Source organism: Streptomyces nymphaeiformis, from assembly GCF_014203895.1.
Classification (GTDB): domain Bacteria; phylum Actinomycetota; class Actinomycetes; order Streptomycetales; family Streptomycetaceae; genus Streptomyces; species Streptomyces nymphaeiformis.
This window is the reverse complement of the sequence record NZ_JACHJY010000019.1, coordinates 1-54,998: the sequence shown is the minus strand read 5'-3', so window position 1 is coordinate 54,998 and position 54,998 is coordinate 1. Positions and strand designations below refer to the sequence as shown.

Below are 54,998 nucleotides of genomic sequence, written 5' to 3'. Positions count from 1 at the left end.
ACGAGGTGACGGTCACGGCCACGGCGGTCGCGGCCACCAGGGCGGTGGCGACGGCGAGCTGACGACGGGTGGGCTTGGGCATGAATCGCACTCCTCGTTGGTTCGGACGTGCCGGCACGGCGTCCGGCATGGCCAGATGACCAGTCGCAGGCGAAGAGGAGGTGAACGGACCGTCGAACGTACGTTTCCCGAATGCGTCCAGTGTCGATCATGAGGCCGGTGCGCCGCGCGCGGGGCCTCCCGCGGCTCGGGTCGGGGCGGGCTCGCCGCGCGCACCATACTGAGGGCGTGATCGAGAACCACCACGCCCGCGTGGACACCGACGCCATGCTCGACGACCTGCGCACCCTGGTCGAGATCGAGTCCCCCTCGCGGGACCTCGACGCCATCGGCGCGTCCGCAGCCGCCGTCGCCACGGTCATCGAGAAGAGGCTCGGCGGGCAGGCCACGCTGATCGACAGCGCCGCGGGCCCCCACGTCCACTGGAGCGGCGGCGGTTCGCCCCGGGTGCTCGTGCTCGGTCACCACGACACGGTCTTCCCCCTGGGCACCCTGGAACGGCGCCCCTTCCGGGTGGAGGGCGGGCGGGCGTTCGGTCCCGGGGTCTTCGACATGCTCGGCGGGCTCGTCCAGGCCGTCCACGGACTGGCCGCGCTCGACGACCTGAGCGGGGTGGAGATCCTGGTGACGGCGGACGAGGAGGTCGGCTCGGCGGCCTCGCGCGCGCTGATCGAGGAACGGGCCCGGGCCTGCGGCCACGTGCTGGTCTTCGAGGGGGCGGCCGAGGGCGGAGGGCTCAAGACCGCCCGTAAGGGATGCGGGTCGTTCGAAGTGCGCATCACGGGACGCGCGTCGCACGCCGGCCTGGAGCCGGAGGCCGGCGTCAACGCCCTGGTGGAGGCCGCCCATCAGGTGCTGGCCGTCCAGGCGCTGAGCCGCCCCGACCTCGGCACGACGGTGTCCCCCACGGTGGCGTCCGCGGGGACCTCGGACAACGTCATTCCCGCTCAGGCCACCGTGTGGGTCGACGTCCGCGTCGAGTCGGCCGAGGAGAAGGACCGCGTCGAGGCGGCGTTCGCGGGGCTGACCCCCCGTCTGGAAGGGGCCGCCCTCACCGTCCGCGGAGGCGTGAACCGGCCGCCGCTGCCGGAGTCGGCGTCCCGGACGCTCTTCGCGACGGCACGCGAACTGCTCCCCGGGATCGAGGGCGTGGCGGTCGGCGGCGGCAGCGACGGCAACTTCACGGGCGCGCTGGGCATCCCGACCCTGGACGGTCTGGGGGCCGTGGGCGGCGGCGCCCACGCCGACCACGAGTTCCTGCTCGTCGACGCGATGGCGGAGCGGGCGAACCTGGTCACCGGCCTGGTCGGGGCCATCCGGAACGGTCGGGCGGAGTAGCCGTACGCGGAGGGGCGGCCCCGCCCCGGTCCCCGGGAGACGACCGGGTCACGGATCCGGCGCGAGGCGCTGCACCGCGACGAGTGCCGCGTCGTCCCCGAGGTGACCGCCGACGTACGCCCGCAGGTCGCTGCGCAGCATGCCGAGCAGGGTCGGCGGGTCCTCGCCCGTCCAGGCGGCGAGCCGCTCCGCCAGCGGATAGAAGGCGCGCGCGTGGTCGCGGGCCTCGACGACTCCGTCCGTGTAGAGCAGCAGCACGTCACCGACGCCGTAGGGGAACTCCTCCACCTCGACGTCGGGCGAGAACACGTCCGCGAGCCCCAGCGGAGGGCTGGGGTGACTCACTTCCAGGGGGATCACCCGGCCGTCCCTGAGGAGCAGGGGCGGCGGATGCCCGCAGTTCACGAGCCGGACCACGGGCTCGTCGTCGGGGACGTCGAGCACCAGGGCCGTGACGAAGGCCTCGTCCGCGTCGTCGGCCGCCGGGTCGGCGTCCGGCGCCGCCTGCGCCGGGCCCCCGTCCTCCTCGACCGAGCCGACCCCCGCCTCCAGGTGTCTGACCAGGTCGGGCAGCTCCCGTTCGCGGCGGGCCGTGACCCGGAAGGCGCCCAGCACGAGCGACGCCTCGCTGATGGCGTCGAGGCCCTTGCCCCTGGCGTCCCCGATCAGCAGCCGGGTGCCGGATCCCGTGCGGGCGGCCGCGTACAGGTCGCCGCCCATCTGCGCCTCCTCCTCGGCCGCCAGGTAGACCGAGGCGATGCGCAGGGGACCCGCCCGTTCGGGCAGCGGGCGCAGGACGACGCTCTGGGCCGCGTGGGCGATGGAGCGCAGACGCGTCACCCTGCCCTCGTCCCGCTCGCGCAGGTAGGCGAAGAAGGTCGCGATCACCGAGATCAGGACCAGGGCGACGATCTGGTACGTGTGGTTCAGGTCCGTGAAGGTGGTCCGCGCGACGGCGACCACCGATTGCGCGATCACCGCGACCGCGCCCACGAAGGCCGTCATCCGCGGCCCCGCGAACGAGGCCGTCACGGCGGGCGCGGCGATGAGGAAGGGTCCCAGGTGGACGTCGGGGGGAACCAGGACGTCCACCACGGTGACCGCCGCGATCAGCGCGAAGGGCGCGGCGAGCAGCAGCCGCCCGCCGCGCCGCGAGGGACGCGGAAGGGAGACTCGTCGGCGGGGACCCATGGGAAAGGCATACCTCAGGTGACGGGACCTGTCCTGTTGCCACCGGGGCGACGCCTCGGCCCTGTCCGTGCCGCGCAGGGCCCGCCGCGGGTTCACCGCCCGCGGGGTCTCCCCCGCCGCTGTCGCACCGCGCGCCGGGCGACGCGGCCCGCAGCCGGTACGAGGGCGGCCGCGAGGCTGCCGAGGAACTCGGGCAGCGCGCCGGCCAGGACGTTCACCGCGCCACCGCCGCGGGCCGCACGGCAGCCGCCGCACGGGCTTGCCGGCGCCTGCCCAGTCGCTTGAGCTTCGTCCGTACGCGCTCCCCGAACGCCGCCGGGTCGTCCGCTCCGGCGGTCTCGGCGGCCTGGGACCAGGTCATGCGGCTCGCGGCGTACACCTCGGCGACGGCTCTCTCCCCGGGACTCAGGCACCGGAGCACGGCCGCCCCCGCTTCTCGACGTCTGCTCGGTGACGTGCGTGGACACCGCACCCGTCGTGCGCCGTCAGCCCTTCGGGCGTTCCGTGATCCAGCGGGCGGCGAGGAGGCCCGAGGCGGCGGTGAGGGCGGCGGCGGCGATGACGGTGGCGTTCAGGCCGAGGAGGTCGGCGAGGATGCCGGCGACGAGGGCGCCGGCGGCGTAGCCGATGTCGCGCCAGAAGCGGTAGGTGCCGAGGGCGTTGGCGCGCCAGGCGGGGTGCGCGTGGTCCGAGACGGAGGCGATGAGGGCCGGGTAGACCATGGCGGTGCCGAGGCCGAGGGCGACGGCGGACAGGACGCCGGCGAGGAGGGGCCGGTCGAGGAGTGCGAGGGCGAGGACGAAGCCGGCGGACTGGACGAGCATGCCGGTGACGACGAGGGGTTTGCGGCCGACGCGGTCGGCGAGGTGGCCGGTGGGGATCTGGCCGATGCCCCAGAGGACGGGGTAGAGGCCCTTGATCAGGCCGACGGCGGCGATGCCGAGGCCGTGGTCGGTGAACAGGAGGGGGAAGACGCCCCAGGTGAGGCCGTCGTTGAGGTTGTTGACCAGGCCGGCCTGGCTGGCGCCGCGCAGCGAGCGGTCGCGCCAGGAGGTGCGGGCGAACGTGGCCTTCAGGCCGGTGTCCTCGCCCGTGGGCAGGGGTTCGGCGTGCCGGGCGAGTTCGAGGGCGACGTGGGCGGCGGTGTCGCGGACGAGGAGCGAGAGGGCGAGCCCGGCGGCGACGAAAACGACGCCGATGAGTTCGGGGACGGGGCGCAGGCCGTGGGTGGTGGCGAGGTAACCGGTGAGGAGGGCGGTGACGCCGACGGCGGTGTAGCCGGCGGCCTCGTTGAGGCCAGTGGCCAGGCCGCGTCGGGCCGGGCCGACGAGGTCGATCTTCATGTTGACGGTCATCGACCAGGTCAGGCCCTGGTTGAGGCCGAGGAGGACGTTGGCGGCGACGATCCAGCCCCACGAGGGCGCGTACGCGAGGGCGAAGGGGACGGGCACGCCGATCAGCCAGCCCGCGAGGAGGAGCTGCTTGCGGCGGAAGCGGGCGGTCAGCGCCCCGGCGGCCAGGTTGGTCAGGGCCTTGGTGAGGCCGAAGGCGATGATGAACGAGAACACGGCGAGGTCGCTGGTGAGGCCGAAGGTCTCGGTGCCGATGAGCGGCACGGTGGTGCGCTCCAGGCCCACCAGGCCGCCGACGCAGACGTTGACGACGACGAGCAGGGTGAACTGGAGCCGGTTCTCGCGCAGGCCGAGGCGGACGGCCGGACGGTCTTCGACGGGGAGTGCGGTCTTCACGGGCGGGTGTCCTCCGGGCCCCGGACGAGATCCTGGCCATGGGCGGCGGCGTAGTCGGCGGGTCCGCCGTCGAGGACGGCGATGCCGGTGCGACCGGCGCGTTCGAGGAGGCCGGCTCCGGTCATGGCGCGCTCGCCGTGACGGCAGGCGACGACGGCGCCGTTCGGAGCGTCGGCGGCGGCACGGTCGAGCGCGCCGAGTTCGACGTGGAGCGCTCCGGGGACGTGCCCGGCGGTGAACTCCGATTCCTGGCGGACGTCGACGTAGGGACGGCCGCCGGCCCGTTCCGCGCTGACGAATGCGGTCGTCGCCTGCTCGTTGCCGTCGGCGAGCCACGCGGGCATGCCTCCGGCGAGGCGGCCGGCGAGGCGCTCGTACCCGATCTTGTACGCCTGCCAGACGATCTCGCCGGGGTCCTGCCCCTCTCCGGTGACGAAGACGAGCGGGGCGGTGTCGGGCAGGAGCCAGCCGAGCCAGGTGGCGAACTGGCTTCGCAGCGCGATGGAGAGGGAGCCGGGGATGTGGCCGGCGGCGTACTCGACGGCAGGTCGCGCGTCGACGACGCGCCCGCCGGCGGCCGTGAGGGCGCGGACCTGCTCGGCGGAGAGCTCCGGGAGGAGCGGGGTGCCGGTCAGGACGGCGGGGCCTCGCCGGTTGGCCTCGGCGAGCCGGTCGAAGTAGGCGGGGTACGTGCCGAGGCCCGCGGTGAGCCGCCGTACGAAGGTGTCCTCGTCGGGTGCGGCGAGCAGCGGGTTGGCCCGCTTCTGGGCGCCGATGGTGGAGGTGCGCTCCTTGCCGGGCGGTGCGGAGCAGAAGGAGCCGGCTCCGTGGGTGGGCCAGACGGCGGTCTCGTCCGGGAGCTCGGTCAGCCGGCGCAGGGAGTGGTACTGGGCGCGGGCGAGCTCCTCCGTACGGTCGGGGCCGAGCAGGTCGGTGCGGGCGGCGGAGTTCACGATCAGGGAGCCGCCCGTGAAGACCCCGAGTTCCCGGTCGCCGTCGAGCAGCAGGAAGGACAGGTGCTCGTCGGTGTGCCCGGGGGTGGCCAGGGCCCGCAGGGTGAGCCCGCCGAGGTCGACCTCGTCGCCGTCGGCGAGGCCCTGGTGGTCGAAGGCGCGGTGACCGGCGGCGGAGGCCAGTACGGCGGCGCCGTGGTCGTGGCGGAGCTGGAGGGCGCCGGAGAGGAAGTCGGCGTGCAGGTGCGTGTCGGCCGCGTAGGCGACGGTCAGTCCGCGCTCGCGGGCGGCGGTGTGCAGGGCGCGCAGGTCACGGCCGGCGTCGACGGCGAGGGCGCGGCCGTCACCGAGGTCGACGAGGTAGGCGCTGTTGCCCAGCCCTCGGTCGACCAGCGGAATCAGGTGATCGTCGGCGAAACCCATCGTGCCGTCCTTCCGAAGGTGCCGTGCCGGGCGGGGAGCGTCACCGCGGGGCTTCAGTTACAGTAATCCATGGATATGTGGAGGATGCAATGCGAGAGGCCACCAGGAGCGGCGGCAAGGCCGCTCTCTACGACGCGTTCGCGGCCAGCGGCAAGGCGCTGGCCAGCGGAAAGCGTCTGGAACTGCTTGATCTGCTCGCCCAGGGCGAGCGCACCGTCGACGCGCTGGCGAAGGCCTCCGGGCTCAACCTGACGACCGCGTCGGCCCATCTGCAGACCCTCAAGCAGGCCGGTTTCGTCGCCACCCGCCGCGAGGGCGTACGGATCCACTACCGGCTCGCGGGCGACGACGTCGGCCGGCTCTTCGCCCTGCTGCGCAAGGTCGCCGACCGCCACCAGTCGGCCGTACCCGCCGCCCGGGACGCCTACCTCGGCGAGGACGGCGCCGTCGAGGTCACCCACGAGGAGCTGCTCGACCGGGTCGCGGCCGGCGGCGTCGTGGTGCTCGACGTCCGGCCGGCGGAGGAGTACCGCGCGGGGCACATCCCCGGCGCGCTCTGCATCCCCGTCGCCGAGCTGGCCGACCGCATCGGCGAGCTGCCCGAGGAGGCCGAGGTCGTCGTCTACTGCCGCGGCGAGTACTGCGCGCTCGCCTACGACGCCGTACGGCTCCTCACCGGTCACGGCCGCCGGGCGATCCGCCTCGACGACGGCATGCTCGAATGGCGCCTCGCCGACCGCCCCGTACGCACCGGAGACGCGGCGTGACCGTCCCCGCGCCGGACCTCACCGTCGACGGCACCGGCCTGCTCTGCGTCACGCTCCTCCTGCGCCTGCGCAAGGAGATCGACGGCGTCGAGCCGGGCGCCGTCGTCCACGTCGTCGCCACCGACCCGGCCGCGCCCCTCGACCTGCCCGCCTGGTGCCACATGACCGGCCACGCGTACCTCGGCCGCGTCCCCGGCGCCGGCTCACCGGTCTTCGCCCTGCGCCTCACCGCCGACGCCCTCCCCACCAGGTCCGACGCCCCGTGGCACAGGGAGGGAGCCTGACGCGCCGCCGGATCGCCCGCTACGCGGAGCCGCCCGGGGGCAGCAGGCGCTCGACGAACCAGACGAGGCCGATGAGGCCGACGGCGGCGGCCGCGCCGATGTGGACGAGCGCCGACCAGGAGCGGCGGCGCGCGAGCAGGATCAGCGGGAACGCCGCCAGGACGACGGCGAGCTGACCGAGTTCGATGCCGACGTTGAAGCTCAGGAGCGAGACGAGCAGCCGGCCGCTGAACCCGTCGGTGAAGTCCAGGGCCCCGGCGAAGCCGAGACCGTGCAGCAGGCCGAACCCGAAGACGACGAGGACCCGCTGCCGCGACTCGCCCCGCGTGATGTTCTCCACGGCGACGTACACGATCGACAGGGCGATGAGGGGTTCGACGATCTCGGTGGGGACGTCGACCCAGCCGAGCACGGCCAGCGCGAGCGTCACGCTGTGCGCGAGCGTGAAGCTGGTCGCGAGGCGGACGACGCTGCGCCAGCCCTGCGCGCCGAGCAGCAGGAGCACCAGGAAGAGCACGTGGTCGGCGCCGCCCAGGATGTGTTCCAGGCCCAGTGACACGAACCGGCCGGTCGACGCCCACGAGAGGTCCGGACCGCCGGAGGGCGGGGCGCCGCGGCCCGCGGCGGCGGCGCTCCGCCCGGCCTTCAGCTCGCGGTGGCCGGTGTCGAAGACGTCGCTGCCGCCGGACCCGCCGAGTTCGTAGTCGACCATGTTGGTGTGCTCGGCACCGATGGCGTCGGCTTCGGAGAACACCCCGTACCGCACGGTGAACTCGCCGCTGCCCGTGCCCGGACACCGGTAGGTGAGGAGCAGGCGCGCGTAGAGGAACCGCTGCCGCTTCACGATCCCCGTGTCGCCGAGTGCGGCGGGGCACGGCGAGCCGTCGAGGGTGAGGGTGAGGCGCTCGGAGAGGTACGTGGCGAGCTGTGCGCGGTGGGCGTCGAGGAAGGCCAGGTGTTCGGCGTCCTTCGTCGTACGCGGCAGCGTGCCGAGGCCGGCGGCCTTCGTCAGCGTGTCGTAGTCGAGCTCCAGGGCGTAGTGCACGGACGCCCCGTCCTGACGGATCACGGACGTGCCGTCCGTTGTCGGGACGTGCGCCGAAGCGGCCGGGGCCGACCACGCGAGGAGCAGTCCCGCGAGCACGAGCACCACTGCACCCGGCACGGAGCGGAGCCGGGCGCCGGTCGTCCTGCGGGGTGCGCCTCGATGTCCCGGCGCCGGAGTCGGTGTCGTCACGCCGAGGAGTGGAGCCGGGCGAGGAGTGGACCGCGTGACGTGTCCATGTCCCGGTTGCGGGGGCCGGTTGAACTCTCGGTGCCGCGCCGGGCCGTGCGGGGTCCGAACCCACGGCCTGTCAACACATCCACGCCACAAGGGGGAACGCTCACGTTCCAGGCGTCAAAGGTTCATTCGGCGGCTGTAGTCACGGCTCATAGCGGATCCCTAGGTTCCTCACAGCCTCGCGCACGAGGCACGAGGCGCCACCCTCACCTCGGAAGGAATCTCCGTGACGGGCATCCGCCACATCCGAAGAGCGTCCATGGCGACCGCAGCGGTCGCCACCACCACCGCGGCCGTCGTGGCCCTGCTCACGGCCGCACCGTCGGCCAGCGCGGCCACCAGCACCTTCACACCGGTCGCCGACACCTATGTGCAGGACACCACTCCGACGACCAACTACGGCACGTCCTCGCTGTTCACCGTCGACAACTCGCCGGTGCGCCAGTCGTTCCTGAAGTTCACGGTCAGCGGCCTCACCGCCCCCGTGTCCAGCGCCAAGCTCCGGATCCGCGTCACCAGCACCGGCAACAGCGCCAGCGGCGGCACCTGGAAGTCGATGAGCGACACCACCTGGTCCGAGACCGCGGTCAACTGGAACAACAAGCCGGTCATCGACGGCGGCACGCTCGCGTCGCTCGGCTCGGTGGCCAACGACCAGTGGGTCGAGGTCGACGTGACCTCCGTGGTGACCGGCAACGGCACGTTCGGCTTCGGCGGCAGCTCCACCAACGCCGACGGCGCGTACTACGACTCCCGCGAGTCCGGCGCCGACGCGCCGCAGCTGGTGATCACCACCGGCACCGCCCCGACCCCCACGCCCACCCCCAGCACGTCCACCTCGACGCCTCCGACGGCGGACCCCGTCCTGGTCGGCGCCGGTGACATCGCCGACTGCGGCACCGGGGGCGACGAGGCCACCGCCAACCTCCTGGACGGCATCAGCGGCACGGTCATGGCGATCGGCGACACCGCCTACCCGAACGGCGCGGCCTCCGACTACACCAACTGCTACAACCCGACGTGGGGCCGGCACAAGGCCCGCACCAAGCCCGCGACCGGCAACCACGAGTACAACACCTCGGGCGCGACGGGATACTTCAACTACTTCGGCGCCTCCGCGGGAGACCCGACGAAGGGCTACTACTCCTTCGACCTGGGCAACTGGCACGTCGTGGCCCTCAACTCCAACTGCTCCGTCGTGTCCTGCGCGGCCGGCTCGGCGCAGGAGCAGTGGCTGCGGAACGACCTCGCGGCCAGTACCAAGCCGTGCACCGTCGCGTACTGGCACCACCCGCGCTACACCTCCGGCTCCAGCCACGGCTCGACCACCACGGTGCAGCCGCTGTACCAGGCGCTGTACGACAACAACGCCGAGGTGATCGTCACCGGGCACAACCACGACTACGAGCGGTTCGCCCCGATGAACGCCACCGGCGGCGTGGACAACACCCGCGGCATCCGGCAGTTCGTCGCCGGCATGGGCGGCACCGGCCTCAACGGCTTCGGCACCATCCAGCCGGGCAGCGAGGTCCGCGACGGCACCACGTGGGGCGTGCTGAAGCTGACCCTGCACTCCAACAGCTACGACTGGCAGTTCGTCCCCCAGTCGGGCAAGACCTTCACCGACAGCGGCACCAACTCCTGCCACTGACGGGCACATGAGCGACGGGTGCCCTCCCCGGTCCTCCCGGCCGGGGAGGGCCCCTCCCCGGCTCCCTCCCCCGAGCAGGGGAGCGCCCCTCCCCCTCGCCCCCGTGCCCCCTCCCCCGCCCCGAAAGGTCCGCCCCCATGTATCTGTCCTCGATCGACAGGCCGGGGACCGACGCCGCGTCCCCCGCGGGCCGTTCCCGCCTCCGCGGGATCAAGGCCGTCGGCGGCAACGTGTTCGCGCTCGGCACGGTCAGCCTGCTGACCGACGTCTCCGCCGAGATGGTCACCGCGATCCTCCCGGTGTACCTGGTGTTCGGGCTGTCCATGAGCCCGCTGGCGTACGGCACGCTCGACGGCGTCCACACCGGAGCGACCGCGCTGCTGCGGCTCGTCGGCGGGTACGTCGCGGACCGGGTCCGCAGGCCGAAGGCGGTGGCGGGCGTCGGGTACGCGATGTCGGCGCTGGCCAAGCTCGGGCTGCTCGCGGTCGGCCGCTCGGCCGGGGCGATCGGGTTCGTCATCGCCGCCGACCGGGCCGGCAAGGGACTCCGTACGGCTCCCCGGGACGCCCTGATCACCCTGTCGGCCCCGCCGCACGCCCTCGCCCGCGCCTTCGGCGTGCACCGCGCGATGGACAGCTTCGGCGCCTTCCTCGGGCCGCTGGTCGCGCTCGCCGTCCTCGCGGCCTCCGGCCAGGCCTTCGACGCCGTCCTCGTCACCAGCTTCTGCGTCGCGGCGCTCGGCGTGCTCGTCCTCGTCCTCTTCGTCCGGGACCGCCACGACGAACGACCCCCCGCCGCCGCGCCCTCGCCGCGCGAGGCCGTGGCGCTGCTGCGGTCCGCGCCGGTGCGCCGCCTGCTCGTCGCGGCCTGCCTGCTCGGCTTCGCCGTCATCGGCGACGGCTTCGTCTACCTGCTCCTGCAACGACGGGAGGAGGTCTCCCTGAGCAGCTTCCCGCTGCTCGCGGTCGGCACCAGCCTGGTCTACCTCCTGCTCGCCGTCCCGATCGGAGCGCTGGCCGACCGGATCGGCCGCGTGCCGGTCGTGCTCGGCGGCTACACGGCCCTGCTCGGCGTCTACCTGCTCCTGACCGCCTCCCTGCGCGGATGGCCGCTGGTCGCCCTGGTCCTGGTGCTCCACGGCCTCTTCTACGCCGCGACCGACGGCGTCCTGATGGCGCTGGCCGGCCCCGTACTCCCCGAGCACCTGCGCACCACCGGCCTCGCGCTGATCCAGACCGGGCAGGCCCTGGCCTACCTCGCCTCCTCCGTCCTCTTCGGACTCGCCTGGCAGCTGTGGGGCCCGGACACCGCCGTCCGGTGCGCCGCCGCAATGGTCGTGCCGGCGGTCGCCGCCACCGCGCTCCTGCTGCTCGTCCGCCCCACCACCCGTTCCCACACAGAGGAAACCGCATGACCACGCAGCCGACCGTCGCAGCCGAGTCCGACCCGAACCCGTCCGCCGCGCCGCGCCCGTCCGGGCGGACGGCCCGCATCGCGACCACGGCGGCCGCCGCCCTCGCACTCGCCGCCGTCGCCATCGGCTACGCCCGGCACAGCTCGTCCGCCCAGGCCCCCGACACGGCCGTCACCGCCGAGACCGTCTCCCTGGCGCCCGGACCACGGCTCCTCACGCTGACGAGCACCGGGCAGGTCACGACCGTCGGCAAGGCCGACCCGGGCGGCGCACGCGCCGTCTCCCCGACCAAGTGCGACCGCGCCTACGCCGCCGCGGGCACCGTGGCCTGCCTGTACGCCGACGGGGCCCTCGGCACCGTCACGATGCGCGTCCTGTCGCCCGACCTCAAGGAACGCAAGGCCATCCCGGTCAGCGGCGTCCCCAACCGGGTCCGCGTCTCGGCCAGCGGCCGCATGGTCTCCTGGACCTCCTTCGTCGGCGGAGACAGCTACGCCACCCTCAACTTCGCCACCCGCACCGGCATCTACGACAGCCGGACGGGAACCCTCTTCAAGACCCTGGAGACCTTCTCCGTCGTCAAGGACGGCAAGCCCTACCAGGCGTCGGACGTCAACTACTGGGGCGTGACCTTCACCGGGGACGACAACACCTTCTACGCCACCCTGTACACCAAGGGCCACCGCTACCTGGTCCAGGGCGACTTCGCGGCCCGCACCGTCCGCACCCTCCGCGACCGCGTCGAATGCCCCTCGCTCTCCCCCGACGGCACCATGATCGCCTTCAAGGCGCCCGTCGAAGGCGACTCCACCCGCGGCTGGCGCCTCTCCGTGCTCGACCTGAAGACCGGCCGCGTGACGGAGACGGCCGAGACCCGCAGCGTGGACGACCAGGCGGCGTGGCTGGACGGCTCCACCCTCGCGTACGCCCAGCAGCACGACGACGGTACGAAGGACCTCTGGTCCGTCCCCGCAGACGGCTTCGGAAAGCCCCGTCTGCTGCTGCGCAACGCCCACTCCCCCGCGGCGCTCGGCTGACCCGGCGGACCGGCGAACCGTCCTGGCCGAAAACCGTTTGCCGGGTCTTTGCCCGGCAGGCGGTTCGTCCCCTCCTGAACCCTTGCGTCCGGGGGTCGAAAGCCTCTATAAGGATCCGTGTAGGCATCGGTTGGGATGGCCGGAACGGCATCCATGCCACCGACCAGGGGGACCCTCCACTTCCCGCCGGCAGCACCGTGCGCGCACGCGTACCGACGGAGAACGTGAGGCCATGACCGACAACGACGCCTTTCGCGATGCCATGACCCGTCTGGCCGTCGATCCCGCGTTCGCGGAGCAACTCGACGGCAGTCCCGACGAAGTGGCCCGAAGACTCGGTCTGACGCCCGAGCAGGTCGCCGAGCTGCGGCGGCTCCGCGTGGAGTCGGGCACGGCCGAGGGGCCGACCTCCCTCGACGCGCGGCTGTCCAAGTCGTCGCTGTTCTTCGGCAACGCGGCCCACGCCCTGGCCGCCCACGACGTGCCCGTCGAGACGGGCCCGCACGACGCGGCGGACGCCCTGGGCGACTCCCGCGACCTGGCCGGACAGCTCGACGCGACGGCGTCCGACCTCACGGGCCTGATCGGCGACGCCCTCACCGACGCACCCGCCGGCGACGACGGCTCCCTCCTCGGCGACCTCGGAGGGTTCGGCGACGCGGGCGAGCTGGGGGACACGGGCGGCCTGGGCGATGCGGGCGACTTCGGCGGCTTCGGGGACGCTGGGGGCCTCGGAGACGCCGGGGGCCTCGGGGACGCTGGAGGCTTCGGGGACTTCGGCTCCTTCGGCGACGGCGATACGGGCTTCGGCGAGGCCGGACTCGGCGGCCACGACGGCGGCTTCGGCGACGGGCTCGGCGGAGGGTTCGACGACGGGTTCGGGGGCGGCCACGAAGGCGGGCTCGGCGACGGCTTCGGCGGAGGGTTCGGCGACGGGTTCGAGGGGGGCCACGGCGGAGAGTTCGGCGGCCACGGCGATGGATTCCACGGGGGCGGTGCCGAGGGCCTCGGGCACGGCGGCATCTACGCGGAGGGCGACGACGGCGGTTCCGGGGGCGGCGAAGGCGGTGGAGGCGACTCCGGCGGCGGGGGCGGCGACGGCAGCAGCAGTGAGAACGGCCGCCGACCCGGCGGTGGCGGCACCGGCGGTGGCGACGGAGGTGGCGACGGAGGCGGAGGCGGCGAAGGCAGCAGCAGCGAGAACGGGCGCCGACCCGGCGGTGGCGGCACCGGCGGAGGAGACGGCGGAGGCGGGGAAGGCGGCGGCGGGGAAGGCGGCGGCGGAGGGGACGGCAGCAGCAGCGAGAACGGCCGTCGGCCCGGCGGTGGCGGCTCCGGCGGCGGGGGCGAAGGCGGCGGCGGAGGCGGCGGAGGCGACGGAGGCGGGGGCGAAGGCGGCGAGGGCAGCAGCAGTGAGAACGGGCGCCGACCCGGCTCCGGAGGCACCGGCGGCGGAGACGGTGGTGGTGGCGACGGAGGCGGAGGCGGCGAGGGCAGCAGCAGTGAGAACGGCCGTCGACCCGGCGCAGGAGGCTCCGGCGGAGGAGGCGAAGGCGGAGGAGACGGCGGCGACGGCGGCAGCAGCGAGAACGGCCGTCGGCCCAGCGGTGGCGGCGGGCGCAACGAGACCCCCGCTCCCGACTCCGACGGTGCCCGCGGCGGGCTGTTCCGTCCCGGGCTCGACCGGATCGGCGACAGTCACCTGCACACCGCAGGGCCCGGTCACGACGCGCTCGGTGGCCCGGCCGGCGGTTCCTTCGCCACGGGTTCCTGAGGCGCCGGGCCCACGACCATGCTCTGCCATGCCTGTCGCGTGCACGTGCGGCGCGACTTCCCGTACTGCCTGCGCTGCGGCACCCTGCGCCGCGGCGCGGCACCGACGTCGTTCGCCGCGCCCCGACTGCGCGGTCTCGACGACCCCGACCTGCTCGTCCCGCTGACAGGCGAGGTCACGACGCTGGGCCGCGGCGCGGACAGCGACGTCGTCCTGGCGGACGGCAGCGTGTCGCGCCGTCATGCCCGTATCGTCCGTGACGCGTCGGGCTTCCGGGTCGAGGACCTGGACTCGTTCAACGGCACGGCCGTCGCGGGGGCGACCCTGCACGGCGGTTCGGCGCGCCTCGACGACGGCGCCGAACTGTCCGTCGGTGACGTCCGGATGGTGTTCGAGCAGCCGCGTGACGCGCGGATCGGCTCGCGGACCGTCATGGTCGGCACCCAGCTCACCGAGCTTCCGGCCGGTGCGGTGGCCGAGCCGGACGCGCCGGAGGCGCACGGCCCGCTCACCGCGCGGCCGCGCCGCCGCGGCGGGTGGGCGCTGAAGCAGGTGCCGACGAGCGGCCGCGCGGAGCCGTACTGGGTGCTGAGCAACACGCGGACCGGCGGGTACCTCCGGCTCGACGAGCGCGAGGTGTTCCTGTGGAACGCCCTGGACGGCGACGCCACCGTGCGGGACCTGCTCTTCGCGTACGCGGACCGTTTCGGCGAGCTGGCGTTGCCGCGGATCGAGGCCGCGCTCGCGGCGTTCGCGGGCGCCGGGCTGCTGCGCGGTCTGCCGGGGCGGCAGGAGGAGAAGGCGGTGTCCGGGCCGCGCCGGGTGTGGCGGGCGGTGTACCGGGCGCTCCTGAAGCTGGAGGTGTCCGTCCCGGGCCTCGACGGGGTCGTGTCCCGGTTGTACGCGGGCGGCGGCTGGCGGTTCTTCACCCGTACCGGAGTGGCGCTGGTCTGGCTGTCGCTGCTCGGCGGTCTGGTGGTGTTCTTCGCGGTGGCGCAGGACCGGCAGCATCTGCTCGACTTCGGCGGGTCCGGCGTCTGGGGCCCGGTCGCGCTGGCCGTCGGCTACGTGTCGGCGCTCGTGGTGCACGAACTCGCCCACGCCCTCGCGGTGAAGTCGTACGGACGCAAGGTCCGGCGGGGCGGCTTCATGCTGATGATGGGGATGCCGTTCGCGTTCGTGGACACGAGCGACATGTGGTTCGGCACCCGCTGGTCGCGGGTCGTGGTGGCGCTGTCCGGGCCGGTGTCGACGGCCGCCATGGCGGGCTGGTGCGCCGTGGGCGCGGCTTTCCTGCCGGTGGGGCCGGTCTCGGCCGTGCTGTTCCACCTGGCCTTCGGCCTGTATCTGAACACGCTGTACAACTTCAATCCGCTGATGCCGCTGGACGGTTACCAGGCGCTCACCGACGCGCTGCGGGTGCCGCGGCTGCGCGAGGAGGCGAGCGCGTACTTCCGCAAGGGGCTGTGGCGGGACCTGCGGGCGGGCCGCCGCCCGGGGCCGCGGCAGACCGGCATGGCCGCGTACGGCCTGGCGGTGGTCGTCGGGACGTACGGCTTCCTGGTCCTGGCGCTGCTCGCCTGGCGGTCCCGGCTCGGGGAGTGGCTGGACGGCCGGGTGCCATCGCCGTGGGACACGGTGATCGTGGCGGTGGTCGTGGCCCTGGTGGCGTTCCCGGTGTGGGCGGCGCCGGTGCGGTGGCTGGTACGGGTGGTGAAGCGGCGTCGCGCGGCCGCGGGTGACGGCCGGGCGCGCCCGGCGGACGGGACGGCCGTGGACGGCGCGCCCCTGGAGGGGACGGCATGAGCGACACACTCGGGGCTGACGCCGGTTGGACGGTTCCCGGCTACGAGGCCGTGCGGACGCTCGGCCGGGGCGCCGGCGGGCGGGTCGTCCTGGCGCGGCACGAGGCGACGGGCGTGCCCGTGGCCGTCAAGTACCTGAGCGAACGGCTGCACGGCGACCGGGACTTCCTGGCCCGGTTCCGCGCCGAGGCGCGGCTGCTCGGCGAGCTGCGGCACCCGTGCGTGGTGCGCCTCTACGAGTACGTGGAGGCCCGGCGGGGCGCGGCGATCGTCATGGAGGCGGTCGACGGGGTGGCCCTGCGCGCGCTGCTGCGCGAGCACGGGTCCACGGGCCCCGAGGCGGCGCTCGTTCTGCTCAAGGGCTCGCTGCTCGGGCTCGGCGCGGCCCACGCGGCCGGGGTGGTGCACCGCGACTACAAGCCGGAGAACGTGCTGGTGCGCGCGGACGGTTCGAGTGCCCTCGCCGACTTCGGGATCGCCGTGCGCGCGGGCCGCGAGGCGGAGGCGGCGGGCACGCCCGCGTACATGGCCCCCGAGCAGTGGGACGGCGAGCCGGCGACCCCGGCGGGCGACGTGTACGCGGCGACGGCCGTGTTCTACGAGTGCCTCACCGGCCGGCAGCCGTTCGTCGCCGACGACCTGATCGCGCTGCGGCTCCAGCACCTCCGGGCCCCGGTCGAGGTGGCCGACGTGCCCGAGCCGGTGCGCGATCTGGTGCGTACGGGCCTGGCGAAGGACCCGGCGGACCGGCCCGGCGTCGACGCGTTGCTCGCCGGACTCGAACGCGCCGCCGCGGACGGCTACGGCGCGGACTGGGAGGAGCGCGGACGCCGCGGGCTCGGCCGGCTCGCCGCCCTGCTCGCCCTGCTGTTCCCGTTCGGCACGACGGCGGCGGTGTACGAGGCGACACCGGCGCTGACGGTCCTGGGCCGTCTGAAGGGCGTCCTCGGGAGGACGTTGGTCGGAGCGGCCGTCCTTGCCGTGGTCGCGGCCGGCGCGGCGACGGTGGCGACGGCCGGAAGTGCCGACGACACGACGACGACGACCGCGGCGAACTCCGTTCCGTCGGGGACTCCCGCGTCCGGTGTCCCGGCCCCGTCCTCGTCGTCCCTTCCGCCCTCGGACTCCCCCACGCCGAGCGGTTCGCCGTCCGGCAGCGCCTCGGCCGAACCCACCCCGAGCGACTCGACGACGGCACCGGCCACGGACGGCACACCCACCACGGCCGCACCCGGTGCGGGCCCCACGGCCACCACCCCGGCTCCCACCGGCACCGCCCCGACCACGCCGGCCCCGACGACCACGACGCCGGAGGCGCCGACGGCGGGCACCGTCACGATCGTCATCGGCTCCCTGCGCCGCGGTCCGGGCAGCACGCTGATCGCCGACGTGACCGTCGACACCACCGGCACCGGCCCGCTGACGCTCACCGCGGACTTCTACGTCGGCTCGCCCGCGGAGTCGTACGGCTCGCAGTCCCGTCAGCTGTCGGGCAGCACGCAGTACTCCGTGACCTTCCAGGGCGACTTCGCGAACCACCCGTGCCGGGGCACCTGGACCATCGCCGTCAGCAGCAGCCCGCAGTCCCCGGGCGGAACGCGGACGGCCTCCGCCGACGCACCGCCGTGCTGAGCGACCACCGAGGAGAACGAGGCACGATGAGGCCCCCCTTGACTCCACCGACGCCGCCGACGCCCTCGGCACCCGCCACGGTCGCCGGGCGCGCCCTGTCGGACTGGTCGCGGGAGGGCCGGTTCGGGACCTGGTACGCGCTGGGGCCCGCCGACGCCGACGAACCGCCGCTCGGCGTCCTGCGGATCCACCGCGCCCTGCTCACGCCGAGCGGCGCACAAGAGCGCCTCACGTCCGCGGTCCGCTCCGTGGCGAAGCTGCGGCTGCCGGGCGTGCCGGCCACCGTCGACCTGGTGCGGGAGGCCGGGGACGTGTGGCTGATCGTGGCGCGCCCGCCGGTCCGTACGGTCGCCGACCTGCTCGCCACGGGCGCGCCCGGCCTCGACGGGGGCAGCGCGGCGAGCGTGCTCAACGAGACCGCGCAGACGCTGCTCGCCCTCCACGCGGCCGGCCTCGCCCACGGTTCGCTCACCCCCGACCGCGTGGTCCTCGCGCCGGACGGCACGGCGCTGCTCACCGAGGCGGCGCTGGCCACCGCGCTGGCCGCGTCCGACGCCTCCCCGCAGGACGCCGACGTCACGGCGTGGGCGTCGCTCGCCCGTACCCTCGGCACGGCCTGGGCGGCGCCGGGCACACCGGCGGCCGAGCTGCTCGCCCGCTGCTCCGCCACGGCCGGGTCCGACGGCCTCGCCGCCGCCCGCACGACGCTCACCTCGGGGCGCACGGCGCTGCCCCGGGACTTCCTGCGCAGGGCGGCCCTGCGGACGGCGGCGGCCGCGGCCTCGGCGGAACTGGCCGAACCGGCCACGGAGTCGGCGGCACCGGCAGAGCCGACGGAACCGGCCCCTCTCGACGTCGCTCCGGACGCGCGGGACACCGTCCTCGGCAAGCGCCACCGGACCGCCCCCGCCACCCCGCTCACGCCCACGCTCGACGGCGGCGAGGAAGCCGACGAGATCGTGCTCCGCTTCGGCCCCGGTGTCCCGCGCTCCGAGGAGGAGGCCCTGCGCGCCCTGTGGGAGGCCCCCGCGCCCGCGCCCGCCCCCGTACGCCGACGGCGCCGCCGGGCCGGCCGGCTCGTCGCCGCCGGGGCGCTGGCGGTGGTGGCGGTCGTGCTGTGGCTGCTGCTGCGGCCGACGCCGGGCCCGGCGGTGACGGCCGTCCGGGTCACCGCCCCGCCGCAGCGGTTGACGTGCGGCGGGACCGCCGACGTGACCGGTGTGGTGACGACGGACGGCCACGCCGGCCCGTTCAAGTACCGCTGGCTGCGCAGCGACGGGCAGCGGTCCGAGGTGCTGACCCGTACCGCCCGGGGCGGCGAGCACGAGGTGGCGGTGCACCTGCGCTGGACCGTCCGCGGGCCGGGCCGCTTCCAGGGGACCGCCCACCTCCAGGTCCTGCGCCCGGGCACGTCCCCACTCGAAGCGGAGGCCGCCTTCACGTACGCGTGCGCCGGGTGACGGGCACTGCGGTGACACTCCCGTCGCTCTGCCATGTGGGTGAACGCCGTCCGCCGAGCGGAGGGGCGACCGCGGGAACCCCGGCCGCGGATCCACCGTGCCGGCGTCCGTACGATCATGTGTCGAATCCGGGGTGTCCATGGTGGATCCTCGTCGTGAACGCGAGGACAGAACGACCCGAGGGTCCGTCCGAAGGCGCGGCACGGAGACGTCGCCCCTCTGCCCCGGGACAGCCGAGTGAGCGCGGGCACAGGCGGGGGCGGCGCCCCGGCGGCTCCTGCTCGCGCGGCCTCCGGGGTGCTGGCGGCGACGTGTGTCTCGGCCTTCGTCGTGAACGCGAACACCTCCGCGGTCAGCATTCTGCTGCCGGCCATCAGTGAGGACACCGGCGCCTCCCTGGCCACGCTGCAGTGGGCCGTGCCCGGCTATTCCCTGGTGGGTGCGGCCGTGATCGTCACCTCGGGCGCCCTGGGCGACATCCTCGGGCGACGCTCAGATGCGTTCGGTGTCCCTGTGGGGCGCCGCCTCGGCCGCCGGCGCCGCCGCCGGGCCGCTGCTCGGCGGTGTGCTGGTCGACATCACGGCTGGCAGGGGCTGTTCTCGACGCGGGAATCGCCGCGGCCTGCGTACCGCTGACGCTCCGTGCGGTGCCGGAGTCCCGCGACCCGTCGCGTCCCCGCTCCGTCGACCTCGCGGGCACGGTGCTGATCGCCGCCGTACTCGTGCCGTTCGTCTTCGCGGTGACCGAGGGTGCGGAGTGGGGCCGGCTCAGCGCCCCGACCCTGGTGTGCTTCGTCGTCTCGGCCGCGCCCCTGGCCGGCTTCGTCCTGGTCGAGAAGCGCGTGCACACACCCCTGATCGACCTGGCGCTGTTGCGCAACAAGATTCTGGTCGGTTCCAGCGTCGCCATCCTCGTGGCGGCCGGCTGCATCAACGCGATCTTGTACATCTGCAGTCTGTACTTCCAGAACCCCGACGGTCTGGGCATGAGCCCGCCGGAGGCCGGCGTGGCCACGCTGCCCGCGGTGGCCGGCATCGTCGTGACGGCCCCTCTGATCACACGGTTCGTCGACAAGGTCGGCGCTCGGACGGTCATCACCGGCGGCTTCGGGATCGCGACCGCCGCCTTCGCCGTCTTCGGCTTCGCCGACGCGTCCTGGGAGTACACCACGTTCGTCGTGCCGCTCGTCGTGCTCGCCGTCGGCCGCACACTACGCCGCGGCGACGGCCGCGAGTTCGCACACGGTTCCGACCAGCCCCGTGAACGGAGCATCGGACCGGTCGCCCGGCACGGCTCGCTGAATCCGCGCGGTACGGGGGGCCGTCCAGGGTCGGCTTTCGGCTGCACCGTGCTGACGGGCCTGCTGAGGCCGGTGCCTTCGCCGTCACTCATTGCAACGCACCGTTGCATTCGCCTTCAGTGTCATTGCATCAATTCTCCCTGATCTACCTGCAATAACACGCCCATCTGATTGACGTCCTCGTGAATGCAACGTAGCTTTCAAGCAGCTTCAAACACGTCATATCGCGAGACGAGGACGAACCATGAGCGACTCCCTCCACACCGTCACGGCACTGCCGACGGAGCGTCGGACCGGCTGCCCCTTCGACCCGCCTGCCGAGCTGCTCGACGCCCGCCGGCACGGCCCCCTCAGCGGCTTCACACACCCGGGCGGAAAACCGGGCTGGTTGATCACCGGATACGACATGGTGCGGTCGGTCCTGGCCGACCCGAGGTTCAGCTCGCGCAAGGACCTCATGAACGTGGTCGACTTCCAGCTTCCTCCGGCGCCGCCCGGCGAGTTCCTCCTCATGGACGAGCCGGAGCACAGCCGCTACCGGAAGCCCCTGGTCGGCAAGTTCACCGTGCGGCGGATGCGGATGCTCACCGAGCGGATCGAGCAGATCACCGCCGACTGCCTGGACGCGATGGAGGCGGCGGGACCGTCGGCGGACCTGGTGACCGCCTTCGCCAAGCCCATACCCACCATCGTGATCTGCGAGATCCTGGGCGTGCCCTACGCGGACCGGGCGTCCTTCCAGGAGCAGATCGACACGTTCATGGGCGGGGAGGTCAGCGACGAGGAGCTGATCGCGGCGTACACGGCGACGCAGGAGTACCTCGCACAGCTGGTGGCCGCCAAGCGCGCCCACCCCACCGACGACGTCCTCAGCGAACTGACCGACAGCGACCTGACCGACGAGGAACTGAGGGGAATCAGCCTCATCCTCCTGGCGGCCGGATTCGACACCACCGCGAACATGCTGTCCCTCGGCACCTTCGCCCTTCTGCAGAACCCGGACCAACTGGCCGCGCTGCGCGCCGATCCCGCGCTCACCGACGGGGCCGTGGAGGAACTGCTGCGGTATCTGAGCGTCGCGAAGACGTTCCACAGGACGGCACTCGAGGACGTCGAGCTGGACGGTCACACCATCAAGGCCGGCACGACGGTCGTCCTCTCGTACAACACCGCCAACCGCGACCCCGACCGCTTCGCCGACCCCCACACCCTCGACCTCGGCAGGCAGGCCACCGGACACCTGGCCTTCAGCCACGGCATCCACCAGTGCCTCGGCCAGCAGCTGGCCCGCGTCGAGATGCGGGTCGCCTTCCGCGCGTTGATCGACCGCTTCCCCACGCTGCGCCTGGCCGTACCGGCGGCGGAGGTCCGCCTGCGCCCGGAGACCGCGGACATCTTCGGCGTGAAGAGCCTCCCGGTCACCTGGGACGCGAAGTGAGCGCGCCACGCCTGAGCGCGGACCGCGAGCGCTGCATCGGCGCCGGGATGTGCGCGATGACCGCCCCCGACGTCTTCGACCAGGACCCGGACGACGGCCTCGTACTCCTCCTGCACACCGAACCGCCCGCCGCTCACCGCGCGGCCGCGCGGATGGCCGTCGGCGTCTGCCCCTCCGGGGCGATCGCCTTCCACGAGCCGGAGCCCGGCGGTTCCTAGCCCGGGGCCCGACACAAAGGGGCGGTGCCCGGGGTTGCCGGGCACCGCCCCTTTGCGCACGACTGTGATGCCCATCTCTCACGATCGGGCGATTAGCGGTGGTTTGCCACCACCCCTGTTGCGGCCACATGAACAGAGAAACACTCTAGACATCCAAGGCAACATCGCCAGCCAGCCTTCGAATCCCATGCATTGCGACCGACTGGATCTTTCGATCTAATGCCTGATGTGCGGAGCGGTGATCCCGTCTCCGTCGTGATCCAGGGCGTTCCCCCACAGTCGGCGCGCCCCGAACGAGTCGGGAGTGCGGCAGCGTGGCAGCGTGGCAGCGACATCGATGGTGGACGCGTTCCGGCGTGATCGGGTCGGGATCGCCTCGTTCTGCGTCGTCGGTTTCTTCGTGGTCCTCGCCCTCGCGGCACCCTTGATCACCGCCCTCTACGGCAAGAACCCGACCGAGCACTACGGCCAGAACGGGGCCGGTCTGCTGAGTCCGGAGGGCCTGCCCCTCCTGCCCAACGGCGGCATCTCGGCCGAGCACTGGTTCGGCATCGAGCCCGGCCTCGGTCGCGACGTCCTCGCCCAGCTCGTGTACGGCGTCCGCACCTCGCTGCTGATCGCCGGCACCTCGGCCGCCGTCGTCGCCGTCATCGGCGTGGTCGTCGGGGTGGCCGTGGGGTACCTCAGCGGCTTCGTCGACCGGGCCTTCACCTTCGTCTGCAACGTTCTGCTCGCCTTCCCGGCCCTGCTGTTCCTGATCACGCTGGGCCCGGTCGTCCAGACCCGCTTCGTCGGGCCGGGCGAGAGCGAACCCGCCTGGATGCAGTTCCTCGTCCTCGTGCTCGTCTTCTCCGTCTTCGGCTGGGTGCCGCTCGCGATGGTGCTGCGCACGGTCGTACGGTCCCTGCGCGAACGGGAGTTCGTCGAGGCGGCCCGGGCCCTGGGGGCGAGCCGGCGGCACATCGTCTTCCGTGAGCTGCTTCCGAACGTCTGGGCACCGGTCCTCGTGCACCTCACCCTCGCCGTGCCCGCGATGGTCACCACCGAGGCCGCGCTGTCCTTCCTGGGGGTCGGCGTCAACGAGCCCGTCCCCGACTGGGGCCGCATGATCTCCCGGGGCGCCGACGTCTTCTACGACGACCCCACCTACCTGGTCTTCCCCGGCGTCTCGCTCCTCCTCTTCGTCCTCGCCTTCAACCTCCTCGGCGACGCCGTGCGGGACGCACTCGATCCGCACACCGTCCGCTGAGCCCACGCCTTCACCCACCCTCGTCCGCAACACCCGCACGACACAACGGAGTTCGTCATGCCCGCAATCACCCTGCGCACCGCAGCCGTCCCGGCTCTCGCCACCGCCGCCGCCCTGCTGCTGTGCTCCTGCTCCGCAGGTGCGGGCACAGACGCCGGGCAGGGCAGGAACAGCACCGCCGCCAAGAGCGGCCGGCGGCTGACCACGACCCTCGGCACCGCGAAGGACAGCCAGGGCCCCGCCCCCGAGGTCCCCGGCGCCCGCAGGGGCGGCACCGTCACCGTCGCCAACCAGGCGGACTTCCCCCACCTCGACCCGCAGAAGATCTACGCCGGCGAGCGGTACAGCACCTCCCTGCTGTGGGGCCGGCAGCTGACGCAGTACCAGATCACCGACGGCAGGCCCCGGCTGGTCGGCGATCTCGCCACCGACACCGGCACCTCGTCCGACGGCGGCCGCACCTGGACGTACCACCTGAAGGACGGCATCGCCTGGGAGGACGGCAAGCCCGTCACCGCGCAGCAGGTCAAGTACGGCATCGAGCGCACCTTCGCGCCCGGCTTCGAGATCGGCCCCGTCTACTGGCCGCAGTGGCTCACCGGCTCCGAGGACCGCACCGAGGCGGTGAAGAAGTACGGCGGCCCCAAGAAGGACGGCGACCTCAAGGCCATCGAGACGCCCGACGACAAGACCGTCGTCTTCCACTTCCCCCAGCCGCAGTCCGACGTGCCGTACATGGCCGCCCAGTCCTCCTCCTCGCCGGTCCGCGAGGACAAGGACACCGGAACCGGCTACGACGTGAAGCCCTTCGCCACCGGGCCGTACCGGATCGTCGAGCACAAGCAGAACCAGAGCCTCAGCCTGGAGCGCAACCCGCACTGGAAGCCGGAGACGGACTCGATCCGGCACGCCTACCCCGACCGCTTCGAGTTCACCTTCGGCAAGCCTGCTCTCAACACCGCGCAGGAGGTGTTCAACGGCCAGGGCACCGGCGCGACCACGCTCACCACCAAGGACGAGCTGCCGCCGGAGCTGATCTCGACGGTCGAACGCGACCCCGCCAAGCGCCAGTTGGCCGTCTCCGGCAGCCGGGGCGCCTACACCTCGGACCTGTACATCAGGAACGACTGGGTCACCGATCCCGAGGTCCGCAAGGCCATCCACTACCTCTTCCCGCGCGAACAGGCCCGCCAGGTCCTCGGCGGCCGCTACGCCGGCGACCTCGCCACCACCCTCTCCTCGCCGGCCGTCGTCGGCTGGAAGAAGTACGACCTCTACCCCGTCGCCCCCACCGGCGACATCGCCAAGGCAAAGGAACACCTGGCCAGGGCGAAGAGCAAGGTCACCAAGCTGACGTACGCGTACCCCACCGAGAGCCCGCAGGACGACCAGGTCGCCCAGGTCCTCGTCGACGCCTTCGGCAAGGCCGGCATCGAGCTCGTCGTGAAGGGTCTCCAGCCCGCCGCGTTCTACGACATGGTCTTCGGCGCCGACAACCCGTACGACCTCTTCCTGTCCACCAACTCCGTGGACTGGCCCACCCCGTCGACCCTCCTCCCCCTCAGCTACGAGAGCCACCTGGACGCGGTGTCCAACCCCATCCACTACGGCAACCCGCGGGTGGACAGGGAACTGGCCCGCATCGCGAAGATCGGTGACGCGCAGCAGAAGGCCGAGGAGCTCATCAGCCTGGAGGAGACGGTCATGAAGGACGTCCCCGTGGTGCCCTTCCTCTACAAGAGCGTCACCCAGTTCCGCGGCAAGGACATCGGCGGCGCCGCCATCCACCCGATCTACGGCGTCCCGGCCCTGGCCGACGTGTACGTCAAGAACTCCTGACCTCCTGCGACCATGACCCGATACCTCCTCAAGAGGGTCGCGCAGGCCGTGGCGGTGCTCCTCGCGATCTCCGCCACGGCCTTCGGGCTCTTCTACGCCGCCCCCTCCGACCCGGCCCGGATCGCCTGCGGCCCCAAGTGCGACTCCGCGCAGCTCGCGGCCGTACGCACGAGCATGGGACTCGACCAGCCGATCGTCTCCCAGTTCACCGACTACGTCGGCGGCATCGTCACCGGCCGCACCATCGCGGACGTCGACGGCACCCCGATCCCCTGCCCCGCCCCCTGCCTCGGCTACTCCTACACCCTCCACCAGCCCGTCCTCGCCGCCATCGAGGACCGCCTCCCGGTGACCGTCTCGATCGCGGTCGGCGCCCTCGCGGTGATCCTCGTCCTCGGCGTCGGCTCGGGCCTGGCGGCGGCGCTGCGCCGGGGAAGGCCGACCGACCGTCTGCTGTCCGGCTTCAACCTGCTGGGCGCCAGCGTGCAGATCTACTTCCTCGGCTACGTGCTCCAGTTCCTGCTCGTCTACTCCACGGGCCTGTTCGCGCCTCCGCGTTACGTCCCGTTCGCCGACGGCCCCGGCCAGTGGGCCCTGGGCCTGGTCCTGCCGTGGCTGGTCCTCGGCTTCGTCAACGCCGCCGTCTACGCCCGTCTCACCCGCTCGCAGATGCTGGAGACGATGCACCACGGGTACGTCCGCACGGCCCGCGCCAAGGGTCTGGGCACCCTGCGCTCCCATCTGAAGTACACCGCGCGCGGAGCGGCCGGCCCGCTGGTGCAGCTGCTCGGCCTGGAGGTCGGGGCGCTGCTCGGGGGCGCGTTCATCACGGAGACCGTGTTCGGTCTCGGCGGCGTCGGCAAGCTGGCCGTCGACGCGGTGACCGGCAACGACCTGCCCACGGTCGTCGGCACCGTCCTCGTCGCCGCCTTCTTCGTCGTCCTGTTCGTGGCCCTGGCCGACCTGGTGGTGGCCTGGCTGGATCCCCGAGTGAGGCTCGCATGAGCGATCGACCCGCATTGAGCGTCCGCGATCTGGCGGTCACCTTCCGCACGGCGCGCGGCCCGGTCTCCGCCGTCCGGGACGTCTCCTTCGACATGGCCCCGGGCGAAGTCCTGGGCCTCGTCGGGGAGTCGGGGTCGGGCAAGTCGACGATCGGCCTCGCCGCCCTGGCCCTCCACGACCCGGCACGCACCCGCGTCCAGGGCGCCGTCCGGCTCGGCGGCGACGGCCTCGACCTGGTGGGCGCGTCCGAGTCGGCCCTGAAGAAGGTCAGGGGCGCGCGTGTCGCGATGGTCTTCCAGGACGCCCTGGACGCGCTGTCGCCGTACCACACCATCGGCGCCCAGATCGCGGAGGCGTACCGCGTCCACCACCCACGGGCGGGCCGCGGGGAGGCGAAGGAACGGGCGGCGGCGATGCTGGAACGGGTCGGCATCCCGGCCGCCCGGGCCTCGGACCACCCCCACCACCTCTCGGGCGGCATGCGGCAACGCGTCGTCATCGCCATGGCTCTGATCAACGACCCGGCCGTCCTGATCGCAGACGAACCGACCACGGCGCTGGACGCCCGGGTCCAGCACCAGGTGCTCGACCTGATCGGCGAACTCCGGTCGGAGGCCGGGACGGCCATGCTCCTCATCACCCACGACGTGGGCGTGGTGGCGAGGACATGCGACCGCATGCTGGTGATGCGCGACGGCGAGGCGCTCGAAGAAGGCCCCACCGAGCGCCTCCTCACCTCCCCCGCCCACCCCTACACCAAGGCCCTCATCGGAGCGGCCCCCACCCTGGACACCGTCCCCGGCAGCCGCCTCCCCACGGTCGACGCCCCGGAGCCGAGGCAACGCACCGAGGCCCGCCTCCGTGCCGCCCCCGCCCCCGGAGTCCTGGCCGAAGTGCGCGACCTGCGCGTGGACCACCCGGGCCGGCGCCGCGCCCGCCCGCACCCCGCGGTGAAGGGCGTGAGCCTCCACGTGGCACACGGGGAGACCCTGGGCCTGGTGGGCGAGTCGGGCTCGGGCAAGTCCACCATCGCGCGAGCCCTGACCGGTCTGCGCCGTCCCACGAGCGGGGAGGTCCGCTTCGACGGCCGGGACGTCTCCGGCGCGGCGACGGACACGCGTCTGCGCCGCGAGCTGAGCCGGGACGTCCAACTGGTCTTCCAGGACCCGTACGCGTCGCTGAACCCACGGCACACCGTGGAGCAGATCGTCACCACGCCCCTGCGCATCCACACGGACCTGGACCGGTCGGAGCGCGGGAGGCGGGCGGCGGAGCTCCTGGAACAGGTGGGCCTTTCCCCGTCGCACCTCTCCCGCCACCCGCACGAGTTCTCCGGAGGTCAGCGTCAACGCATCGGCATCGCCCGGGCGTTGGCCGTACGGCCGCGTCTGGTCATCGCCGACGAGCCGGTGTCCGCGCTGGACGTGTCGGTCCAGGCGCAGGTCCTGAACCTTCTGATGGATCTGCGGGAGGAGCTCGGCCTGTCGCTGCTCTTCATCTCCCACGACCTGGCGGTGGTCCGGCACTTCTGCGACCGGATCGCGGTCCTGAAGAAGGGCGAGCTGGTGGAGGTGGGCCCGAGGGACGCCGTCTTCGACTCACCGGCCGCCCCCTACACCCGGGAACTGCTGGCCGCGTTCCCGCACCACCTCCCGCCCGGCGGCGGCCGGCCGCAGCACGTCGCCCCCGTCGGCTGAGTCGCCGGGACCTCCGGCGCGTCCGGGCGGTCACCGTCGTACCCCTTCGCGCGCGTGGCCTAGAGTGCGGTCGTGCCGTCGTACAGCATTGGGCAGGCCGCGCAGCTGCTCGGAGTGAGTTCGGAGACCGTTCGCCGGTGGGCGGACGGCGGCAAGCTCGCCATGGAGCGGGACGGGGCCGGCAAGCGGGTGATCGAGGGGACGGCTCTGGCCCGCTTCGCACAGGAGCGGGGCGCCGGGCTCCATGCCGTTCCCGAGGACGACGTGCCCACCTCCGTCCGGAACTCCTTCGTGGGGATCGTCACGGGGGTGCGGATGGACGACGTCGCCGCGCAGGTGGAGGTCCAGTCGGGCCCGCACCGGCTGGTCTCGCTGGTGACGCGGGAGGCCGTGGAGGAGCTGGGGCTCGACGTCGGGGTCACGGTGACCGCCCGGGTGAAGTCCACGAGCGTGCACATCGACCTGCCCTGACCGCGTCCGGCGCGCGGACCGTCAGTGGCAGAGCAGTGCCGCGCGCAGGTCCACCTTGTGGTCGAGCCGTGACAGGTCCCGGCCGGTGAGGGCCTCGATGCGTTCGATGCGGTAGTGGACCGTGTTGACGTGGACGTGGAGGGCCTCTGCCGTCCTCGCCCACGAGCAGTCGTGCGCCAGGAAGACCTCCAAGGTCTCCAGGAGCATCGTGCCCGACCCCCGGCCGGCGCCGAGGAGCGGTCCCAGGACCGTCTCGCGGTAGACGTTCCGCACGTCGACGGGGATGCCCGCCATCAGCTTGCCCAGCCCGTCGAGGTCCCCGAGTCCGGCGACGCGCGACGGCGACGGCGCCCCCGCGCGTACCGCCTCCAGGGCGTAACGGGCCTGGGTCAGCGCGGTGTTCAGCCCCTCGGGGCCGGCGGCAGGCCCGCTCACACCCGCGTGCAGGGTGGTGTCCGGGCCGCAGGCGTGGATCAGCGGCCATACGTCGCCCAGCCGAGCCCGCATCCCCGATGCCGCGTCCCTCGTGTGTGCGACCACCGCCATCGCCTCACCACCGGGGCCGTCGGCGACGGCGAACGCCACGGAGGGGACGTGACGCAGCGCCTCCGTGAGTGCGGCGAGGGCTCCGGAATCCCCGGACGTCTCCGGGGCCGCGACGACCACGGTGTACGCGTCCCTGTCACCGAGGCCGCAGGACGCCAGCGCGCTCCGGACGCGGTGGGCGTCGAAGCGCGGGGCGGCCACGGCGTCCACGAGTTCCGCGAAGGCCGCGCCGGTCGCCGCCCGCTTCCGGTCCTCCCGGCGCCGGCGCCGGCCGAGGAGCTCGGCGATCTCCTGGAGGACCCGCGGGGGCACCTGGCCCGCCTCGGGCAGGTGCAGGTGCCAGCCGTCGTAGGCGGTGCCGCCGTCGGCTTCGACCCGTACCGTCGTACCGTGCCCGCCGCGTACGAGTTCCGCGGCCCGCCCGGCGGGCAGTTCCGTTCGTGCGGCACTCGTCCTGGCGACCGTACGGCCGCTGCTCGTCAGCAGGTGACAGGCCGGCGTGCCGAGATGGGCGAACGCCCGGGCGAGCAGCTCACCCGCCGTCGCGCCGTTCTCCAGGGCGCGGTCGAGGTCCACGCGGACGTTCTCAGGCAACGCGAAGTGGTCCGTGGGCCGTCGGCTGAGCTCGCTCCACTGCCGGAGGTAGACCGCTTCGGTGATCGTCCGGAAGGCCGTGTGCGCCGGTACCGCGATCAGGGCGACGCGATGTACGCGGCACGCCTCGGCCAGCTCCCGCGGCACCTCGCCGTGGGTCTCCTCCCCCGCGAGGAGCGCCACCGCTCCCGCCTCGCGCAGAGCGGAGACGAAGCGCTCGGTCTTGCCCGGATCACCGTCCCGGCTCCACCACACGAGCCCGCTGAGGACGATCTCCCCCGGCTGCAGAAACCGCGCCGGATCCTCCAGATCCGTCGCCGTCACGCCGCCGATCTCCTGGCCGAGCAGCGCCTCGTCACCCCACACGAGGGAGAGGTCCAGACGGTCGAGACGGAGGAGATGGCCGACGTGCATAAGAGGCTCCTAGCGCGGTCGCGGGACGGGCCCACTCTCACATTCACGAGGTGGATGCGAGAGAAGACATCGTAGATGCCCGATCGAAAGCGCAAAACAGCTCTTGGTTGATCATCCAGGACACGCCCCTGCGAGGTGGAGTTTTTCCAGCTTCCCGTCCAGTCGTTCCGCCGCTCTCCCCCGGCTTCACTGGCCTGAAGACACCGGTCGGAAGGCATGGGCAGGGATGGATCTCCACACGATCGCGGACGTGAGGGACGCGCGCCGGCGCGAGCCGTGGCGGCCGGGCGACGCATGGCTCGGCGGCGGCACGTACCTCTTCTCCGAGCCTCAGCCGCATCTGCGCCGGCTGGTCGACCTGAGCCGGATGGGCTGGGAACCGCTCGTCCGGCACGAGGACGGTTCACTGGAGATCGCGGCGACGTGCACCATCGCCCAGCTGTCCCGCTACGGGCGACGGCTCCTCGAAGCGCCCGCGGCGCCGCTGTTCGAGCAGTGCTGCCGGGCCTTCCTCGCCTCGTTCAAGATCTGGAACATGGCGACCGTCGGCGGGAACCTGTGCAACGGCCTGCCCGCCGGACCGATGATCTCGCTCGCCACCGCGCTCGACGGCACGTGTCTGCTCCAGGCGCAGGACGGGTCGCTGCGCGGGGTGAAGGTCGTCGACTTCATCACCGGCGCCGGGCGCAAGGACCTCGCGGAGGGCGAGCTGCTGCGCTCGGTGACATTGCCGGGGCGTGCGCTGGAGTGTCGTACGGCGTTCCGGCAGGCCTCGCTGTACGGCCTCGGCCGCTCCGGCGCGCTGGTCATCGGGACGCTCGATCCGGCGGACGGCTCGCTTGCGGTGACGGTGACAGCGGCCACCACCCGCCCCTTCCGGTTCTGGTTCCCGTTGCCGCCGGACGCGGACCGGCTGCGTACCGCGATCGACTCCGCGGTCGCGCCCGCCGAGTGGTTCGACGACATCCACGGACTGCCCGAGTGGCGACGGCACATGGCGCTGCGCCTCGCCGAAGAGGTCCGCCGTGAACTGGCCACCCCCGACGGCACCCAGGAAGGCGCCCGATGAGCTTCGACATCCAGGTCAACGGCCGTCCGTTCGACACCGAGCCGCGCGCCGGCCAGTGCCTGCGCACCTACCTGCGCGAGCGTGGCTGGTTCGGGGTGAAGAAGGGCTGCGACGCCGGGGACTGCGGGGCCTGCACCGTGCACGTCGACGGGGAGCCCGTGCACAGCTGCCTGTACCCGGCCGTACGAGCCGAGGGCCGCTCCGTCACCACGGTGGAGGGGCTGGCCTCCCGGGACGGCGAACTGCACCCCGTACAGCAGAGGTTCCTCGACGCCCAGGGCTACCAGTGCGGCTTCTGCACGGCCGGTTTCCTCATGACGACGGCCGCGCTGGAGGCCGAGCGGGACACCGCGCAGGACGACGGGAAGCTCGACGACCTCCCCCGGGCCTTCAAGGGCAACATCTGTCGCTGCACGGGCTACCGGGCGATCGAGGACGCGGTGCGGGGCGTGCGGCACACCGAACGGCCGTGCGCGGGGAAGGCCGTGGGCCGCAACGTCGGTGCGCCGGCCGGTCCGCAGGTCGTCACCGGCACCGCCCGCTACACCTTCGACGTCGAGGTCCCCGGCCTGCTGCACATGAAGCTCCTGCGCTCGCCGCACCCGCACGCCCGGATCCTCGCGATCGACGCCGCCGCAGCCCTGCGCGTGTCGGGCGTGGTCGCCGTCCTCACCCACGAGGACGCCCCCGGGACCCTGTACTCCAGCGCCCGCCACGAGCATCCGACCGAGGACCCCGACGACACCCGGGTCCTGGACGACGTCGTCCGGTACGTGGGCCAGCGGGTCGCGGCGGTGGTCGCCGACAGCGAGCAGGCCGCCGAGGAGGGCTGCCGCCGCATCGAGGTCACGTACGAGGAACTCCCGTACGTCACCGACCCGGAGGAGGCGATGCGTCCCGGCGCGCCCGTCATCCACGCCGGGAAGGGCCCCGGGGTGCGCATCGCCCGGGTCGAGAACAACATCGCGGGCGAGGTCCACGGCGAGATCGGCTCGGTGGAGGACGGCTTCGCCGAGGCGGACGTCGTGTACGAGGAGACCTTCCGCACCCAGCGCGTGCAGCACGCGAGCCTGGAGACCCACGGCTGCGTCGCGTACTTCGAGCCGAAGGAGGACGGTACGGGGGAACGGCTGACCGTCCGTTCCTCCACCCAGACGCCGTTCCTGACCCGTCGGGCGCTCTGCGCGCTGTACGGCCTGCCGGAGGACGAGGTCCGCGTCGTCGCGGGCCGCGTCGGCGGCGGGTTCGGCGGCAAGCAGGAGATGCTCACCGAGGACATCGTCACCCTCGCCGCACTGAAGCTGCGCCGGCCGGTGAAGCTGGAGTACACGCGTGCGGAGCAGTTCTACGGGGCGACCACCCGGCACCCGTTCACCATCGGCATCAAGGTCGGGGCACGCGAAGACGGGACGCTGACCGCCGTGCAGATGCGGGTGGTGTCCGACACCGGCGCGTACGGCAATCACGGCCCGGCGGTGATGTTCCACAGCGTCGGCGAGTCCTTCGCCGTCTACCGCGCCCCGCACAAGAAGGTCGACGCCTTCTCCGTCTACACCAACGTCGTCCCGGCCGGCGCCTTCCGCGGCTACGGCCTGGGCCAGGTCACCTTCGCCGTCGAGTCCGTGATGGACGAACTGGCCCGCCGCCTCGGCATGGACCCGCTGGTCTTCCGCGAGAAGAACGTCATCGGCCCGGGCGAGTCCCTGCACAGCCCGATCGGCGAGGAGGACGACCTCCACATCGCCTCCTACGGCCTCGACCAGTGCCTCTCCGTGGTGCGGAAGGCCATTGCGGAGGACCGCAGTGCCGAGGAGGCGCCCGAGGGCTGGCTGATCGGGCAGGGCACGGGCATGGCGATGATCGCGACCGGACCGCCGGGCGGCCACTACGCCGACGCCCGCGTCTCCCTGCTGGAGGACGGCACGTACGACATCGCCGTCGGCACCGCCGAGTTCGGCAACGGCACCACCACGGTCCACCAGCAGATCACCGCCGGGGCTCTGAACACCACCGAGGACCGCCTCGCCGTCCGCCAGTCCGACACCGACGTCGTACGCCACGACACCGGCGCCTTCGGTTCCGCCGGCACCGTCGTCGCCGGCAAGGCCGTCCTGCTCGCCGCGACCGCCCTGGCAGAACGGCTGCGCACCCTGGCCGCCCGGCACACGGGGGCGGCCCGGCACCTGTGCGTGCTCGGCGCCGAGTCCGTGGACTGCGCCGGCCGGCTCGTCACGCTCAAGGAGTTGTACGAGGCGGGGCACGCCCTCGGCGCCGCGGACGAACTCTCGGCCGACGGCCACTGGGGCGGCTCGCCGCGCTCGGTGGCCTTCAACGCCCAGTGGTTCCGCCTCGCCGTCGACCCCGCGACCGGCGAGATCCGCATCCTCCGCAGCGTCCACGCGGCCGACGCCGGCAAGGTCGTGAACCCCATGCAGTGCCGCGGCCAGGTCGAGGGCGGCGTCGCCCAGGCCCTCGGCGCGACCCTCTTCGAGAACGTCCGTACCGACGAACGCGGGGAGGTCACCACCGCCGCCTTCCGCCGCTACCGGCTCCCCCAGTACGCGGACGTCCCGCGCACCGAGGTCCACTTCACCGAGACGTCCGACGCGATCGGCCCGCTCGGCGCCAAGTCGATGAGCGAGAGCCCCTTCAACCCGGTCGCCCCCGCGTTCGCCAACGCCCTGCGCGACGCCACGGGCATCCGCTTCACCGAGCTGCCGGTGACCCGCGACCGTGTCTGGCTCGCCCTGGACCGGAAGGCGCGGAACATCGGTCGATAGACCGGGAGGATGTGAGCCATCGACTCGTATCAAGCTCACAAATACCGGATGACAGGCCTTGTTCAGCTGGCAAACACGATTCCCCACTCCGGCGGTCGGGTATCACTGCGCGCAGCCGCCGCACCGCCGCCCGAGGGGACTGACGATGAGCCGACCGAGCACCGCACCGCACACGACGCCCGGGACCACGCCCGCACCCGGATCCTTCACCCTGTGGGGGGATGTGGCCGATCCGGCCGCCCTCACCGTCGCCGATCTGCGCGAAGGGTGGGAGCAGCACCGGGCGGAGGTGGTCTTCGACTGTGCGACGGCGGGACCGCAGCGCCACACCTTCGTCGGACCGCTGCTGCGTGAGGTCATGGCCGTGGCACGACCTGGCTTCGACCCCTCCCGCCGTAAGGAACGCTCGCGCTTCCTGGTGTCCGTGAGCGGCGGGGACGGGCACCACGCGGTCCTGTCGTGGGCGGAGATCGACGCCGACTTCGGCAACGCCCCCGTGCTGCTCGCGACCCGCATGGACGACGAGGACCTCGACGCGGCCGGCGCCCAGCTCGTCGTCCCGTCCGACCGCTGCGGCGCCCGCTACGTCAGCGCCGTCACCGGGATCTGGATCGGCACCCACCGGCTTCCCGGAAGCCCTTCGTAGGAGACGAAGGGCTGGTCCTCCCCGTTCCGGGCACGCGGCCGGCGTCGCGTTCTGCCGGTTTCCCTGCCCGTGGTTCTGCCTGGAGACGGAAACGGCTCGCTGCTTGGCTGTTCGGTGCGGGCGGGAGCCCGGACCTCGCCGAGGCGGTCCGGTTGCGCGCCGGCGAGGTCGTCGCCCGTACGACGAGCCGTGCCCGGCCGCCGTCCTCCGGGGAGGCGCGGCGTCCTGTTCCCGCCCGTGGCAGCCCCGGAGTCGTTTCCCTGAGCGGAGAGAAATTGAGCGTGGTGTTGACGACCGCCTCCGTGCCGGACCAGGACAAGGTCGCGTACTGGAACGATGCGGTGAGCAGGACGCTGGTGCCGGTGGAGGTCGCCCCTCGGAGCGACGGGCCGTTCGACGGCCGGATCGCCACCGACCGTCTCGGGTATCTCCAGGTCTCCACCGTGGAGGCCGACGCGGAGCGGGTCAGCCGCACGCCGGAACTCATCGCCAGGTCGCCCGAGGCGCTGGTGGCGGTCGGCGTCCAGATGTCCGGCACGGCCACCTTCGTCCAGGACGGCAGGCGGGCCGAGGTGGGTGAGGGCGACCTGGTGGTGTACGACACGACCCGGCCGTACTCCTTCGACTATCCGCAGCGGTTCGCCACGCACGTCTTCCAGCTTCCGCGCCGCACACTGGGCGTGTCGGACAGCGACATCCGGCAGGTCACGGGCAACGCCATCGGCACCGGAGACGGTTTCGGCGCGATGCTGCTCCCGTTCCTGGCCACCCTGGCCTCCTCCCCCGCCGCCGGCTACCCGCCGACCGTCGCGGACCGGCTGGCCGGCAACGTCGTCGAGCTGTTCGCCACCCTGATCGCGGAGCGGGCCCACCCGGGCGGCACGGACGCGGCCGCACCGAGCGATCTGGTGCTGCGCGTCCGTGACCACATCAACCGGAACCTGGGCGACCCGGATCTGTCGCCGGAGCGCATCGCCCGGGCGCAACGGATCTCCGTCCGGTACCTGCACCGGCTGTTCGAAGGCGAGGGGACCACGGTCGGCCAACTCATCCGGCAACGACGTCTGGAGGAGTGCGGCCGCGAACTGGCCCGCCGTGGCAGGACGGCTCCCACCGTGTCCGCCGTGGCTCAGAGGTGGGGCTTCGTCAGCCCGGCCCATTTCAGTCGGTCCTTCCGCGCCGCCTACGGCGTCTCCCCCCGTGAGTGGCGCAACCTGCGCACCACCCGGGAAGACCTCGGGGGAGCCCCGACGGTCAGCAGGTAGGGTCCTGCTCCGGCCGCCCCGTGCCTGCGGCGGCCGGGCCCGGCCCGGCGGTCGCCCCACGGCGTTCCACCGCCCGAGCGGGGACCCGTGCGCCGCACCACCCTTTCGCTTCAGTCCCTCTCGGCAGGAGACCGTGTGTGACCGACTTCGTCCCTTCGTCCCCTCGCCCGGTCCTGGACCGCCCCACCCGGGCGTTCGTGTCCCGGCACGCCTGCCCGCCGTCGGCGCGCGACCAGGACCTGGAACAGGCCCGTCTGGACCTCGCGCGTCTCCAGGGCACGGACGGCCCCGACCCTCGCGACGAGGAGGCCGTCTCCAGCGAGTGGTTCGCCCTGCCGGGCGGGCCGACCGGTCACGTACGGGTGCAGGTGGTCAGGCCGCCCGACAGCGTCGGCGAGATGCCCGTCGTGCTGTTCCTGCACGGTCTCGGCTGGGTTCTGGGCGACGCCGGCACCCATGAACGTCTGGTGCGCGCGTTCGCCCTCGGCACGGACGCGGCCGTGGTCTTCGTCGAGTACGAGCGCGCCCCCGAGGCGCGGTATCCGGTCGCCGTCGAGCAGTGCTACGCCGTCGCGAAGTGGGTCTGCGAGCGGGGCGGCGAGATCGGCCTGGACGGAAGCCGGATGGCCGCCGTGGGTGACTCGGCGGGCGGCAACCTGGTGGCGGCACTGACGCTGCTCGCCAAGGAGCGCGGAGGGGTGCGGCTGCTGCAGCAAGTGCTGCTCTGCCCGGTCACCGACGCCGGCTTCGACACGCCCTCCTACCGGGAGTTCGCCACCGGCTACTTCCTCGACGGTGCGACCATGCGCTGGTTCTGGGACCAGTACCTGCCCGACGTACGGCAGCGGAACCAGGTCACGGCATCGCCGCTGAGGGCGTCCCTGGAGCAGCTCGCCGGTCTCCCTCCGGCACTGGTGGTCACCAGCGAGGCCGACGTGGTGCGCGACGAGGGCGAGGCGTACGCGACGAAGCTGCGGGCGGCCGGCGTACCGGTGGTGTCCATGCGCTACCAGGGGACGGTCCACGGCTTCATGGTGCTCGATCCGCTCCGCGACACGGACTCCGCCCGCGCCGCCCTCGTCCAGGTTCTCGACACCGTGCACGTCGCCCTGCACCGGCACGGCGGCTGATCCCTCCGCCCCGCACACCCGGCGGCGGGCGCCGCTCACTCGGCGGGGAGCGAGTCCAGGAGCTTCTGCGCGGTCTTCAGGTCTTTGCCGTCGACCGCGTCGCCGAAGGCGACGACCCGACGAAGACAGGAGCGGGCCTCGTCGGCTTCCCCCCGTTCGATCAGGGCCTCTCCCAGACCCAGGAGCGTGCTGCCCTCGACGTGGGGAATGCCGATGCGGTGGGACTGCGCCACGGCGTCGCGAAGGTGGTCGGCGGCCTCGCGCCATCGCCGCAGGGCGGCATGGTCGCGACCGAGCGCGCCGGTCGTGTTGGCACGGTACATGTCGGCGAGGTACCCGCTCACCGGGCAGTCGGGCGCGTCCAGGAACTCGATGATGCGCTGGTGCTGGACCAGGGCCTCCTCGGCACGGCCGAGCAGGCGCAGGGAGGTTCCGTGGGTGAACACGGCGCCCAGCCAGCCCGCGCGGTCATCGGTCTCCTCGTAGAGGCCCACGGCGGAGAGCGACGCGTCGGCCGCCTTCTGGACCTCGCCGAGCTCCGACAGGGCCCACGCCGCCAGCGCCAGCGCGGAGGCCTGCTGGGCGGTGTTCCGGGCGCGGCGGGCGCGCTCCATCCCTTCGCGGGCCCGTTCGACCGCCTCTTCGTACCGGGATTCGCAGGAGAGGGACCAGGAGTACGTGTTGAGGTGGAAGGCCTGCATGTACGGGTCGTCCAGTGCGGTGGCGGCCTCGCCGGCCAGGCGGAAGACCTCGGGCCAGTGCCCCCAGTGGACCCACAGGTTGACGAACCATTCCATGGCGTGGGCGGTCTCCACGACCCGGGTGTGCTCACCCCGCCGGGCGGCGCCGCGCAGCGCGGCGAGCCAGGAGGGGGCCTCGCTCCGGAGCCAGGCACGGGCCTCCTCGGCACTGTCCAGCGGGACCAGGCCCCGCCAGGAGGACGGCGGTGCCCCGTACTCGGGCTTGTACCAGCGGCCGGCGACCACGGCCGTCTCGAGGAGCCAGGCGCGCAGCCGGTCGTCGGCCGCTTCCCGCTCGCCGGGTTCCCCCTCGCGGGACAACCGGGCGCGGGCGAACAGCCGCAGCAGGTCGTGCGACTGGTAGCGGCCGGTGAAGGTGGCCTGCAGCAGGCCGGCCTCGACGAGCTCCTCCATCACGTCCTCGGCCTCGAAGACGTCGGTGGCGGTCAGAGCGGCACCGTAGGCAGCGGTCATGTCCGGCCCCGGAACCAGACTCAGCAGTCGCAGCATGCGCGCGGCCTGGCCGGTCAGCTGACGGTAGGACAGTTCGAACGCCGCCTCCACGCGCACGTCGCCGGCGGCGAGCGCGCCCAGGCGGCGTTCTTCGTCGGCCAGGCGCCGGACCAGGTGGTCGACGGTCCATCCGGAACGGACCGTCAGCCAGTTCGCCGCCACCCGCAGGGCCAGCGGCAGTCGTCCGCACAGCTCCGCCACCCGCGCCACGGCCTCGGCCTCCGCGTCCGCCCGCTCCGTCCCCAGGATCCGGCGCAGCAGGTCGACCGCCTCCTCCTGGGACATCTCCGACAGCGCCAGGCGGTCGACGTCCTCAAGACCGGTCAGGGGCCGCCGGCTGGTGACCAGCACCAGACTCCGCCCACCTCCCGGCAGCAGCGCGCGCACCTGTCCCTCGTCGCGGGCGTTGTCCAGCACCACCAGGCACCGGCGGTCGCCCAACAGTGCCCGCAGCAACCCCGCGCGGCCCTCCTGGTCCTCCTGCGCCAGCCGGCGGTCCGACACGCCGAGGCCCTTCAGCAGCTTCAGCAGCGCCTCGCCGGTGTCCACGGGGCCGTCCACCCCGTGCAGGTCCACCACGAAACAGCCGTCCGGGAACCTCTCCGCCAGATCCGCCGCCGCCTTCAGCGCCAGTGTCGTCTTCCCGCACCCCGGAGGACCCGACACGACCCACACCGACGCCTCCCCGTCGGCCGGGGCGCGTTCCGCGGCCACGCGCAGCAGTGCCAGCTCCGGTTCGCGCCCCGTGAAGTCCCCCACCAGTCGCGGCGGCACGACCGTTCCCGCCACCTCGCCCGCGGGCGTCGGACGCGCCGCCCGCGCCGTGGTCAGCAGCGCCTCCCGCTCGTCGTCCGTGAGTCCGAGCCCTTCCGCAAGGGCCACCACCGTGCGCCGCTGCGGAACCAGACTGCGCCCCCGCTCCATGTCGCCGATGGCCCGGACGCTCACGCCCGACGCCTCGGCCAGCTCCTCCATCGTCAGACGGCCTCGCTGCCGCAGACCGCGCAGAACGGTGCCGAAGGACTTCTTCCCGTACACAACTCCTCTTTCCTCCCTACCCCGGGGAACGAGTAAGGCGTGTCATTTCGGGCGAAAACGCAGGATGTGGCGGCCCCGCCGGTCGGTCGGTCAGCTCGTCGCCCGGACCGCGGCCATGATCAGGTCGGCGACCCTCGTGGGCTCGGAGAGGGCGACGGCGTGCGAGGCGTCCGGGAGTTCGACGACGACGGCTCCGGCGCGTGCGGCGCCGAAGCGCTGGACCTCGGGGCTGATCGTGCGGTCGGCCCCGGCGACCAGGGCCCAGGACGGTTTCGTCCGCCATGCCGCCACGGCCACGGTCTCGGTGAACGCGACCGCGGCGAGCGGGCGTTGGACCGCCGCCAGGACGCCGGCGACGCCCTCGGGCACGTCCGCCGCGAAGACGGAGGGAAACGCGGTCTCCTCGATGGTGACCTCGATCGCATGGGTGCCGTCGTGGAGCGGGTAGGTCCACTCCTTCAGGTTGCCCGCCGCCGGAGGATCGGGGAAGCTCCCCTGGAGCCCGTCGAGGCTCTCGCCCTCACGGGGCACGTAGGCGGCCACGTAGACGAGCCCCACGACGTTCTCCGCGACACCGGCCACGGTGATCAGCGCTCCACCGTACGCGTGGCCGACGAGTACGGCCGGACCCTCGACCTGCGTCAGGACGGAGGCGAGGTGGGCGGCGTCCGACGCCAGGCCGCGGAGCGGGTTCGGCGGGGCGATCACCGGGATACCGCTGCTCCGCAGTTCCGCGATGACGCCTATCCAGCCGGTCGCGTCGGCGAAGGCACCGTGCACGAGGACGACGGTGGGGTGGGGCATGCGAGTTCTCTTCTCGGTGTCGGGCATGACGGCGCGCACGCGTCTCAACGCCTTCGCTCGTCCTGGTTGTCGTCGGTCGCCGACGCGAAGGCCGAGGTCGCCAGCGCCTGCCATGCGCTCGGGCTCATGCCGTAGGCGCCGCGGAACGTGCGGCTGAAGTGCGAGGGGCTGCTGAAGCCCCAGCGATGTGCCATCGCGGCCATCGTGATCCTCCGGGTGGAGCGGCCCAGCTCGAACCGGCAGGACTCGAGCCTGCGCTGCCGCACCCACTGGCTCACCGTGCTGCCGTCGTTCTGGAACAGCTTCTGCAGGTACCGGACGGAGATGTGGTGGGCGCGTGCGATCGACTCCGGCGAGAGGTCCGGGTCCATCAGGTGTTCCTCGATGTGGGCGTGGATACGGGCCAGCGTCTCGTTGCCGGCCCCGGAGGGGTCGTCGGCCGCGTCCGTCGTGTCCTCTTCGAGGAGCTCCATGACCAGGAGGGAGAGGAGGTGTACGGCCGTCCGGGCGCGCCGGTCCCCGATCGTGGACCGGCGGAACTCCGCCTTGGCGGCGAGCGCGGTCAGGAATTCGGACGCCAGCGCCCCGATGCCCTCCCCGCCGCGCACGGGCACGCCGAGCACCTGGTCCAGTGCCGACTCCGTGACGCCCAGATAGCAGCGGGGCACCCGGAAGAAGATCATCTGGCAGTCCTCGCCGAAGCGCAGCAGGTGCCGTCGTGCCGGGTCGCAGAAGACCAGGTCGTTCGGCTCCAGCAGGGTCCTGGCACGCTCGTGGACGACGGTGACGGGCCCCCGGACGTGGACGCCGAGGTAGACGTGGTTCCGGTCGTTCGTGTCCGGCATCTCGGAGAGCATCTGGACCAGCCACCCCGAGCGGGAGGAGGACGAGGTCGGAGCGGTCGCCTGCCGGGGCACCCGTTCGGGCGCACGGGACATCAGTGTGAGGGTCATGGTGGTTCCTAGCCGTGGGTTCGTGCGGGCGGAGCGCGGGTTCACGCCCCTCTCGCCGCCTCCTCGGCCAGGAACCCCTCCACCACGGCGTTGAAGGCCGGCGGGTTCTCCAGGAAGGGGAAGTGCGAGCTCGCCACGTCGGAGGCGAAGACGTGCAGGCGCGCGTCGGGGATCCGCTCGGCGACGAAGCGCTGCGAGTCGGGGTGCACATGGCTTCCCTCGCAGCCGATCACCAGGGTCGGCACGTCGATCCGGGGAAGCACGTCGCGCCAGTCCTGCGCGCAGTGGTCGAACAGCAGCGGTACGCCCGCGTGGGCCGGTGTCGACCTGATCTCCTCGGCGACGAAGGCCAGCACCTCGGGGTCGGGCTCGCCGGAGAACATGCCGCGCACGAAGTCGGCGAGGACCGCGTCGCCCTCGGGACCCGCGAGGGCCGCGCCCAGGTACAGCAGGCCCGACACGTCGAAGATGGCGCCGGAGTCCCGCTGTTCCCGCTCGGTCATCCACGGCACGGCGGCGACCGCCGCGGGCTGGTCGACGGCGACGAAGCGCCGGATCCGGCCGGTCCCGTACTGGTCGACGAAGCTCCACCACACCGAGACGCCCATGGACCAGCCCAGTGCGTCGAAGCGGTCGAGACCGAGGTGGTCGACGAGTTCGAGCACGTCGCGGGAGAGCCGGGCGATGCGGTAGCCGTGGCGCGGTGCGCCGGACTTCCCGTGGCCGCGGAAGTCGACGGTGACGACGCGACGACCGGGCGCGAGACCCTCGATCTGGTGGCGGAACATCGCCTGCGTCTGCCCCCAGCCGTGCAGCATCACCAGCGGGACGCCCTCGCCGCCGGTGTCCTGGTACGCGAGCCGTGCGCCGTCCGTCGTGATCAGTTCCTTCATGACCTCTCCCCTGGTCAGAGGCGGTACGTGGTGCCCCGCCCGTCCCGAACATCATCGAATGGGGCCCGTCGCCCGCACCACCGCGAGCTGTAGGAATCGGGCCGTGGATCCTCCTCGCTCTGTCGAAGCGGGTCCGGGGTCACAGGGCCCCGTCGGCGCCCGGGCCGAGGAGCTCCTCGACCCTGAGGCCGAGGTGCAGGGTGAGCCGGTGGGCGCCGTCGTCGAGGTCGAGTCCGGTGATCTCCTGGATCTGGCGCAGGCGGTAGTAGAGCGAGGTGCGGTGGATGCCCAGCGTGTCCGCGGTCCTGGGAATCGATCCCGCGTGTTCGAGGAAGCAGCGCAGGGTGTCCCGCAGCCGGTCGCCGCCATGGGCCTCGCTCAGGGTGCGGAGCGGCTTCGGGACCAGGGACGCGTTCAGGGCGTGCTCGGGGAGCTGGAGCAGCACGGCGAGTTCTCCGAGCGACTCCCAGTCGCCGATGCTCTTCAGGGTGGGCAGCCGGCGTGCCGCGCGGGCCGCCACGAGCGCCTGCTCGTACGAGGTCCAGGCGTCGTCCAGGTGGGGGTGCCGGCCGCCGACGCCGATCACGGGGTCCGCCGACGGGTCCAGGAAGGTGCGGAGTTCGTCGAGGACGCGAGCGGACTGGGCGGCGATCTCGTCCGGGCCCGGCGGCCGGTCGCGGAGCTGGACCAGCAGCGCCCGCTCCTTGCCGATCGCGATGAGGCCCTGGGCGGTGCGCGTCTGCCGGAACCCCTCCAACGCCGCCCACAGGGCGGCCTCGGACTGCCGCACGAGTTCCGTCCCGCAGCTCAGCTGGACGACGGTGACCAGGACGTGCTCGGCCGCCCCGAGCAGCCCGAGCTCCTTGCCGTGCCGGCGCGCGGTGGTGCGTGCGGCGACGTCGGCGCCGACGAGTGCGAGGGCCAGGTCCCGCTCGTCGGCCTTCCGGGTGTCGGCGGCGATGTGCTCCCCGTACATCTGGGCCGACATGGCGTCCGCGGCCCGGGCGATGGCGGCGGTCTCCTCCTCCCGCAGCGTCTTCTCGGGCACGACCACCAGGAGCAGGCCGAGGAGGTGCCCGCGCTCGCGCAGCGGCACCACGTAGCGGGGCAGCAGTCCGAGGTCGTCACGGCCGTCGATGAACCCGGCCCGGGACCACTGGGTCACGCCCTGGGCGAGGACGTAGCGGATGGTCTCGTTGTCGGCGCGCCCCTGCAGCAGGGTGCCGATGCGTACCGGGTCCTCGTCGCCGAAGTGGCGGCTCGTGCAGACCATGCGGACCAGCGGGTCGTCGACGGCGACGGACCGGCCGATCCGCTCCGCGAGCTCGTCGACGAGTGCCTGGAGCTCGGGGCTGCCGGGGCGGGCTCGCTGGAGCCTTGCGGTCATGCGCTGTTCCTCTCTCGATCAACTGCCCCCGCGGTTTTCTGCATTCCGCGGTTCTTGATCAGTCTGAGGAAACGACGACGTCGGCACATCGCATGAATCGTCCATTGCCACGACACCCACGGGGGATACGAAGCGACTACTCTCCGCTGTCACGGTGCTTGACCAGCCGGGTCAGCTCGGCGCGCGAGGTGACGTCCAGCTTGGTGAAGGCCCGGCGCAGGTGCGAGCTCACCGTGTGCGGTGAGAGGGAGAGCTGCTCGGCCGCCTGCCGGTTGGTCAGCCCTCGGGCCACGAGCCGTACCGTCCGTAGCTCCCCGGCCGTCAACTCGGGCCATGCGTCGGAGAGTCCGGCAGCCGAGGGCCGGCGGCGGACGCCGGCGGCCCGGAGGCGCCGGCGGACGCGTGCGACGTCCTGCTCGGCACCGGATCGCGCGTAGAGCGCGAGGGCCGTCTCGAAGTACGGCACCGCCTCGGACCTGCGGGTGGCCGCGAGCTTGCGTCCGGCGTCCTCCAGTGCCGACGCCCGGGCCAGTACCCGAGGGCAGTCCTCGTACAGCCGGACGGCGCGTACGAGAGGGGCGAGGTCGTTGTCGAGGAGCCCCCGGGCGTGCGCGGCGGTGGCGGCGAGGAACGGGAGGTCGGGATTGAGCACGGCTCGCTTCTCGGCCATGGCGACCGCCTGCGCGGCCCGTTCGTGCCTGCCCGCGCGCAGCGCCATGCGGACGAGCACCGGGGCGTCGGCCGGGTCGATCAGGCCGGCGTAGGCGGGCCGGTCCGCGGCGGGCGAGGTCATGACCGCGTCGAGTTCGGCCATGGCGCGGTCGGGCCGGCCTTCGTGGTCGGCCATCAGCGCCAGCATCCAGGTGCCGAAGTGCCGGACGACGGGTGCGTCGTCGCTCCGCATGCGCCTCGCCTCCGCCGCGTACGCCTCCGCGGTCCGCCGGTCGCCGGTGTGGAGGGCGACGCGCAGCATCACGTACCGGAGCGTGACGTCGGCGAGGTTGCCCGGGCCGGGATCGTCGGCCGTGGGGGACGCGGCTTCTGCGTCGGCCCGGGCGTCCGACAGCCGTCCGGTCTCCAGGAGGATGCGGGTGCGGGTCATGAGCCACATGCGGGTGGCGGCGGTCCGGCCCTGCTCCCCGGTGATCCGGATGCCCTCCTCCGCGACGGCGAGCGCCTCCGCGGTGCGTCCCGTGGTGTTCGCCAGGAGGGCGTGCCACAGGGCCTCCGGCACCCACAGCGAGGTGCCGACGCCCAGGGCGTCGGCCAGCGCGGCGGACCGCTCGGCCTGCCGGAACGCCTCGGCCAGGTCCATGCGGTGGAAGCTCACGGCCGAGCGGACCGTCGTCAGCGTGGCCTCGGCGGCGCGGTCCCCCGCTGCCGCCGCGGTGTCCCACGCCTGTGCGGCGACCTGCTCGGCCGCCGCGTGCTCGCCCGACATCGACAGGCCGACGGCCAGCATGGCGAGCAGCCGTCCCCTCGCGGTCAGGGAGATCCCGGGCAGTGCCGCCCCGGCGCGGGCCTGCCGGACCGCCTCGGAGAAGTCGAACTGTACGGCGAGGCGTGCCAGGGCCAGGCGTATGAGCGCCTCGTCCTCGGGTCCGAGACCACCGGCCGCCAGGGCGGTGGCTCCCAGTTCACGCGCCCGGGAGGCCCGGCCCGTCTGCCAGAGCAGGGGGATCGTCTCGGCGACGACCCGCGGACGCTCCGGAGCGTCCGCCGTGGTGAGTTCCAGGGCCTTGAGGCTGAGCTCCGCGGCACGCCCGGGAGCGGTGGCGGCGAGTTCCGCCGCTTCGGTGCGCAGCCGGTCGGCCTCCGCGGCGTCCCCCGGCGCCGCCCTCTCGGCCTCCGCGGCATCAGCCGGCGCGCTCCCCGGCGGCAGCCCGGCGGCCTGACGGCTCAGGGCCTGACGCAGGGGCAGGGGGAGGCCAGCCTCCACCGCCTCGCGGACCAGGTCGTGGCGGAAGGCGAGGCGATCGCCGCTCTCGGCGAGCAGATCGGCGTCGAGGGATTCCCGCACGGCTGTGATGAGCGCCGCCGAGGACCTGCCGAGCAGTTCGGCGAGCAGCGCGACGGTGACCGTGCCGCCCACGGCGGCCGCCGTCTGCACCAGCTCCCGCGCCTCGTCGGACAGCTGGTCGAGGCGGCGCACGACGGAGGGGAGTTCCCGTGGGGCGGGGGGTCCTGCCGACAGCCCGGCCATGCCGTTCTCGATCGTCACCGCCTCCTCGCGCAGCGAGCCGAGCAGCTCGACCAGCAGCTGGGGCACCCCCTCGGCGCGGTGGGCGAGACGGAGGACGTCGGGGTCGGGAGGGGCCCCCAGGACGTCCTCGGTGATCCGTGCGACCGCCCGGTCCTCCAGCGTTCCGAGGACGAGGCCGTGTGCGCCCGCCTGACGGATCCGGTCCAGGGTGGTGCGCACTCCGGACGGCACGCTGCCGGCGCGCACCGCGACCAGCCACAGGATCGGGTGCGACGAGAGTCCCGCCGCGAGGGTGTGGAAGGTGAGGAGGGTCAGGTCGTCGCACCACTGGAGGTCGTCGAGGACGACGAGCAGGGGTCCGTTCCGGGCCGCCTCCCGCAGGCGGTCCCCCAGCTCCTGAAGCAGCCAGAACCGCTGGCCGGGTGTGGCGGCGAGGTCCCGGAGGCGTCGGGCGCCCGACAGCGGTTCCTCGCCGGAGAGTACGCCTTCGAGGAGCGGGCCGAGCGGTACGAACTGTTCGTCGGGGTCCGCCGTCCCCTCGAACACCCGCGTCCCGCGCCGCCTCGCGGCCGCCGCGGCCTCGGCGAGGATCCTGGACCTGCCGATGCCGGCGGGGCCCTCTGCGCGGACGATCCCGCCTTCGCCCCGGCCGAGCGCGTCGAGCCGCTCCTCGATGAACGCCAGTTCGGCGTCCCTGCCCCGGAGGGGTGTCCGTACGCCGTCGATCTCCTCGGGCGCGGTCCTTGTCGTCACTCGGTTCACGCTCATACGGCGGAACAGTATGAACCATGTGGACCGGGCCGCCCCCGCCCGGTCCGGGGGCCCGGCTCAGTCGAAGCGCAGGTCGGCGAGTTGCCGTTCGAGGACGGTGACGTCGTCCTCGGGCTCCTCCCCGACCGGGCGCGCCGCCATGAGCGCGGCGAGCTCGGCGCCCGCGCGGCGGACGCGGCCGGGCAGGCCGTCGGTGTACTCGTCTCCCCCCGAGCCCCAGTCCTCGGAGGCCGCGAACACGGCGGTGGGGACGACGACGGCGCGGAGGTAGGCGAAGAGCGGGCGTACGGCGTGCTCCAGGACCAGGGAGTGGCGGGCGGTGCCGCCCGTCGCGGCGGTCAGGACCGGCTTCCCGGTGAGGGCGTCCGGGTCGATCACGTCGAAGAAGGACTTGAAGAGACCGCTGTAGGACGCCGCGAACACGGGGGTGACGACGATCAGGCCGTCGGCCGCCGTCACCGCGTCGATCGCGGCGCTCAGCCGTGGCGGTGGGAATCCGGTCACGAGGTGGTTCGCGATGTCGCCGGCGAGTTCACGCAGCTCCACGACCTCGGTCGACGGCTCCAGCCCCCGGCCGGTGAGTTCGTCGCGGGCCGATTCGGCCAGCCGGTCCGCGAGCAGGCGGGTGGAGGAGGGCGTGCTGAGGCCCGCGGAGACGACGGTCAGCTTCACGCGGCGGACACCTCCCGGGCGGCTCGGAGGGACGCGTGCGTGGGGGCCTCCGGCACGTCGGCCGGACGCCCCTGGGCGAATTCCCGCCGCAGTACGGGCACGACCTCCTCGCCGAGGATGTCGAGCTGTTCCAGGACGGTCTTCAGGGGCAGGCCCGCGTGGTCCATCAGGAACAGCTGGCGCTGGTAGTCGCCGACGGTCTCCCGGAACGACAGGGTCCGCTCGATGACCTGCTGGGGAGAGCCCACGGTCAGCGGGGTCTGCTCGGTGAAGTCCTCCAGCGACGGGCCGTGGCCGTACACCGGTGCGTTGTCGAAGTAGGGCCGGAACTCCCGTACGGCGTCCTGGGAGTTCTTGCGCATGAAGACCTGTCCGCCCAGGCCGACGATCGCGTCCTCCGGCCGGCCGTGACCGTGGTGCGCGTACCGGCGCCGGTACAGCTGCACCATGCGCCGGGTGTGGTCGGCCGGCCAGAAGATGTTGTTGTGGAAGAAGCCGTCGCCGTAGAAGGCGGCCTGTTCCGCGATCTCGGGGGACCGGATGGATCCGTGCCAGACGAAGGGCGGGACGCCGTCCAGGGGCCGCGGTGTCGAGGTGAAGGCCTGGAGCGGCGTACGGAACGTGCCCTCCCAGTCCACGACGTCCTCGCGCCACAGCCGGCGCAGCAGCGCGTAGTTCTCCTTGGCGAGGTTGATGCCCTGGCGGATGTCCTGTCCGAACCAGGGGTAGACGGGACCGGTGTTGCCGCGCCCCAGCATGAGGTCGACCCGGCCGTCGGCCAGGTGCTGGAGCATCGCGTAGTCCTCGGCGATCTTCACCGGGTCGTTGGTGGTGATCAGCGTCGTGGACGTGGACAGGATCAGTTTCTCGGTGCGGGCGGCGATGTAGCCGAGCATGGTGGTCGGTGACGAGGGGACGAACGGCGGGTTGTGGTGCTCGCCGGTCGCGAAGACGTCGAGGCCGACCTCCTCGGCCTTGAGCGCGATGGCGACCATCGCCTTGATGCGCTCGTGCTCGGTCGGAGTGCGACCGGTGGTGGGGTCGGGGGTCACGTCCCCGACGGTGAAGATGCCGAACTGCATGGGGTGTCTGCTCTCCTGAGCTCGTCCGGTTCCCGCGCGGGGGAACCGGGAGCCGGGGTGGCGCCGGGGGGTTCCGGCGTCACCCCGGGGCGGGTCAACGGTGCGGTGTCACTTCGCCAGGAAGGCGAGGAGGGCGGTGTTGACCTCCTCGGCGTGGGTCCACAGCAGACCGTGCGGGGCGCCCTCGATCTCGACGTAGTCGGCCGACGGGAGCGCCTTGTGGAAGGGCCGCGCGGTGCCCTCGGCCGGGAGGATGCGGTCGGCGGTGCCGTGCAGGATCAGCGCCGGCACGTCGACGGCCGGGATGTCGGCGCGGAAGTCGGTGTACCAGGTCGCCGGCGCGGCGGACGCGGCGAAGGAGCCGCCGCGGGCCGCGGTGTCCCAGCTGTTGCGGACGGCCTCCTCGCTGATGCGGGTGCCCAGGTTCTCGTCGAGGTTGTAGAAGTCGTTGAAGAAGGCCGTGTAGTAGGCGTACCGGTCCGCCTTGACGGCGGCGACGACGCCGTCGAAGAACTCCTTCGGGGCGACGCCGTCCGGGTTGTCGTCGCCCTTGAGCAGGCAGGGCTCCAGGGAGGCCAGGAAGGCGACCTTGGCGACGCGGCCGGAGCCGTACGTCGAGACGTAGCGGGCGACCTCGCCCGTGCCCATGGAGAAGCCGACGAGGACGGCGTCCCTCAGGTCGAGGGTCTCCATCACCGTGTTCAGGTCGGCGGCGAAGGTGTCGTAGTCGTAGCCGGTGGTCGGCTGCGAGGACTGCCCGAAGCCGCGGCGGTCGTACGTGATCACGCGGTGGCCGGCGTCGAGCAGGGCGGCGCTCTGGCGCTCCCAGGAGTGGCCGTCGAGCGGGAAGCCGTGGATGAGGACGACGGGCTGCCCGGCGCCCTGGTCCTCGAAGTACAGCTCGATGGGGGTGGTGTTCTCCTGGCCCACGGTGATGTACGGCATGGGGGTTCCCTCGTTTCGGGTGGACGGGTCCGCGCGTCGGAGCGGCGCGGTGTGCCCGTCACGCTAGGACCGGTCCCGCACCTCCTGTTGCCGTCCCGCGCACCGCACCTTGCACGGGGACGCAGAGGTCGTTCAGTCGCCGGTGGCCGTTCCGGCGTCGTCCTCCGCGAGGACGATCCGGGCCAGGTGGACCCGGGAGCGCACCGCGAGCTTGCGGAAGATCGACGCCAGATGGGTGCTGACCGTGTGCGGGGAGACGACGAGGGTCTCCGCGGCCGACCGGTTGGTGTGACCGGCGGCGATCAGCCGGGCCACCTTGCGTTCCGAGGCCGTGAGCGCGTCCCAGCCCTGGTCGGTGCGCGGCCGGAGGCGCCCGGTGCGCCGGCCGGAGCGGCTCGTGGCCCGTTCCAGATCGGCCCGGACCCGGTCGGCCTCCGCGTCGGCCCCGGCCTGGGCGTAGAGGTCGTGCGCCCTGGTCAGGGCGGGTGTCGCGGCGGCGTCGCCCGAGGCCAGCAGCGCGCGCCCGAGGTCGGCGGACGCGGCGGCGAGGGACAGCGGCCGGGGGCCGGTGAGGAGGATCTCCACCGCCCGCTCCAGGAGTCCGTGGTCGGCGTTCACCAGGGCGGACGCGTGGGCGGCCGTCCCCTGGGCGGTCGGCACGGCGGGGTTGCGGGTGGCGTGTGCGGCGGCCTGGGCCGCGAGGTCCTCGGCCAGCTTCCGGTCCCCGCCGCGCAGGGCGATGTGCACGGCCTGGACGACGTGCGGGCGCAGGAGCCGCCACCGGAGGAAGGGGTGGTCGCGCTGCACGGACCGGATGAGTTCGGCCGCTGCCGCGTGGTCGCCGTCGGCGTCGGCGACCACGGCCTCGAAGAACCGGTGCGCGGCGTGGTTGCCCGTGTTCGGCCGGTCGGCCACGGTCGTCCGCACGACGTCCAGGTGTTCCCGCGCGGCCTCGCGGTCGCCGCGCAGCATCGCGAGGAGACCACGGTTGACGCGGGAGTTGACCAGGTTGTTGGGCACGTTGAGGTCCGCTTCGAGCCGCTCGACGGTGACGAAGTCGGCGTCCGCGTCGTCGAGCCGGCCGAGCCCCATGTTCAGGGTTCCCTGGGCCCAGATCAGCATCGCGAGGCGCAGGGGGACGTCGCCCGCCGTACGGAGGAGTCGCCGTACGGCGTCGAAGTCGTCCCCGTGGATCAGGGCGACGGCCTCCTCGGGGAGGAAGGCCGGGTCGAACACGCTCAGGGCCGTGTGGTGTTCGACGGCGGCGGCGCAGTCGCCCGCGTTGAGGGCGATCTCGCCGAGACCCCACAGAGCGAGGACGCGGGCCTCCCGGTCACCGGCCCGCTCCGCCTCGGCGAGTGCCCGTTCGCCGGTCTCGCGGGCGGCCCCGAGGTCGCTCCCGCGGGACCGGGCCAGGGCCTGCCGGGCGGTCAGCCGGGCCCGGATCACCGGGTCGGTGACGGCTGCCAGCGCCGTCGTCGTGCGGCGGGTCAGCTCGTGGACGTCGTCGAGGTGCCACAGCGTGTCGCCGAGTACGCACTGCAGCCGGGCGAAGACGTCCAGGGGAGGCCGGCGGGCGAGCAGCGCGTCGCCGGTGTCCCGTGCCTGCGTGTACCGGCCCGCGCGGGTCAGCGCGACGATGGCCCGCTCCCCCACGTCGTACGCCAGGGGCGCACGGGGCGGTACGAGTTCCAGGGCCCGTACGGCCAGGTCGGCGGCGAGGTCGGGCATCACGGCGATCACGTCCTCGGCGGCCGTGCCGAGCAGTCCGATCGCCTCCGTGTCGCCGGGTTCGGCGCTCTTCAGCAGATGCGGGACCGCGTCGACGGAGCTCCGGCCCGCCGCGACGAGACGGCTCGCGGCCTCCCGGTGCAGTGCCCGGCGCACGGAGGGGGCGAGGTCGGCGTACACCGCCTGGCGGAGCAGGTCGTGGCGGAACAGGAGGCGTTCGCCGTCGTCGTGGAGGAGGGCGGCGGCGAGCGCCTCGTCCACTTCGGCGCTGAGTCCGGAGGCGGGCCGGCCGCACAGGGCGGCGGCGTCGGCGAGTGAGAACGCGCGGCCGAGGACCGAGCCGATCCGCAGGAAGTGCAGGGTGTCCGGCCGGAGGTCGGCCAGTCGCTCGCGTACGCCGAGGACCAGCCGCTCGGGCGGTTCCGGCCCGTCCGCGCCCGTCCCCGCGATGCCCGAGAGCATCTCGGCCGCGAGGAAGGGGTTGCCGCCCGCCCCGTCGAGGAGCTCCTCGAGCCGCGCCGGCACGTCCCCGCCGAGGACGTCGCGTGCCAGTTCGGCCAGGGCCGTGTCGGACAGCGGCCGCAGGGGGAGGGTCGTCGTCAGCGGCCCCTGACCGTACAGCTCCGGGTCCTCCCTGCCCGTGAGCAGCCAGAGGACCGGGGAGCTGAGCAGCCGTGCCGGCATGACGCTCAGGGCGAAACGGCTCAGCGGGTCGGCCCATTGGACGTCGTCGACCGCGATCAGTACGGGCCTGCCCGCCGAGCGTTCCTCGATCAGCTGGGCCAGTCGTTCGACGAGCCAGATGCGCTGGTCGTGGTGGCCGGCGAGGTCCGCGAAGTCCGTGCCGGAGAGCAGCGGCGGGTCACCGTGCAGGAGGCCCGAGGCCAGCGAGGCGAGCGGTGCCAGTTCGTGCAGTTCCTCGGCGCGGCCGTGGCTGACGAGGAATCCGTGGGCCCGCGCGAGCGAGACGGCCTCCCGGAGCAGCGCGGTCTTCCCGATCCCGGGCTCGCCGAGGAGCAGCGCGATCGCTCCTCCCTCGCCGTCGCGGACCGCCTCGACCAGGGCGCGCAGCCGCTCCAGCTCGGCTTCGCGGCCCCGCAGTCCGGGCCGGCTCAGGCCCGTCGCCGCGCCTTGTTCCTGGGGCCGTTCGGGGCTCATCCCTTGACCGATCCGGCGAGCAGTCCCCGTGCGAAGTGCCGGCGGAGGGAGAAGAGGACGAGCAGCGGGACGAGCGCGGCCACGAAGGCTCCCGCGGTGAGCCGCTGCCACTCGTTGCCGTAGGTCCCGGCCATGCTCGCCAGTCGGACCGTCACCGGCGCGGTCTCGGCCGTTCCGCCGGACAGCGTCAGGGCCACGAGGAGGTCGTTCCACACCCAGACGAACTGGATGACGGCGAAGCCGACCAGGGCCGGGCGGGCCAGCGGCAGCACGATCCGGAGCAGCAGCGTCCCGTGCGACGCGCCGTCGACGCGGGCGGCCTCGATCAGGTCCCGGGGCAGCCCGGCCAGGAAGTTGTGCAGGAGGAACACCGCGAACGGCAGCGCGAAGGCCGTGTGGGCGAACCAGACCTGGCCGAACCGCGCGGGACCGGTGAGGTGCCACGCGGGCAGGAACAGCCAGCCCTGGGAGAAGAGCTTCAGGAGCGGGACGAGCGCCATCTGGAGCGGCACGGCCTGGAGCGCGAAGATGCCGACGACGAGCGCGTCGCGCCCCCTGAAGTCGATCCAGGCCAGGGCGTACGCCGCGAGGAGGGCCAGGACGAGCGGGAACAGCACCGAGGGAACGGTGATGACGACGGAGTTGACGAAGTACTCCGCGAGCCGCCCCGACCCGTTCCCGCCGCCGGAGAGCACCTCGCCGTAGTTGTCGAGCGTGAGGTGCGGCGTACCGAAGAGGGTCCACCAGCCCGTCGTCTTGATCTCCTCCTCGGGGCGGAACGAGGAGAGCAGGAGACCGAGGGTCGGTGTCGTCCAGAGGACCGCGATCACCACGGCGACGGACGTGAAGGTGCGGGAGGCCAGACGCTCCCGGACGCCGTTCACCCCGTCCTCCGCTGCGCCCGGACCTGGTGGGCGGCGAAGGGGGTGACGAGGAGGAAGAGGAGCACGGCGAGTGCCGCGCCGCGGCCCGTCTCGCCGTAGCGGAAGGCCTGGTCGTACATCTCGTGGGCGAGGACGCCCGTGTCGAACTGTCCTCCGGTCATGGTCTTGACGATGTCGAAGGCCTTGAAGGTGCCGATCGCCTGGGCGAGGAGCACGACGAGCAGCGTGGGCCTGATCGACGGCAGGGTGATCCGCCGGAGGATCTGCCGGGGGGACGCGCCGTCGAGCAGGGCGGCCTCGGTCAGCTCCGTGGGTACGGCCCTGATCGCGCCGGTCAGCAGGACGGCCGCGAAGCCCGCCTGGGTCCACACCATCGCGGCGATGAGGAACAGGACGTTCCAGGGGGAGTCCACGAGCCACTGCCGCGGTTCGCCGCCGCACGCGACGACGAGCTGGTTCAGCAGCCCGATCTGGCCGGCTTCCGCGGGACGGTAGGCGTAGACGAACTTCCAGACGACACCCGCGCCGACGAAGGAGATCGCCATCGGCGTCAGGACGAGGGACAGCGCGACCGTTCTGAACCGCGACCGCGCAACGGCCGCCGCGTAGAGCAGACCGACCGCGGTGGACGTCAGCGGCACGAGGACCACCCACGCCAGGGTGTTGCGCAGCGCCACAAGGGCTCGGTGGTCGGTGAACATCCACACGTAGTTGTCGAAGCCGGCCCAGGTGCCTCCCCCGCCGTCGGTGAACGACAGCGCCAGGGTGCGCAGACCGGGCAGGACGAGACCGACCGCGAGCAGCAGCAGCGCGGGGGCCAGCAGGATCAGGGCCGCGGCCCTCCTCCGTACCGGCCCCCGGTGCAGTGCGAGCAGGATCAGGGCGACCACCGCCGCGAAGGCGGCGACGCCCTGGAGCAGGTACAGCAGCTTGGGCTGCTGGGAGACGGCGTCGAACGACATCAGCGGCTCGGCCAGGACCGTTCGACGGAGTCGGCGACCTGCCGGGTGCTCGCGCCGCCGATCCAGTCGACGGCTCCCTTCCAGAACGTCCCGGCGCCGACCGACGCCGGCATCAGGTCCGAACCGTCGAACCTGAACTGTGTCCTGGGGTCCTGGAGCAGCTGGATCGAGAGCCGGTCGACGGGGGTCGCGGCGTTCGCCGGGTCCACGCCCCTGTTCGCCGAGACGAACGGGCCCTTCCTCATCCGCGCGTTCGCGAAGTCCGCGGAGGCCAGGTACTCCTGGAACGCCCGCACCTCGGGACGGTCGGCGAACGCCGCGGTGAACACCCCGCCGCCCAGTACGGGGCGGCCGGCCGGGTCGTCCCCCGGCAGGAGGAAGGCGTAGACGTCCTTGTCGGGTCCGATCTCGGTGCCCTTCGGCCACATGCCGGCGTAGAACGAGGCCTGGCGGTGCATCGCGCAGTCGCCGGAGAGAACCGGTGCGCCGGCTTCCTGGAAGGAGATCGACGCCATGGACCTGGCCGGGCCGAAGCCGCCGTTGGCGTACCGGTCGTTCTTGAGAATGGACCCCACGGTGTCCATGGCCTTGATCACCCGCGGGTCGTCGAACGGAATCTCGTGGGCGACCCACTGGTCGTAGACGTGCGTGCCCTGCTGGCGCAGCAGGACGTCCTCGATCCAGTCCGTCACGGGCCAGCCGGTCGCCTCGGCGGACTCGATGCCCGCGCACCACGGCTTGACGCCCGATGCCGCGACCTTCTCCGTGAGGGCCATCAGCTCGGTCCACGTGCGGGGGACGCTCAGTCCCCGGTCGCGGAAGAACTTCGGGGAGTACCAGACGAACGACTTCACGTTCGCGACGAGCGGCGTGCCGTAGAGGGTGCCGTCCACGGTCGCGTAGCCGTTCCAGTCCGCAGACCAGCCCTGCTTCGCGAGGGCCGCGACCCCGGCGCTCGCGGGCTTGAGCTTCCCGGCCCGCGCGAAGCGTTCCAGGAGCCCGGGCTGGGGGAAGAACGCCACGTCGGGCGCGTTCCCGCCGTCGACCCGGACCTGGATCTGCGCCTCGAACTCCCCGTCCCCCTCGTACTGGACGTCGATTCCCGTGCAGTCCGCGAAATCCGCCCAGGTCTCTTCGAACAGGTCGGCCTCCCGGTCCCGGTTCTCCGCGTAGACGGTGACCTTGGTGCCGGGGTGCTCGCCGTACCGGGCGTACGGTGCGCAGTCCGCTGTGGTGTGCGCGCGCGAGCCGCTGTCCTGCGGGGTGCCGCAGGCGGTGGCGGTGACGGCGAGGGTGATGACGGCGAGCGCGAGCCTCGCGCCGAACCTCATGGGTGTGCTTCCTCCGATCGCCCGCCGCATGTTCTCGGCGGGCGTTTCGGAAAGCTACCGCGTTCGAACGACAGAGACCAATCGTTCGATGTTCAAGCGTCGGATCAGTGCCCCGTGGACCGGGCCGCGTCCATGATCAGCTCGGCCACGGCCTTGGGCTGGGCGAGCATGACCAGGTGCGAGGAGTCGACCTCGACGGTGGTCATGCCGGCGCGCTCGTAGCCGAAACGCTCCACATCGGGGTTGATCGTGCGGTCGGCGGAGGCCACCAGGCCCCACGAGGGCTTGGTCTTCCACGCAGCGACCGGCGCCGCCTCCGAGAAGGCCCGCGCGGCCAGGGGGCGTTGGGAGACCGCGAGCACCGCGGCGAGCTCGGGGTCGACGTCCGCCGCGAACAGGGCGGGGAACTTCTCGATCGCCACCGAGACGTCGGTGCCGGTCTCGGTGGA

44 protein-coding genes are annotated in these 54,998 nt (G+C 73.0%); 24 read left to right on the top strand and 20 right to left on the bottom strand.

Features of this window, described 5'->3' with window-relative positions; genetic code table 11:
- The first annotated feature begins 327 nt into the window (after positions 1-327).
- Positions 328-1,398 (top strand): M20 family metallopeptidase, encoded by a 1,071-nt coding sequence (locus GGE06_RS40660; RefSeq protein WP_246533082.1) that lies wholly within the window; start codon positions 328-330, stop codon positions 1,396-1,398.
- A gap of 48 nt (positions 1,399-1,446) precedes the next feature.
- On the opposite strand, the gene GGE06_RS40655 is transcribed toward GGE06_RS40660, so the two are convergent.
- From GGE06_RS40655 to GGE06_RS40640, 4 genes are all read right to left on the bottom strand, one after another.
- Positions 1,447-2,589 carry a PP2C family protein-serine/threonine phosphatase gene (locus GGE06_RS40655; protein WP_184933183.1) on the bottom strand — a complete coding sequence of 381 codons (1,143 nt, stop codon included), beginning with the start codon at positions 2,587-2,589 and terminating at the stop codon, positions 1,447-1,449.
- A 214-nt stretch (positions 2,590-2,803) separates the two neighbouring features.
- On the bottom strand, positions 2,804-2,950 hold the full coding sequence (locus tag GGE06_RS40650; protein ID WP_181924423.1) for a hypothetical protein: 147 nt from the start codon (positions 2,948-2,950) through the stop codon (positions 2,804-2,806).
- 124 nt (positions 2,951-3,074) lie between these two features.
- Positions 3,075-4,337, bottom strand: a complete 1,263-nt coding sequence (locus GGE06_RS40645; RefSeq protein ID WP_184933182.1) for an MFS transporter — start codon at positions 4,335-4,337, stop codon at positions 3,075-3,077.
- On the bottom strand, positions 4,334-5,713 hold the full coding sequence (locus GGE06_RS40640) for an MBL fold metallo-hydrolase (protein WP_184933181.1): 1,380 nt from the start codon (positions 5,711-5,713) through the stop codon (positions 4,334-4,336). The genes GGE06_RS40645 and GGE06_RS40640 overlap by 4 nt, the downstream gene beginning before the upstream one ends.
- An 89-nt stretch (positions 5,714-5,802) precedes the next feature.
- Between GGE06_RS40640 and GGE06_RS40635 the strand changes: the two genes are divergently transcribed.
- Together GGE06_RS40635 and GGE06_RS40630 are read left to right on the top strand one after the other, a co-directional pair.
- On the top strand, positions 5,803-6,480 hold the full coding sequence (locus tag GGE06_RS40635) for an ArsR/SmtB family transcription factor (protein ID WP_184933180.1): 678 nt from the start codon (positions 5,803-5,805) through the stop codon (positions 6,478-6,480).
- Positions 6,477-6,764, top strand: a complete 288-nt coding sequence (locus GGE06_RS40630) for a sulfurtransferase TusA family protein (RefSeq protein WP_312883484.1) — start codon at positions 6,477-6,479, stop codon at positions 6,762-6,764. Before GGE06_RS40635 ends, GGE06_RS40630 begins: the two co-directional genes overlap by 4 nt.
- Before the next feature lie 19 nt (positions 6,765-6,783).
- Here the strand turns inward: GGE06_RS40630 and GGE06_RS43935 are convergent, their stop codons facing one another.
- Positions 6,784-8,001, bottom strand: coding sequence for a HupE/UreJ family protein (locus GGE06_RS43935; RefSeq protein ID WP_184933179.1), 1,218 nt, complete (start codon positions 7,999-8,001; stop codon positions 6,784-6,786).
- Between the two features lie 304 nt (positions 8,002-8,305).
- Here GGE06_RS43935 and GGE06_RS40620 point away from each other — a divergent pair, with 304 nt between their 5' ends.
- The 16 genes from GGE06_RS40620 (at position 8,306) to GGE06_RS40545 (ending at position 28,038) form a co-directional block, all read left to right on the top strand.
- On the top strand, positions 8,306-9,697 hold the full coding sequence (locus tag GGE06_RS40620; RefSeq protein ID WP_116157534.1) for a CBM96 family carbohydrate-binding protein: 1,392 nt from the start codon (positions 8,306-8,308) through the stop codon (positions 9,695-9,697).
- 137 nt (positions 9,698-9,834) lie between these two features.
- On the top strand, positions 9,835-11,112 hold the full coding sequence (locus tag GGE06_RS40615) for an MFS transporter (protein WP_116157535.1): 1,278 nt from the start codon (positions 9,835-9,837) through the stop codon (positions 11,110-11,112).
- Positions 11,109-12,149, top strand: a complete 1,041-nt coding sequence (locus GGE06_RS40610; protein WP_221519053.1) for a TolB-like translocation protein — start codon at positions 11,109-11,111, stop codon at positions 12,147-12,149. The genes GGE06_RS40615 and GGE06_RS40610 overlap by 4 nt, the downstream gene beginning before the upstream one ends.
- A 232-nt stretch (positions 12,150-12,381) precedes the next feature.
- The gene (locus tag GGE06_RS40605; protein WP_184933178.1) at positions 12,382-13,923 is read left to right on the top strand and encodes a hypothetical protein; all 1,542 of its coding nucleotides are present in this window, start codon (positions 12,382-12,384) and stop codon (positions 13,921-13,923) included.
- Between the two features lie 39 nt (positions 13,924-13,962).
- Positions 13,963-15,729, top strand: coding sequence for an FHA domain-containing protein (locus GGE06_RS40600; protein WP_184933177.1), 1,767 nt, complete (start codon positions 13,963-13,965; stop codon positions 15,727-15,729).
- Complete coding sequence (locus tag GGE06_RS40595; RefSeq protein ID WP_184933176.1) at positions 15,726-17,360, top strand: serine/threonine-protein kinase; 1,635 nt, start codon at positions 15,726-15,728, stop codon at positions 17,358-17,360. The genes GGE06_RS40600 and GGE06_RS40595 overlap by 4 nt, the downstream gene beginning before the upstream one ends.
- A gap of 38 nt (positions 17,361-17,398) precedes the next feature.
- Entirely contained in the window at positions 17,399-18,820 is a 1,422-nt protein-coding gene (locus tag GGE06_RS40590; RefSeq protein ID WP_116157538.1) for a hypothetical protein, read from the top strand.
- A gap of 330 nt (positions 18,821-19,150) precedes the next feature.
- Complete coding sequence (locus GGE06_RS40585) at positions 19,151-19,456, top strand: hypothetical protein (RefSeq protein ID WP_184933175.1); 306 nt, start codon at positions 19,151-19,153, stop codon at positions 19,454-19,456.
- Positions 19,457-19,521: 65 nt separating this feature from the next.
- Positions 19,522-20,265: an MFS transporter gene (locus GGE06_RS40580; protein ID WP_184933174.1), complete on the top strand. Its 744-nt coding sequence runs from the start codon at positions 19,522-19,524 to the stop codon at positions 20,263-20,265.
- A gap of 100 nt (positions 20,266-20,365) precedes the next feature.
- Complete coding sequence (locus GGE06_RS40575) at positions 20,366-21,559, top strand: cytochrome P450 (protein ID WP_116157539.1); 1,194 nt, start codon at positions 20,366-20,368, stop codon at positions 21,557-21,559.
- Positions 21,556-21,777 (top strand): ferredoxin, encoded by a 222-nt coding sequence (locus GGE06_RS40570; protein ID WP_116157540.1) that lies wholly within the window; start codon positions 21,556-21,558, stop codon positions 21,775-21,777. The genes GGE06_RS40575 and GGE06_RS40570 overlap by 4 nt, the downstream gene beginning before the upstream one ends.
- 322 nt (positions 21,778-22,099) lie before the next feature.
- Positions 22,100-23,026, top strand: a complete 927-nt coding sequence (locus tag GGE06_RS40565) for an ABC transporter permease (protein ID WP_312883483.1) — start codon at positions 22,100-22,102, stop codon at positions 23,024-23,026.
- Positions 23,027-23,083: 57 nt separating this feature from the next.
- Positions 23,084-24,865 (top strand): ABC transporter substrate-binding protein, encoded by a 1,782-nt coding sequence (locus tag GGE06_RS40560; protein ID WP_184933173.1) that lies wholly within the window; start codon positions 23,084-23,086, stop codon positions 24,863-24,865.
- Positions 24,866-24,877: 12 nt separating this feature from the next.
- Positions 24,878-25,870, top strand: a complete 993-nt coding sequence (locus tag GGE06_RS40555; RefSeq protein ID WP_116157543.1) for an ABC transporter permease — start codon at positions 24,878-24,880, stop codon at positions 25,868-25,870.
- Positions 25,867-27,567, top strand: a complete 1,701-nt coding sequence (locus GGE06_RS40550; RefSeq protein WP_184933172.1) for a dipeptide ABC transporter ATP-binding protein — start codon at positions 25,867-25,869, stop codon at positions 27,565-27,567. The genes GGE06_RS40555 and GGE06_RS40550 overlap by 4 nt, the downstream gene beginning before the upstream one ends.
- A gap of 72 nt (positions 27,568-27,639) precedes the next feature.
- Entirely contained in the window at positions 27,640-28,038 is a 399-nt protein-coding gene (locus GGE06_RS40545; RefSeq protein WP_116157545.1) for a TOBE domain-containing protein, read from the top strand.
- A gap of 21 nt (positions 28,039-28,059) precedes the next feature.
- On the opposite strand, the gene GGE06_RS40540 is transcribed toward GGE06_RS40545, so the two are convergent.
- The gene (locus GGE06_RS40540) at positions 28,060-29,592 is read right to left on the bottom strand and encodes a PucR family transcriptional regulator (protein WP_184933171.1); all 1,533 of its coding nucleotides are present in this window, start codon (positions 29,590-29,592) and stop codon (positions 28,060-28,062) included.
- 226 nt (positions 29,593-29,818) lie between these two features.
- On the opposite strand from GGE06_RS40540, the gene GGE06_RS40535 reads away from it, so the two are divergent.
- The 5 genes from GGE06_RS40535 (at position 29,819) to GGE06_RS40515 (ending at position 36,482) form a co-directional block, all read left to right on the top strand.
- On the top strand, positions 29,819-30,661 hold the full coding sequence (locus tag GGE06_RS40535; protein WP_184933170.1) for an FAD binding domain-containing protein: 843 nt from the start codon (positions 29,819-29,821) through the stop codon (positions 30,659-30,661).
- Positions 30,658-33,441: a molybdopterin-dependent oxidoreductase gene (locus tag GGE06_RS40530; protein WP_184933169.1), complete on the top strand. Its 2,784-nt coding sequence runs from the start codon at positions 30,658-30,660 to the stop codon at positions 33,439-33,441. Before GGE06_RS40535 ends, GGE06_RS40530 begins: the two co-directional genes overlap by 4 nt.
- Positions 33,442-33,586: 145 nt before the next feature.
- Positions 33,587-34,087, top strand: a complete 501-nt coding sequence (locus GGE06_RS40525) for a molybdopterin-dependent oxidoreductase (protein ID WP_184933168.1) — start codon at positions 33,587-33,589, stop codon at positions 34,085-34,087.
- 275 nt (positions 34,088-34,362) lie between these two features.
- Entirely contained in the window at positions 34,363-35,352 is a 990-nt protein-coding gene (locus tag GGE06_RS40520) for an AraC-like ligand-binding domain-containing protein (protein ID WP_184933167.1), read from the top strand.
- Between the two features lie 137 nt (positions 35,353-35,489).
- Positions 35,490-36,482, top strand: coding sequence for an alpha/beta hydrolase (locus GGE06_RS40515; protein ID WP_116157551.1), 993 nt, complete (start codon positions 35,490-35,492; stop codon positions 36,480-36,482).
- A 35-nt stretch (positions 36,483-36,517) separates the two neighbouring features.
- Here the strand turns inward: GGE06_RS40515 and GGE06_RS40510 are convergent, their stop codons facing one another.
- The 14 genes from GGE06_RS40510 to GGE06_RS40445 all read right to left on the bottom strand — a co-directional run.
- A complete protein-coding gene (locus GGE06_RS40510; RefSeq protein WP_184933166.1) occupies positions 36,518-38,773 on the bottom strand; it encodes a helix-turn-helix domain-containing protein in 2,256 nt (751 codons plus the stop codon).
- A gap of 90 nt (positions 38,774-38,863) precedes the next feature.
- Positions 38,864-39,577 carry an alpha/beta fold hydrolase gene (locus GGE06_RS40505; RefSeq protein WP_116157553.1) on the bottom strand — a complete coding sequence of 238 codons (714 nt, stop codon included), beginning with the start codon at positions 39,575-39,577 and terminating at the stop codon, positions 38,864-38,866.
- 44 nt (positions 39,578-39,621) lie between these two features.
- Positions 39,622-40,530: a helix-turn-helix domain-containing protein gene (locus tag GGE06_RS40500; RefSeq protein ID WP_221519052.1), complete on the bottom strand. Its 909-nt coding sequence runs from the start codon at positions 40,528-40,530 to the stop codon at positions 39,622-39,624.
- Between the two features lie 41 nt (positions 40,531-40,571).
- Positions 40,572-41,423, bottom strand: coding sequence for an alpha/beta fold hydrolase (locus GGE06_RS40495; protein ID WP_116157555.1), 852 nt, complete (start codon positions 41,421-41,423; stop codon positions 40,572-40,574).
- 139 nt (positions 41,424-41,562) lie between these two features.
- On the bottom strand, positions 41,563-42,810 hold the full coding sequence (locus GGE06_RS40490) for a PucR family transcriptional regulator (RefSeq protein WP_116157556.1): 1,248 nt from the start codon (positions 42,808-42,810) through the stop codon (positions 41,563-41,565).
- Positions 42,811-42,946: 136 nt separating this feature from the next.
- Entirely contained in the window at positions 42,947-45,781 is a 2,835-nt protein-coding gene (locus tag GGE06_RS40485; protein WP_184933164.1) for a helix-turn-helix transcriptional regulator, read from the bottom strand.
- 60 nt (positions 45,782-45,841) lie between these two features.
- Complete coding sequence (locus GGE06_RS40480; RefSeq protein ID WP_116157558.1) at positions 45,842-46,456, bottom strand: FMN reductase; 615 nt, start codon at positions 46,454-46,456, stop codon at positions 45,842-45,844.
- A complete protein-coding gene (locus tag GGE06_RS40475; RefSeq protein ID WP_116157559.1) occupies positions 46,453-47,538 on the bottom strand; it encodes an LLM class flavin-dependent oxidoreductase in 1,086 nt (361 codons plus the stop codon). The genes GGE06_RS40480 and GGE06_RS40475 overlap by 4 nt, the downstream gene beginning before the upstream one ends.
- A gap of 108 nt (positions 47,539-47,646) precedes the next feature.
- On the bottom strand, positions 47,647-48,483 hold the full coding sequence (locus GGE06_RS40470) for an alpha/beta fold hydrolase (RefSeq protein WP_116157560.1): 837 nt from the start codon (positions 48,481-48,483) through the stop codon (positions 47,647-47,649).
- Between the two features lie 132 nt (positions 48,484-48,615).
- Complete coding sequence (locus GGE06_RS40465) at positions 48,616-51,372, bottom strand: ATP-binding protein (RefSeq protein WP_184933163.1); 2,757 nt, start codon at positions 51,370-51,372, stop codon at positions 48,616-48,618.
- On the bottom strand, positions 51,369-52,256 hold the full coding sequence (locus GGE06_RS40460; RefSeq protein ID WP_184933162.1) for a carbohydrate ABC transporter permease: 888 nt from the start codon (positions 52,254-52,256) through the stop codon (positions 51,369-51,371). Before GGE06_RS40460 ends, GGE06_RS40465 begins: the two co-directional genes overlap by 4 nt.
- Positions 52,253-53,218, bottom strand: coding sequence for a carbohydrate ABC transporter permease (locus tag GGE06_RS40455; RefSeq protein ID WP_184933161.1), 966 nt, complete (start codon positions 53,216-53,218; stop codon positions 52,253-52,255). The genes GGE06_RS40460 and GGE06_RS40455 overlap by 4 nt, the downstream gene beginning before the upstream one ends.
- On the bottom strand, positions 53,218-54,549 hold the full coding sequence (locus GGE06_RS40450) for an ABC transporter substrate-binding protein (protein ID WP_184933160.1): 1,332 nt from the start codon (positions 54,547-54,549) through the stop codon (positions 53,218-53,220). The genes GGE06_RS40455 and GGE06_RS40450 overlap by 1 nt, the downstream gene beginning before the upstream one ends.
- Before the next feature lie 104 nt (positions 54,550-54,653).
- A partial coding sequence (locus tag GGE06_RS40445) for an alpha/beta fold hydrolase (protein ID WP_184933159.1) occupies positions 54,654-54,998 on the bottom strand: 345 nt, incomplete at its 5' end.

What these genes read in the sequence shown, in the direction of transcription:
- GGE06_RS40540 (WP_184933171.1), bottom strand. Translation starts at nt 29,592, where the DNA reads ATGCACGTCGGCCATCTCCTCCGTCTCGACCGTCTGGACCTCTCCCTC.
- GGE06_RS40455 (WP_184933161.1), bottom strand. Translation starts at nt 53,218, where the DNA reads ATGTCGTTCGACGCCGTCTCCCAGCAGCCCAAGCTGCTGTACCTGCTC.
- GGE06_RS40475 (WP_116157559.1), bottom strand. Translation starts at nt 47,538, where the DNA reads ATGCAGTTCGGCATCTTCACCGTCGGGGACGTGACCCCCGACCCCACC.
- GGE06_RS40635 (WP_184933180.1), top strand. Translation starts at nt 5,803, where the DNA reads ATGCGAGAGGCCACCAGGAGCGGCGGCAAGGCCGCTCTCTACGACGCG.
- GGE06_RS40620 (WP_116157534.1), top strand. Translation starts at nt 8,306, where the DNA reads ATGGCGACCGCAGCGGTCGCCACCACCACCGCGGCCGTCGTGGCCCTG.
- GGE06_RS40525 (WP_184933168.1), top strand. Translation starts at nt 33,587, where the DNA reads ATGAGCCGACCGAGCACCGCACCGCACACGACGCCCGGGACCACGCCC.
- GGE06_RS40530 (WP_184933169.1), top strand. Translation starts at nt 30,658, where the DNA reads ATGAGCTTCGACATCCAGGTCAACGGCCGTCCGTTCGACACCGAGCCG.
- GGE06_RS40505 (WP_116157553.1), bottom strand. Translation starts at nt 39,577, where the DNA reads ATGCCCCACCCCACCGTCGTCCTCGTGCACGGTGCCTTCGCCGACGCG.
- GGE06_RS40575 (WP_116157539.1), top strand. Translation starts at nt 20,366, where the DNA reads ATGAGCGACTCCCTCCACACCGTCACGGCACTGCCGACGGAGCGTCGG.
- GGE06_RS40550 (WP_184933172.1), top strand. Translation starts at nt 25,867, where the DNA reads ATGAGCGATCGACCCGCATTGAGCGTCCGCGATCTGGCGGTCACCTTC.
- GGE06_RS40560 (WP_184933173.1), top strand. Translation starts at nt 23,084, where the DNA reads ATGCCCGCAATCACCCTGCGCACCGCAGCCGTCCCGGCTCTCGCCACC.
- GGE06_RS40640 (WP_184933181.1), bottom strand. Translation starts at nt 5,713, where the DNA reads ATGGGTTTCGCCGACGATCACCTGATTCCGCTGGTCGACCGAGGGCTG.
- GGE06_RS40500 (WP_221519052.1), bottom strand. Translation starts at nt 40,530, where the DNA reads ATGACCCTCACACTGATGTCCCGTGCGCCCGAACGGGTGCCCCGGCAG.
- GGE06_RS40595 (WP_184933176.1), top strand. Translation starts at nt 15,726, where the DNA reads ATGAGCGACACACTCGGGGCTGACGCCGGTTGGACGGTTCCCGGCTAC.
- GGE06_RS40650 (WP_181924423.1), bottom strand. Translation starts at nt 2,950, where the DNA reads ATGACCTGGTCCCAGGCCGCCGAGACCGCCGGAGCGGACGACCCGGCG.
- GGE06_RS40490 (WP_116157556.1), bottom strand. Translation starts at nt 42,810, where the DNA reads ATGACCGCAAGGCTCCAGCGAGCCCGCCCCGGCAGCCCCGAGCTCCAG.
- GGE06_RS40470 (WP_116157560.1), bottom strand. Translation starts at nt 48,483, where the DNA reads ATGCCGTACATCACCGTGGGCCAGGAGAACACCACCCCCATCGAGCTG.
- GGE06_RS40660 (WP_246533082.1), top strand. Translation starts at nt 328, where the DNA reads ATGCTCGACGACCTGCGCACCCTGGTCGAGATCGAGTCCCCCTCGCGG.
- GGE06_RS40465 (WP_184933163.1), bottom strand. Translation starts at nt 51,372, where the DNA reads ATGAGCCCCGAACGGCCCCAGGAACAAGGCGCGGCGACGGGCCTGAGC.
- GGE06_RS40610 (WP_221519053.1), top strand. Translation starts at nt 11,109, where the DNA reads ATGACCACGCAGCCGACCGTCGCAGCCGAGTCCGACCCGAACCCGTCC.
- GGE06_RS40555 (WP_116157543.1), top strand. Translation starts at nt 24,878, where the DNA reads ATGACCCGATACCTCCTCAAGAGGGTCGCGCAGGCCGTGGCGGTGCTC.
- GGE06_RS40450 (WP_184933160.1), bottom strand. Translation starts at nt 54,549, where the DNA reads ATGAGGTTCGGCGCGAGGCTCGCGCTCGCCGTCATCACCCTCGCCGTC.
- GGE06_RS40485 (WP_184933164.1), bottom strand. Translation starts at nt 45,781, where the DNA reads ATGAGCGTGAACCGAGTGACGACAAGGACCGCGCCCGAGGAGATCGAC.
- GGE06_RS40495 (WP_116157555.1), bottom strand. Translation starts at nt 41,423, where the DNA reads ATGAAGGAACTGATCACGACGGACGGCGCACGGCTCGCGTACCAGGAC.
- GGE06_RS40535 (WP_184933170.1), top strand. Translation starts at nt 29,819, where the DNA reads ATGGATCTCCACACGATCGCGGACGTGAGGGACGCGCGCCGGCGCGAG.
- GGE06_RS40615 (WP_116157535.1), top strand. Translation starts at nt 9,835, where the DNA reads ATGTATCTGTCCTCGATCGACAGGCCGGGGACCGACGCCGCGTCCCCC.
- GGE06_RS40655 (WP_184933183.1), bottom strand. Translation starts at nt 2,589, where the DNA reads ATGGGTCCCCGCCGACGAGTCTCCCTTCCGCGTCCCTCGCGGCGCGGC.
- GGE06_RS40605 (WP_184933178.1), top strand. Translation starts at nt 12,382, where the DNA reads ATGACCGACAACGACGCCTTTCGCGATGCCATGACCCGTCTGGCCGTC.